This window comes from Haloterrigena gelatinilytica (genome assembly GCF_013342145.1).
GTDB lineage: Archaea > Halobacteriota > Halobacteria > Halobacteriales > Natrialbaceae > Haloterrigena > Haloterrigena gelatinilytica.
In genome coordinates this window covers 1,723,698-1,778,242 of sequence record NZ_JABUQZ010000001.1, presented here as the reverse complement: position 1 = coordinate 1,778,242, position 54,545 = coordinate 1,723,698, and the positions used below count along the sequence as shown (strand labels likewise).

The following is a 54,545-nucleotide window of genomic DNA, read 5'->3' as shown; positions in this document are numbered from 1 at the left end:
ACGATCAATCACTGAAATTTTCCCAACACACGTCTGCAAAATGAATATTCGTGGCCCCATCACGATAGACTTTTCACCACACGGTGCTACCACCAAGTTGTATGAGCGAATTCGAGCAATTCAGTCAGGTGGGAGAGGCAGACGTTACCCGCGCGATCGGACAGGAGTGGACCGAGGAGTTCATGGACTTCTCGGACTCGGACGTCATCATCGTGGGCGGCGGGCCCTCGGGGCTGACGGCCGCGAAGGAACTGTCCGAGCGCGGCGTCAAGACGATGGTCGTCGAGAAGAACAACTACCTCGGGGGCGGCTTCTGGCTCGGCGGGTTCCTGATGAACAAGGTCACCGTACGGGACCCGGCCCAGCAGATCCTCGACGAACTCGACGTCTCCTACAAGCAGTCCGAAGACAGCGAGGGCCTGTACATCGCGAACGGTCCCGAGGCCTGTTCCGGTCTCATCAAGGCCGCCTGCGACGCGGGCGCGAAGATGCAGAACATGACCGAGTTCACGGACATCGTCATCCGCGAGGACCACAAGGTCTCGGGGATCGTGATGAACTGGACGCCGGTCCACGCGCTCCCGCGCGAGATCACCTGCGTCGACCCGATCGCCGTCGAGGCCGATCTGGTCATCGACGCGACCGGCCACGACGCGATGGCCGTCAAGAAACTCGACGAGCGCGGCGTCCTCGACGCGCCGGGCATCGCCGACGCCGAGGAGTCCGCGACGGGCATGGACCAGACCGGCGACGATAGCTACGGCGCACCGGGCCACGACTCGCCGGGCCACGACTCCATGTGGGTCGGCAAGTCCGAGGACGCCGTCGTCGAGCACACCGGCCTCGTCCACGACGGCCTGATCGCCACGGGGATGGCCACCGCGACGACCTACGGCCTGCCGCGCATGGGCCCGACCTTCGGCGCCATGCTCGTCTCCGGCAAGCGCGCCGCCCAGGTCGCGCTCGACGAACTCGAGGTCGACGCCGAACCGGTCGACATCACCTCGCGCGCGGCGACGCCGGCCGACGACTAACCGCACCCCGCGAACAGCGCATTTTTCGCCGGTCTCGACGCCCGATTAGTCGTTGATCCAGCCGTAATCGGATTCGTCGTCGGTCAGGGATTCCTCGCAGTACTCGCAGACGTCGCTCTCGGCCGAGATCCGCGCCCCGCACGACCGGACAGTTCGGTTTCGATTTCGGCGTCGCGTCGCCGTCTCCGAGCCCTTCATCCACCAGCGTTGGAGTGCTCACCCGCTTGCTCCGTTCACTCGAGGCCACCAAACTCGCCGTCGACCGCAACTGTTTCACCAGATGGTACAACTAGGTTATATATGGTCGATACTGTCGTCTGCTATCGCGCCCCCTCGACCGTCGCCGACAGCGAGGCGATCGGCGACTGGCTCGAGGCTCGCATCGACGCCTCGGTCTCGATCCGCGACCGGTTCCTCGACGTCCACCGGAGCGACGACCTCGCCGAGCGGTTCGCCGAGGCGCGAGTCCCCTCGCCGTACGAGCGCGAGACCGGCAACACGATGCTCGGAACCATTCGCTACGAGGAACGGGCCCTCGAGCACCCCGAACGCGAGGGCGGGGTCCTCTACGATGGCACGCAGATCCAGCGGGCGCTCAACAGCGCACTCCCGGCGTCCGAACGGGACCTCGAGACGCTCCACGTCGCGGTTCTGGACCGCGCGATCGGCACCTGGGGCGACCACGACGGCCGCTGGCACAAGCGGGTGAACGTCCTCGGCCAGCCCGCGCTGGTGTCGGTGCCGGGACTCTACGAGGCACCCGCCAAACCCGAGGCGTACTACAAAGAAAAGCAGCGCCACGCGCTGCTATCGGGCGACGCGCCGCCCCGCGAGGTCCTCGAGAACCAGGTCGAGGGCGACTTTCTGGTCGCGGACGACCCGCGAACGACGGACGCGCTGAAGGGGTACGTCCTGCAGGCGTACCACTACCTCGAGACGGGCGAGGCCTTCTGCGACCGGGAGGGCTGTCGCCTCTACAACGCCCACTACCACGAGGACCTGATCGAGGCGCAGTTGCGCGAGCCGGCGTTCTGTACGGCGCACGCCCGCCTGTACGAGCAGCGAGAGGCGTGAACGGCCGTCCCGCTACGAAGCGCGGGAGCGCCGCTCGGAATTGCCAGAACCGCAGTCCTCTTTTGTGACAGCCGACTTCGACAACGTACAATGAGTGCTCCGTTTACCGTCTCGGTTCCCGTCCGGTATCGCGATCTCGATCCGCTGGACCACGTCAATCACGCCGTCTTCGCGACCTACCTCGAGATCGCGCGCACCGACTACCTGGAATCGGTCGTCGACATCCCCACCGAGGAGATCTCCTTCGTCATCGCGAACCTCGAGATCGACTACGAGCGGCCGATCGTCAAGGGCGACGACCCCGAGGTCTCCCTCCGCGTCTCGCGTCTGGGCGACTCGAGTTGCACGATGACCTACGAGATCAGCGTCGGCGACGACGTCGCCGCGACGGCGGAGACGACCATGGTCCACATCGACCCCGAGACGAAACGACCCGCGCCGTTCCCCGACGAGATCCGCGAGCCGATCGCGGCGTACGAGGGCCTCGAGACGACGGCCTGAGTCGGCGCGCAGCGCGCGACGTCCTTTACTCGAGTTCTCCGCCGGTCAGTCGCACGACCCCGAAGACGTGGCGCTCGTCGGCGACGGCCGTCGACCGCTCGCGGAGGCGCGCGTGGGCGGCCCGGATCTTCTCGTCTAACCGTCGGTGCGGGTCGTCCTCGTAGCGCAGCTTCGTCGTCGGCGGCGTCGAGAGGACGACGATCGCCCGGAAAACCGCGTTGACCGCCGGCGCGTACCACTCGCGGCTCGAGGCGGCGTTGGCGAGGACGACGTGACCGCCGGGACCGACGAGGTCGCACCAGTCGTCGACCGCGCCCGCGGGATCGGCGAGCATGCCGACGACGAACGTCGCGAGGACGGCGTCGACGTCCGAATCAGCGGCCAGCGGCGGCTGCGTCGCGTCGCCCCGAACGACGTGGACGTTGTCGTACTCGGCCGTCAGCTCCCGGGCCCGCTCGAGCACCGGCCCGGTGAAATCGACCCCGACGACGGTTCCCTCGGGGCCGACCCGCTCGCGCAGATACGGGAGGTTCGCGCCCGTCCCGCAGCCCATCTCGACGACGGTGTCTCCGGGCTCGAGTCGGCAGGCGGCGGCCCCGCGCCGTCGCAGCTTCGGAATCCCGGGGGTTCGACGCGCGACGAGATCGTAGAGGTCGGCCCAGCGGCCGTAGAACTCCCGTGCGCTCTCGGCGTCGGTCTCCGCGCGCAGCGTTCGGAGCTTCGAGCGCAGGTCCGCCATCTCAGATCAGCGAGCGAACCGCGTCCGCGACCGATTCGGCGTCCGATCCCAGGACGTAGATCAGCGGCTCGATCCCCATGCCGCCGGTCTGGTAGAGCACCGTCGCCTCGGGTTCGTCCTCGATCGCGGCACCCACGCTCGAGGCGACGTCGTTGGATTCGTCGAACTCCGCGGTCACGTGGCCCTGCTCGGTCAGTTCGGCGAGGAGGTCCGGCTCGTAGCGGATGTTGATCGCCGCCGACGCGTCCGCGCCGTGCTCGCGCGCGGCCAGCAGGACGCTCGCGACGTGTTCGGAGACGCCGAACTCGGGGTCGGACGGCACCGTCGCCTGCCCCTTGACGTCGAAGATCCGGCCGGGGACGCCGGCGACGTCGTCGACGTCGCCCGCGTCGGGCGTGCAGGCGACCAGATTGGCGCCGACCGCCGGGATCAGGGTCGCGAAGCCCCCCGCGTTCTCGAGGATACGCAGCCCGCGTCGCAGCGACGAGAGGACGCGTTCGCTGGTCCGCAGGTCGTTTTCGGGGTCGTGGACGCGGAAGCTCGCGCCGTGGTCGGCGAGCTCCGGGACGGCCTCCTCGTGGAGCTGGGCCAGGAGATCGCCGCCGCTCTCGAGGTCGCGAACGAGGACTTCGATCTCGATCAGCGCCTGGACGGGCGTGACGTCGCCGGCCGCGAGCCCGTCGGCGAGTTCGGAGACGAGCGCCTCGACGCGCTCGTCGTCGGCGATGCGTTCGTTGGTGGTGACGTCGCCGTGGGCGTACTTCGAGACGGCGCTCTGGCTGATGCCGAGCACGTCGGCGACCTCGCTCTGGGTGAGCCCGCGGTCGCGGAGTTCCCCGGCGAGCAGCGAGCGTACCGTCGGGAGGAACTCGTCCACGACGATTTCTTCGACGAATTGCATTTGCGGCCCCTATGTCCGCCGGCGGAATAACTTGTGGGTCACGAACCCGGTATGCGCCTGTGAGACACGGAGCGACCGTAGAACGGTGACCCCTACACTGCGGTGGCGCGCGCCGTGCCGCGGTGAACATGCGAGGCGCGAGGGAACCGAGCGCCTCGAGAAACGAGCGGGGACCGAAGTGACCCGCGAGTAACTGGTGAACCGCGGTACAAACACGTGCGAGGGACGAGCGAGTGAACGAAGAGAGCGAGCGAATCGGCTGGGGAGGGTGTGGCAATTACCGTTGCCACGAGCAGAACGCTCGAGCTGCCTGTAGCCACTCGAGCAATGGACTCACGTGTCTACCAGCGCCCGAAACGAGAAGAGAGCGATCGTAGTCGGTTACCGATCGCGCTCGAGTTGGTCGCCGCCGAACTCGTGGTCGCTCTGGATCCGGGAGGCCTGCGGGCCGTCCTGGTCCTGGTACTTCGAGCCGCGCTCGCTACCGTAGGGTCGCTCCGCCTCGGTCTTCAGTTCGGTGAACGTCAGCTGGGAGATCCGCATTCCGGGCGTGAGTGCCACGGGCGCGGTGCCGAGATTCGACAGTTCGAGGGTGATCTGTCCGCGGTAGCCGGGGTCGCACAGCCCCGCCGTCGCGTGGACGACCACGGCGAGGCGACCCAGGGACGACCGGCCCTCGACGTGGGCGATCAGGTCCGGCGGGATCTCGACGCGCTCGTGGGTCGTCCCGAGCACGAAGTCCCCCGGATGCAGGATGAAGTCGTCGCCGTCCTCGACGATGGTCTCGGTGACGTACTCGTCGACCTCCTGTTCGGAGTTGGGGTGAATACAGGGGATGTTCGTCCGCTGGAACTCGAGGAACTCTCGGCCGAGTCGGAGGTCGATGCTCGCGGGCTGGATCTGCAACTCGGGGTCGTCGAGGGGGTCGACGACGAGGTCGCCGGCCTCGAGTCGCTCGAGGATGTCCGCGTCGGAGAGGATCATATCGAGTAGGGGCGTCCCACGGGTTCCTAAATCACCCGATCCGATTCGGCGGCCGACGGACGAGTGACGGAAATCCGAAGTGTTTCGATACATTACAACTGCAAGTATACTTTCTCGGTCGCGGCCCGAATCAATTAGTAGGTGGTACCCCGAACAGGTTCCCATGGAGGGGAAACAGGAGCGGTTCAACGGCGATGCACGGATCTTGCATCAGCGAGCGGTCAGAATCCCGCTTCCCGACGACGAGGCCGAGCGAGTCTTCCACGAGAACATGCGAACCATCGCGGAGGCCCACGAGCGGAAGGCGGACCTGCTCGCCGATCCGGACGTCCCGTTGCTCACCGCCTACGAGGAGGAGTACGCGCACGCCGCCGAGAGCTTTCAGCGGCGGCTGCGACGGGTTGCGGGGGATAACTACGAGGAAGTCGCGATGGCGTACTTTCGGGGCGACCGCGACGATCGGGTCGCGAAGATCGCCGCGTACTACGTCGAGGGAGGCTGGCGAGTCCAGCAGTGGGCCACCGTCACGGAGATGGTGTACGCCCCGCTGATCCTTCGCTACCCGGACAGCTTCACGGTGAACGTTCGCTTCGCCGGCGGCTACACCACGCCGGCGGCGGTCTACTACGAGTCGCCGGAACACTGCTCGGAGGAGTTGGCCGACGAACACGCCGAGACGTACTACGAGGAGAGCCAGTACACGCAGCGACAGGCGGCGGAGTACGCCCGGGGGACCGCGGACCTCATTCGCGAGGAGTTCCCGGATCCCGACGAGACTCCCTTCGAGGAACGCAAGTACGGCGGCGTGGCCTTGGTGGGGGGACGACAGGGGTCGGTCTTCTCGGAGACCTCCAAACGCGTCGCGCCCGATCCCGACCGGTTCTCCGAGTCGGTTTCGAAACCGACGCTCGTCGAAACGGGGCCGGAGGCCCGGCGAACCGAGTGCGAGCTCGGCCTCGAGAGCGAGATCGTCCGCTGATCGCGATAGTCAGGGCTAAAGGCGTTCCCGTCCTCTCCTCGGCCATGAAACAGGCCATCGTCGCCCGCACGGACATCGGTATGGGACAGGGGAAACTCGCCGCGCAGGTCGCTCACGCGTCGCTGTCGGCCTACGAGAAGGCGGACGGCCAGCTACAGAGCCAGTGGAAGCAGGGCGGTCAGAAGAAGGTCGTCCTGAAAGGCGAGAGCGAGCGCCAACTCCACGAACTCGCCGCGATCGCCGACAGCGAGGGCATCCCCAACGCGATCGTCCGAGACGCGGGCCACACGCAACTCGAGCCCGGAACGGTCACGACGCTGGCCGTCGGTCCGGCGGGAGACGACCGCGTCGACAGCGTCACGGGCGAACTCTCCCTCTTCTGAGACTCCGTCGAGCCGATCACCGACTCGGAGTCCGCGACGACGCCGACCGCAGTAGCGAGACCCGAGCCGTCGCCCGTCAGGCCGCCAGCCAGAGCGCCGCCCCGACGAGTCCGCCGCCCACGACGATCGCGCCGATTCGCGCCGTCCGCGCCTCGAGCGGCCCGTCGATGCGCTCGAACGCGATGATGGTGATCGGAACGAGGCCGATTCCGAGCAGGAACCCGAATCTGGGCCAGTCGCCCGTCGCGAGCACCACGAGCCCGATTCCGATCGCCAGGCCGGCCGATAGCTCGAGCGGCCGCCGGAGGTCGGTCGCGTCCATACGACCGCGTTCGGTCAACAGTCCAATAACTCGTTCGATCACCCGTCTCATCGCTCTCCGGTCGACTCGCTCGCGTTCCGCTCGAGGCGAGAACGAACCGATTTATCCCCGGCCGCCTAAGCGCCGCCATCCAGCATGCGCCCGGCACATCCCACGGAGCAGGCCGTCGGCATGGAGCACTACGTCACCGATACCGACGGCGTCGGCGGCCGCCTTCGCGCGGACGACGACCACTTCCGCGTGCGCGAACGCGAGCGCTTCGACACCCAGCCCGTCGACGCGGCGACGGACGCCTACCCCTACCTCGTCGTTCGCGCGACGCTGTCGGGCTGGGACACCAACGACTTCGTCGGCCGGCTCTCGGACGCGCTCGGCGTCTCCCGCGAGCGGGTCAACTGGGCCGGGACGAAGGACAAGTACGCGGTCACCACGCAGCTGTTCTCGATCTACGGCGCCGACCCCGCGGACCTCCCCGACGTCCGCGGCGCCGACATCGAGGTCGTCGGCCGCGCGGGCCGGTCGCTCGAGTTCGGCGACCTCGCGGGCAACGAGTTCGAACTGGTCGTCAGCGACCCCGACGACCCCCAGCGCGCGGCCGAGATCACGGACGAACTGCACGCCTTCGGGGGCCTCGAAAACGGCGCCGACGAGACGGATAACGACGACTCGGCCGACGACGAGACGACCGTCTCGATCGGCGTCCCCAACTTCTTCGGCCAGCAGCGCTTCGGCAGCCGCCGCCCGGTCACCCACGAGGTCGGCCTCGAGATCGTCCGCGGCGACTGGGCCGGCGCGGTGATGGCCTACCTCGGGAACCCCACCGACGCGGAGCCCGAGTCCACCCAGGAGGCCCGCGCGTTCGTCGAGGAGACCCGCGACTGGCAGGAAGCCCTCGAGCGGTTCCCGAACCGACTGCGCTACGAGCGCTCGCTCTGTCACGGGCTCGCCGAGGTCGACGGCGAGCCCGATCCCGCGGACTACCGCGCGGCCCTCGAGCGCCTCCCCTCCAACCTCCAGCGGCTGTTCGTCCACGCCGCCCAGTCGTACGCGTTCAACCTGATGCTCTCGGCGCGCCTCGAGCGCGGGCTGCCGTTCGACGAACCCGTGGAGGGAGACGTGGCCTGCTTCGCGGACACCGACGCGCCGGCGGGGCTCGAACTGCCCGACACCGACCGCCTCCAGCGGGTCACCGACCGTCGCGTGCGCTCGGTCCGGCGCCACTGCGAGCGCGGCCGGGCGTTCGTCACGGCGCCGCTCGTGGGCACCGAGACGGAGCTCGCCGACGGCGAGCAGGGCGAGATCGAACGCGCCGTCCTCGACGACCTGGATCTCGAGCCCGCCGACTTCGACCTGCCGGGCGAGTTCTACTCGAGCGGCACCCGGCGCGCGATCCTGGTGCGGACGACCCTCTCGCTCGAGACCGAGCCGCTGACCCTCTCCTTCGGTCTGCCGAAGGGGTCGTACGCGACGGTCGTCTGCCGGGAGTACCTGAAGGTCGATCCGGTCGACCTGGGATGAGGCGGAGATTTTTGAGGCCCTGTGTCGAAGTGAATCTATGACTTCGGGAGGCCACGGATTCGTCGCGGATCGGAACGATCGCGACGATCGAAGCGACCGCGACGGCGCCGCCGAGCGGGGAACCGGCGTCGTCGGAACGAGCGGGGACCGCGCGCTCGTCGACTGGCGGAAACTGGACGTCGACGGGACGACGGTGTACGAACTCGAGTACGACCGGCCGGCCCCGGAGCCGACGACCCGCGCGCCGACGTTCGGGCCGACCAGCGGCGGGACGGTGCCCTGCCGCGAACAGTCGGTTCGGCTGCCCGACGGCGAGCGGATCCCCGCGACCGAAGCGGCCTTCGAAGCCGAGGGGGCGACGCTGCGCGTCCGCCGCGAGGAGCCGTCGATCCTCGCCCGCCTCCGTCGGTTCGTTCCGTGGTAACGCTTCTTACGCGAGCGCGTCCCGGAGGACGATGCCGAAGCCGGCGGCGCCGACGCAGAGCGAAATCAGGCCGCCGATCCCGGTCAGCGCGAGCGCGCCGTTGATGGCGGCGGCGACGAGCAACGGCGTCAGCCAGCCGTCGTCGCGGCCGACCAGCCGCTCGGCGATGGCGAGGTAGCCGACGGCGGCGCCGACCGCCCACACCAGGTAGGCGACGAGGACGAGCGGAATCGCGACGAAGATGCCGACGATCGTGATGACTAGCAGGAAGGTGAGGAGGCCGAGTGCGAGCAGCGAGAGGATCCCGTAGAGGAAGGCGCCGAACGGATCCTCGAGGACGGCGGCCATCATCCGCTCCGTGTACGCGGGGGCGATCGCGACCAGAATCGCGCCGACGACCAGCGTGGTCAGGAACGCGCCGACCGCGCCGCCGACGAGACCGACCGGCGCGCCGACGTCGACGTCGACTCCCGGGTTCGGATTCGCCTGGGCGATCGAGACGGCCATCGTGACGGACTGAACGAAGTCGATCATACGTCCCGTAGGACGCCCTCGAGGGTAAACTGGCGCGTTCTATCAGCGCGTGCGAACGCCGCTCCCGGCGACGGGTCTCGGAAAGGCGACCGACGTTCTCGGCGAGTGCGACCCGCAAAGGTGCAGCGACGACCGCTACTAGGCTTTTGTCCGCTGGAGTCCTACAACCCCCATGCGCAGCACATCCGCGCGAAGTACGCGACTGCAACGGGAGATCGACGAGCTCGTCGCTCGGGGGTGGACGATCGAGGAGGAGGCGCCCGATCACGTGGTGATGGTCGACCGAGAGTTCGGATCGCTGGTCTCGCACCTGCTGGTCGCGATCCTGACGTTCTGGTTCTCGATGGGACTCGGAAACGTCGTCTGGGGCGCCTACAACTACGTCGCGAACTCCCGGCGGCGCGTCCTCTGGGAGGACGGCCGGGACTGTCCGAACTGCGGCGCCAGCGCCTCGCCGGACGCCGCCTACTGCCCGGACTGCGGCGAAGACCTCGCGAGCGGACGTTCCTCGAGCGCCACCGTCGTCTGTCCCGACTGCGAGGCCGCCGTCGACGCGGGCTCGCGGTACTGTCCGAACTGCGGGACGAGACTCGCCGACGCGGTCGGAGAGCGGACCGACGCGGTCGACAGTGGGGCCGGCGCGGTCGACGACGGGACTGACACGTTCGACACCGGTTCCTGAGCCGCCCGCGGACGCGTCGCCGCGGAACCGAACCGATAGGTAGCTCGCCGTCCATGCCACGACTACGACGAATGGATCCCCACGACGCGCCCCACGTCCTCCTGACGAACGACGACGGGATCGACGCGCCCGGCATCCGGGCGCTGTACGACGCCCTGACCGAGGTTGCAACAGTAACCGTCATCGCGCCCGACCGCAACCAGAGCGCCGTCGGCCGGTCGCTCTCCTACGGGCGGACCGGGTCCGAGAGCGACGACCGCTCGATCGACCTCGAGGCCGACGGCTTCACCTCGCCGGTCCCCCACGTCGACCACGAACTCGGCTACGCCGTCGACGGGACGCCCTGCGACTGCGCCATCGTCGGCGTCAACGCCCTCGAGCCCCGACCCGACCTCGTCGTCTCCGGCTGTAACTCCGGGGCGAACCTCGGTGCCTACGTCTTCTCGCGGTCGGGGACCGTCAGCGCCGCCATGGAGGCGGCGTTCCTCGGGACGCCCTCGATCGCCGTCTCGATGGACACGCTGGGCATGGAGTCGGAACTCGAGCCCGCTGACTTCGAGCACGCGGGCGAGATCGCCGCCGCGCTCGCCGCGGGGGTGCCCGGAACCGGGCTGTTCGACCGCGTCGACTACCTGAACGTCAACGTCCCGCGGCCGGACGTCGAGAGCGAGGGGGTCGAACTCACCCGGCCGACGGAGGTGTACGAGATGGACGCCGCCCTCGAGAACGGGGAGTTCCAGCTCACGAACCGGCTCTGGCAGCAGATGGCCAACCGGGACATCCCCGACCCCGAGGACACGGACCGGCACGCGCTGCTCGAGGGGCAGCTCTCGGTCTCGCCGATGCGGGTCCCCTACGACGTCGTGGAAACGGACGCGGTGGCGAAGATTCTCGAGGACATTCTGTAGCGGCCGCCGGGCCGCAGAACGAGGGAGTGCGGAGCGTTACCGACGGCGCGACCGTCGCCGGAGACGGGCCGTGAACCGGATTGGTCGAAAACGCGCCTGTTTTACATCCCTCACTCGAACGGTCGATATGGAGTGTCGCCACTGCGCATCGCCGCTCGAGAAACCCGGCGATTTCTGTCTCGTCTGCCGGGAAGCCAACACGGAAGCGATCGTCCTCGAGGCGGCACGCGAACGCGCGACACTGACGATGCTCGCGGCCGACGGCGACGGCGGAGACGACGCCGACTCGGCGAGGCGGGACGACGATCCGATTCTGGGCGAGACGACGATCACCACGATGCCCGAAGACGGCGAGAACGAGGTCGTCGAACTCCGGAACTTCGCGGGGTTGATCGGCGACGAGATCCGCCGGAAACGACCCGAAGAGGTCTACGCCGGCGGCGATCGGGCGGTGATCCAGGCCGTCCGCGAGGACATCCACCACCAGTTCTACCGCGTCGAGGACGAGGATCCCGTCGACGCCGTCCTCGAGCGGCGGGGCAACCGCGCGTTGGACGTCGTCCAGACGCCGCCCGCCGAAAAGATCGGCGGCAGCCACTCGACGCTGATCGGCGGGCGGACGGGGATGCGGGCGATCCGGACCGTCGCCGGCCACCCCCACGTCAAGAAGGTCATTCCGGGGCCGATCGACGCCGGCGGGAAGGGCTCCCAGTCGGGACTTCGCGCGAAAGTTACCCGCGCGGACGACGGCGGCAACGTTCGCATGCTCCTGCGGGACGGCTCGAGCGTCCAGGAGAACCGCGTCGTCACGACCGCGCGCGATCGGGAGATGGGCGAGCGGATTCGCGCGGATCTCAACGAAGTGCTGACCGACGCCGAGTTTCAGTAACGTCCCCATCCGCTGCGAGAGTCCGGTATCGCCGTCGCCGTTATCGCGGTCGGAGCATCGTCACCAGCGACGGCCGCGCCCGTTCTCGACGCCGTTCGCGTAAATATTGTCACTACCTGATGGAAGAGACAGTCTCTGCTGGTTCTCAGGCCCTTATCCGACCGGGTGTAATTAGATATAATTAGCCATGTTCGAGCGTCCCGACGCCGTGCTGGCTGCGATTCCACTGCTCGCGTTGAGTGGGCTCGTCCTCCGATCGGCTATCGCGCTGACGGGCATCGGGACGGGACTGCTGGCCGCTCCCCTCGCCCCCGTCGGCTACCTCGCCGCGCTGTCGCTCGTCTTCCGGGAACTGCTCGCCGGGCCGGTCGCCGAGGAGGCGACGGAGTGACCGCGAGCGGGGCGAGCCGATCGCCGCCGGCGCGCTCATCCCTCAGACGGCGCGTCGAAGCCGGCCGAACTCAACAGGTTTAAGAATCCGCTGCCGATAGCTAGCCCTACTATGGCCAAGAAAGGAAGCGTCGGTAGCGCGGGCCGGTTCGGTGCACGCTACGGTCGCGTCGCCCGACGTCGCGTCAGCGAGATCGAAGACGACATGCAGAGCGCCGAGGTCGACGGCGACGACGTCACCCGCGTCGGCACCGGCATCTGGAAGAACGAGGAGACCGGCGAGGTCTTCACCGGCGGCGCCTACCGTCCGGAGACCCCCGCCGGCCGCACCGTCAAGCGATCGATTCGCGCAGCGCTCGCCGAGGACGACGAGTAACCCTCTCGAGCCAGTATGAGTTACAAGTGCTCCCGCTGTAAACGCGACGTCCAGCTCGACGAGTACGGTGGCGTCCGCTGTCCCTACTGTGGCCACCGCGTGCTCCTGAAAGAGCGCAGCCGGGACGTCAAGGAAGTCGACGTCCAGTAACCGCGCGTGCCTTCTCACGACGCGACTCTCGAGTTCGACTACGAGACGCCGTCTCGCGCACGGCTCGTCGCCGAGAGCGTCGCCCGCGAGGTCGGCGAGATCGACGACGACCGTTCGCAGACGACCATCGACCGCGACGGCTCGACCGTCCGGATCGAGATCGACGCGGCGGACGTGATCGCCCTGCGGGCGGCGCTGAACACCTGGTTTACGCTGGTCGACGTCGCCGAACGCGCGGCCGATACCGGAACGGCGGCCCTCGAGTCGTAGGCGGCTGCGGCCGTTACCGCAGGCGCTGCGATCGTCGTCGGCCGCGACCGGCGCCGCTATCGACGGTGCAGGTGCTGGTTTTCGATTTTTGCCCGTCGGCACCGACGCATCGGTATGGCGACGGCTGACAGCCTGCGGCGGCGACTCCTGCTCGCGGGAGGAACGATCGGCTTCGGATTCGGTGCCGTCGTCGACACCGTGATCTTCCACCTCACGTTACAGACCCACCACCTGCTGTCGGGCTACTACGATCCCTACAGTCTCGACGGCTACCGGACGAACGTGATGTTCGACGGCCTGTTTCTGATCGCCACGCTCGCCATCACGTGCGTCGGCTTCGGACTGCTCTGGCGCGTGGTCAACGGCACGGACCGCCGCTTCTCGACGACGTACCTGCTCGGCTCGATCCTCGTCGGCGCGGGCCTGTTCAACGTCTACGACGGGGTCGTCGACCACTACGTGCTCGACCTGCACAACGTCGTCCACGGGACCGAGGCGTGGAATCCCCACTGGGTCGTCGTCAGCGTCATCATGCTCGCGCTCGGGCTGGGCCTCCTGCGAGCGACCGACGGCGCCGTCCGGCCGAGAAACGCCGACGCCGGACACCTCGAGTGAGCAATCGCGGCGCGTCGACCCCGCTTAGGGCGCGTCGAGCGCCATCGTCACCGAATCGCCCTCGAGAAACGCGGTTTCGTACCCCTCGTGGCGCGCCACCTGCGGCGGCGTCTCGAGGTCGATCGCGAGCTCGTCGGCGCCGTCGAGGAGGGACGGGTCGACGGCCGTCCGGTAGCAGTGGCCGAGCCGGGCGTCGATCGCCTCCTCGAGTTGCGCGCTCGCGACTCGTTCGCCGCCTCGAGAGACCGCCGCGGAGAGCGAGGCGAAGGGGAGCGGATACGCGTTGTGGACCGTTCGGGCCGTCACCGCGAGGACCGGCCGATCAGTTTCGGAGCGATCGGCGGCGTCGCCGTCGAGGAGCGTCGCGGCGTACTCGACGTCGGCGCTCGTCGCGCGGCCGAGCGTCGCGGCTGATTCCCGATCGCGCTTGTCACTGTTCTCCGCGCCGACGGCGTGACCCATCGGCTCGAGCGCGTCGGCCTCGCCGCGGCCCTCGTCCTCGTCGATCAACCGGCGCTCCACGTCCTCGATCTCGTCGGTCTCGAACGCGAAGTCGATCTCGACGCTCGTCTCGGTCTCGAGGCCGTCGGCGACGCCGCCGATCGCGTCCGCGGTCGTCGCCCCGATCCGGATCGTCGCCGTATACCGGCCGTCGCCCTCGAGCGGAACGTTGTCGCCGTAGTGGGGACCCATCCGCTGGGAGAGCATCGGCCAGAGCGATCGCTCGTCGACCGTCGCGGCGGCGTCATCACGGGAGTCGGTAGCGTCGCCGCGCGTCCGGATCGCCGTCCGCACCGACGCCGGGACGAAGGTCCCGGTCTCGGCGTCCCGGACGGTCGCCATCAGGTGGACGTCGTGGCGAGAGCGGATATCCGCTCGATTGCGCTCGGCGTCGGCAACGATCCAAAAGGAGTGCGGGCGGGACGCCAGCAGGCCGATCTCGCGCCCGCCGGCGGTCGCGGTCCCGTAGGTCACCATCCCGTCGGCGTGGGGAGGGACGTAGACGCCCTCGGGCGGATCGACGACGAGTTCACGCCAGGCGTCCTCCCGGCGAAACGTCTCGAGGCAGCCGGCGGACAGTCCCGCGAGGAGGGCGCCGCCGGTCGCGAGCGCCGTGCGCCGTCGCATCGCCCGTTCAACGCCGTCGCGACGGATAGGCGTGGGGGCTGCTGGTGCCGACTTTCCGGTCGATGACAAAGCTTGGCTTTATCAGTCCGGAGGGCGACGGTCGAGGTATGCAGGGTAATCTGCCGCCGGAAGCACAAGAGAAAATCGAACAGCTTCAGGACCTTCAGGAGACCGCACAGCAGGTCGCCGTCCAGAAGCAGGAAGCCGAATCGAACCTCACCGAAGCCGAGAACGCCCTCGAGGAACTCGACGAGATCGACGCCGAGACGCCGATGTACCGCAAGGTCGGCGAACTGCTCGTCGAGACCGAGTACGACGAGGCCGAGGAGGACCTCGAAGAGAAGGTCGACTCCCTCGAGATCCGACTCGAGACCCTCGAGAAGCAGGAAGAGCGCGTCCAGGATCAGTTCGAGGAGCTCCAGGACGAGCTCGAGGAACTGCTCGGCGGCGCCGGCGGCGGCATGGGCGGCCCGGCCGGTCCGGGCGGCCCGGGCGCAGGCGGCGCATAAATGTCGACCGGCGAACCGACCGACGAGGAGGTCGTGCAGACGGCCTCCGACGCTGCGGAAGGCTACGTCTTCTCGCAGTACAAGCAATCGGCAGTGCGTGATCTCGACGTCACCGTCACCTTCGAGGACGGCGTCCTCGAGGTCGACGTCTATCTGAACGCGCCCGGAGGTCCGGACGATCCCGACCCCGAACGGGTCGCCGACGACGCCGCGCTCGTCGCGCGGGACGCCGTCGACGAACTGTTCGGCGAGTAACGGTCGAAACCGACCCCTTCTCGATTGCTCTCTCGACGGCGAGCGACGGGTATAGCGGTTGACCGCCGGTTGCAGCCGATGCGATACGGCTACCACGCTCCGTCCGAGACGGAACCGATAGCCGCGCGACGACTCGAGTCAGCGACTCGAGTCGACCGAGCCCGCACCGATGATCCGGCCGGGGACCGAGGCCATGCCGTCGTTGTCCTCTCGACCGTTCTCGCGGAGGCCTCGAGGGCCCGGAACACGACTACGAGAGAACACGCCGGTGGGGATCCTCCAGGCAGTCGCACCGCTAGCGAACGGTAGAGAAACCGATAGACGGGTGACTGAGCGGTAGAGAACCAGTGGCCGGATCGACCGACGAGACGGCTCGAGTCGTCCTACCGAGACTCGCAGATCTCGAGGAAGTTCTCGAAGATTTCGTCGCCTTCCTCGGTGTGGGCCACCTCCGGGTGCCACTGGACGCCGTAGAGGTCGCGGTCGGTGTCGCTCATCGCCTCGACGCCGCAGACGTCGCTCTCGGCGGTGAGTTCGAACCCGTCGGGCAGTTCTTTGACCTCGTCGGCGTGGCTCGCCCAGACGCGGGTCTCCGGATGGAGCGACCCGGTCAGCGGGTCGTCGTCGTCGACGATCTCGACGTTCACGTCGGCGTACCCGCCGTACTCGCCGCCGCCGACCCGGCCGTCGAGTTCCTCGGCGATCAGTTGCATCCCCAGGCAGATGCCGAGTACCGGTACGCCCGCCTCGAGGTAGTCGGCGGAGCGGCCGATCCGGTCCATGTCGGGGCCGCCGGAGAGGACGACGCCGTCGGCGTCGACGTCTTCGGGCGGTGTCTCGTTGTCGATCAACTCCGTATCGACGCCGAGGTCGCGAAGGGCCCGGCGCTCTAAGTGGGTGAACTGTCCGTGGTTGTCCACCACGACGATTTTCGTCATTGGAGGGTCCTAGCCAGTCACCCGGTAAAAGCGGTCCGGAAACCGTCGTCGCCGCGCGCCGATCGCCGTCTGGTCTCTTCTTCGCTACCACGCCCCTTCCCAATTTACTTTCTCGAAATGTAACGGTACTACGTGCGCCTTATCGACAGACTCGGCCAAGAATAGGAATCATCCAACCACCGTATAGTATGATACCAAAACATTCATACATACTCCTGGAGTATCGTGTACTATGACACTCGAGGCCGGATCGGTCGGAAGTGAGTCGGCGACCGACGGCGACGTCGTCGCCGCGATCGACGAGATCGACGGTCAGCCGCACCTCGTGATCGCCGATATCGGACGGGACGACGTCTGGCTCTCGATGACCGAGGAGGACGCCGCCTCGCTGGACGAGTGGCGATAGCGCCACACCGCGGGTGTGCCGTCCCGATGGCGGTGTCCGGTTCGCAACTAACAGCAACCGGTTCCGGGTTCCGGTACGCTTATACGCGTCTCACGGAACGATACCAGTATGGCAATCGATCTCAGTGAGTTCGATCATCCGGCGTGGCTCACCGCGGCCGGCGCGGGTCTCGGGTATCTGCTGATCCTCGCCGTGCTCACGGTCGCCCTGTTTATCGTGCCGTACGTCGTCTTCACGGCGCTATAGTCGGTCCGCGTCCGGATTCGGACTCGCACGATTACGGTCTCGTTTTGCCGTTCAGGGTGGCCGTTGTCTCTTCCGCTTCGAGCCGATAGCGCGGCGCTCGAAGCGAAGTGTGTCCGATTAGCTCTCGGAACGCGTCGCTCTCGAGCGGTGAAAACGGAGAGAGAAACTCGTCTAGGCGAAGGTCTTCGAGACGTCCTCGGTCTCGTCCGAGTCGGCTTGGACCTTGTCCCAGGCGCTGTGGAAGTCCTCCATGCGGATTTCCGTGCGGTCGTCGCGGATGGCGAACATGCCGGCCTCGGTACAGATGGCCTTGATGTCGGCCCCGGAGGCCTCCTCGACGTCCTCGGCCAGTTCGCCGAATTCGACGTCGTCGGCGACGTTCATGCCGCGGGTGTGGATCTGGAAGATGATCTCCCGCCCCTCGGCGTCGGGCTTGGGGACCTCGATGAGGCGGTCGAATCGACCGGGCCGGAGGATCGCGCGGTCGAGCATGTCGAAGCGGTTGGTGGCGGCGATGATGCGGATCTCGCCGCGTTCCTCGAAGCCGTCCATCTCCGAGAGGAGCTGCATCATCGTCCGCTGGACCTCGGCGTCGCCGGAGGTCTTGGACTCCGTTCGCTTGGCGGCGATGGCGTCGATCTCGTCGATGAAGATGACGGCGGGCTCGTGCTCGCGGGCGACATCGAAGAGGTCGCGAACGAGCTTCGCGCCCTCACCGATGAACTTGTGGACCAGCTCGGAGCCGGCCATCTTGATGAAGGTCGCGTTGGTCTCGTTGGCGACGGCCTTGGCGAGCATCGTCTTGCCCGTCCCCGGCGGGCCGTACAGCAGGACGCCGCTCGGGGGTTCGATCCCGACGTCGTCGAACATCTCGGGCTTCTCGAGGGGCATTTCGACGGTCTCGCGGACCTCCTGCATCTGCTCTTCTAAGCCGCCGATGTCCTCGTAGCTGACCTCGGGGCTCTCGGTGACTTCCATCACGCGAGCGCGGACGTCGGTCTCGTTCGAGAGCGTCTTGACGATCGACAGCGAGTTGTTGACGGCAACTCGGTCGTCGGGTCCGAGGTCCTCTCGCATCTCCTCGGTGACCTCCGTCAGCGCCTCCTGGTTGTTCCCGTGCTGTTTGATAATGACGCCCTCGTCCGTGATCTCCTGGACGGTGGCGACGAACAGCGGCGACTGCTTGAGTTTCTTGTTCTCGTGGGTCAGTCGCTCGAGTTTCTGCTGGTACTTGTTGTTCTCGGCGTTCGCATCGAGGAGCTTGTCACGCATCTCCTCGTTTTGCGACTCGAGGACCTCCAGCCGTTCCTCGAGCGCCTGGATCTTCTCCTGTTGGGACGCCTCGTCCTCGTCGTATGGGAGGTCGACGTCGTCCACAGTGTCGCTCATCACCCGACCTTTGGGGGCTGGTTCATAAGAGGCTTCGGGTAGGTACACTCGTCTCGGAATATGAACAGCACGCATTTTTTGAAACAGAAAATATTATCAGCCTGTATTCGAAACGGGAGGGTGATGAGCGCTTCAGAATCGCTTCGACAGGAGCCCGAGGAGCGGGGAACGTGGGACGACGTCAGAGAGCTTCCGCCGAGTGCCAAGCTCGTCGCGAAGGTCCTCGAGTACAACGACACGATGACCCAACAGCAGATCGCCGACGAGACGCTGCTGCCCTCCCGAACGGTGCGGTACGCCCTGAACCGCCTCGAGGAGGAGAACGTCATCGACTCCCGGTTCTCGTTTTCCGACGCCCGTAAGCGTCTGTACAGCCTCGAGATCGAATCCTAATCGGATCTACTGGTCGCGACCGCCCGGCGGCCACCGTTCGATGGGTCTCTTTCGATCTCTCGATTCCGACCGCGACGAGTCCGTTCGTCGGCGTTCGACGGCTACTTCGAATATGACCCAGCCGAAAGGCGACACCGTTCGGGGTAGCACTCTACTGTGGCGCGCGCTGTCGTCCAGCCCAACGATAGTGCGGCCGGACGGAGATGTCGTGCGAGGTCTTCGCGAGTTTCACGAGCGAAGGCGTGTCGGAGTTTGCTCTGACAGTGGATGAGCGAGGGAGCACGGCGACCGAAGGAAATCGGCCGAGGAGGGGTGGGAATCCCCGTTGCCACGGGCGCAGGCCGCTTAGTCCGCTCTTTCTGCGTCCGATCACTCGTCGATCAGTCTCTCCATCCGGACGCGATCGACAGCGCGCCACCGTACTACCGCCGTTCCCGCCGAACCACTCCACCTTCCGCTCGAGCGGACTCTCTATTTCACTTTCAGTTCGGTCGCGGAACCCCTTTAGGGGGCGCTTCCCAACGGAGGGACAATGACGCGGGTTATCCACACGGGCGATACCCACATCGGGTATCAACAATACAACTCTCCACAGCGCCGCGAGGACTTCCTCGAGGCCTTCCGATCGGTCGTCGAGGACGCGGTCGCCGACGACGTCGACGCCGTGGTCCACGCCGGCGACCTCTTTCACGACCGGCGGCCGAGTCTGGTCGACCTCCAGGGCACCGTCGAAATTCTGCGCACGCTCGCCGACGCCGACATTCCCTTTCTGGCCGTCGTCGGCAACCACGAGTCGAAACGCGACGCCCAGTGGCTCGACCTCTTCGCGGATCTCGGACTGGCGACCCGCCTCGGCGCCGACCCCGAGATCGTCGGCGACGTCGCCCTCTACGGCCTCGATTTCGTTCCCCGGTCGCGCCGCGACGACCTCGAGTACGCGTTCGAACCGGTCCCCGACGCCGCCGAGCACGCCGCGCTGGTGACCCACGGCCTCTTCGAGCCCTTCGCCCACGCCGACTGGGACACCGAGGAACTGCTCGAGGAGTCGACCGTCGACTTCGACGCCGTCCTGCTCGGCGACAACCACAAACCCGACACCGCGGAGGTCATGGATACCTGGGTCACCTACTGCGGGTCGACCGAGCGCGCGAGCGCCAGCGAACGGGAGGACCGGGGCTACAACCTCGTGGACTTCGACGCGGACGATGGCGTCGCGATCAGCCGCCGCGGGCTCGCGGACACCCGCGAGTTCGTCTTCGTCGACGTCGAACTCGAGGCCGGCGAGGGCGTCGACCGCGTCCAGGAACGAGTTCGCCAGCACGACCTCGAGGACGCCGTCGTCGTCGTCACCGTCGAGGGCGAGGGGAAGCCGATCGCCCCCGCGACGATCGAGGAGGCCGCCATCGACCGCGACGCGTTGGTCGCCCGGGTCAACGACCGCCGGGAGCTACCCGACGAGGACGAAGAGGTCTCCGTCAGCTTCGCTGACCCCGACGCCGCCGTCCGCGAGCGGGTCCGGGAACTGGGACTCAGCGACGCCGCCCGGAGCATCGACGAGACCGTCCGCGACGACGACCTGGTCGACTCGAACGTCCGCGAAACTGTCGAGCGCCGCGTTCGCGACCTGCTCGAGGACGACGAGTCGGCGTTCGATCCCGCGCCCGAACGCGCCCCCGAAGACGAGGACGTGACGACCGTCGCGGACGAACTGGCCGGCGACGACGCGAGCGGCGATTCCTCGGCGGCCGATGCGGAATCTGCGGTCGCGAACGGCGGGGAACCCGCAGCGACGGCCGACGACGAACCCGACGCCGCCGAAGCCGAAACGGAATCCGCGCCCGCGGAGGAAGACTCGAGCGAGGAACCGACGGACGATCCGGCCGACACCGCCTCGCTGGGTGATTTCGCGTGAGGGTCGACCGCGTCCGCCTGCTGAACTTCAAGTGCTACGGCGAGGCCGACCTCGGCTTAGAACGGGGCGTCACCGTCGTCCACGGCGTCAACGGCAGCGGGAAGTCGACGCTGCTCGAGGCGGTCTTCTTCGCGCTATACGGCTCGAAGGCCTTAGACGACCGCACGCTCGACGACGTGATCACGACCGGCGAGGAGGCGGCCGAGATCGAACTCTGGTTCACCCACGACGGCCGGGAGTACCGCGTCGAGCGCCGCCTGAAGCTCCGCGGCGACCGCGCGACGACCACGAAGTGCGTCCTCGAGACGCCGACCGAGACGGTCGAGGGGGCCCGCGACGTCCGTCGGGAAGTCACGGAACTCCTGCGGATGGACGCCGAGGCGTTCGTCAACTGCGCGTACGTCCGTCAGGGCGAGGTCAACAAGCTCATCCACGCCTCGCCGAGCGACCGCCAGGACATGATCGACGACCTCCTCCAGTTGGGGGCGCTCGAGGAGTACCGCGAGCGGGCCAGCGACGCCCGCCTCGGCGTCAAGACCGTCCTCGACGGCCAGCGAGAGGTCCTCGAGGACCTCCGCAAACAGGTCGAGCAGAAGGAAGCGAAGGATCTCCACGAGCGCCTCAACGGGCTCGAGTCCCGCCGAACCGACGTCCGCGAGGAGATCGACCGCTTCGAGGAGCAACGCGAACAGGCCAGGCAGACCCTCGAGACCGCCGAGGACGTCCTCCAGCGCCACGAGGAGACCCGCGAGGAGATCGAGCGGCTCGACGAGGAGATCGAGGAGCTACGGTCGAAAATCTCCGAGACCGAACGCGAGCGCGAAGACGCGAAAGACGAGATTCGGGATCTCGAGTCCCGACGCGAGGAACTCGCCGACGAACGCGAGGCGTTGCTGGCCGAGGTCGACCTCGGGGACGCCGATGCAGACGGAGCTGACGACGAGGCCGTCGACGACCGAATCGAGAACCTCGAGGCCCGCGACGAGGACCTCCGGGACGAACTCGAGGAGGTCCGCGTCGCGATCACCGAGACCAACGGCGAGATCGAACGGCTCCGCGAGGAGGCCGACGACCTCGAGGCTCAGGCCGAGCAGGCCCGGGCGGACGCCGACGATCTCGAGTCGAAATTCGAGGCCGACGAGGAGGCCATCGCGGACCGCGAAGGGAAACTCGAAGAACTCGACGAACAGATCGAGGCGGCGCGCGAACGGTTCGCGGACGCGCCGGTCGACTTCGGCGACGCGGCCGAGCACCTCGAGTCCCTCGAGCGCGAACGCGACGAGCTAACCGACGAGATCGGCGACGTCACCGCCGACATTCGGACCGTCGAGAACGCCATCGACGAGGGGGAGCGACTCCTCGAGGAAGGAAAGTGTCCGGAGTGCGGCCAGCCCGTCGAGGACTCGCCGCACGTCGACGTCCTCGAGGAGAAACGGGCGGAACGCGACGAGCTCGAGGAGCGACGGGACGACCTCGAGGCCGAGCGCGATGGGCTCGACGATCGGATCGAACGCGCCGAGGAACTGCGCGAGGCCGAACGGCGGGTCGACCGGCTCGCGGAGAACCGCGAGAACATCGAGCAGTTGCTCGCCGAGAAACGCGAGACCCTCGCGGAGCGCCGGGAGCAGCGCGATCGGCTCCGCGAGGAGGCCGCGGAGTACGAGGACGAGGCCGCAGAGAAACGCGCGCGAGCGGACGACCTCGAGGACGAAGTGGCCGAACACCGCGGCGAACTCGGCGCGATCAACACCGAACGCGGCGAGATAAAGGAGACGCTCGAGTCGCTGCGCCGCATCGCCGAGATCGACGACGAGCGGGCGGAGCTCGCCGCCGAGATCGAGAACCGCCGGGGGCGCCGCGACGACTGGCAGACGATGAACGACGAGCGCCGCGAGACGCTCTCGAGCAAACGCGAGCGCAAGCGCGACCTCGAGTCGGAGTTCGACGAGGAACGCATCGAGACGGCCCGCGGGGACAAGGAAAACGCCGAACAGTACATCGCGAAGGTCGACGACAAACTCGAGGAGCTCGAGGAGACGCGCACCGAGATCCAGAACGCCATCGGCGCCGCCGAACGGGAACTCGAGGAGCTCGAGGAGCTTCGGGACCGCCTCGAGGCGATCGAAGAGCGCTGCGAGCGCCTCGAGTCGCTGTACGACGAGGCCGAGACGCTGCAGGCGACCTACGCGGACCTGCGGGCGGAACTGCGCCAGCGCAACGTCGAGACCTTGGAGCGACTGCTCAACGAGACGTTCGATCTGGTCTATCAGAACGATTCCTACGCGGGGATCGACCTCGACGGCGAGTACCGGCTGACGGTCTACCAGAAGGACGGCGAGGCCCTCGAACCCGAACAGCTCTCCGGCGGCGAGCGGGCGCTGTTCAATCTCAGCCTGCGGTGTGCGATCTACCGACTGCTCGCGGAGGGCGTCGAGGGATCGGCGCCGATGCCGCCGCTGATCTTGGACGAGCCGACGGTCTTCCTCGACTCGGGCCACGTCACGCAACTCGTCTCGCTGGTCGAATCGATGCGGGATCTGGGCGTCGAGCAGATCGTCGTCGTCAGCCACGACGAGGAACTCGTCGGCGCGGCCGACTCGCTGGTCCGCGTCGAGAAGGACGCCACGTCGAACCGCTCGCGGCTCGAGCGCGGCGAGCCGCCGGAGGTCGAACTGCTCGCGTCGGACTGAGGCATCAATCGAGTCGCGCTCGGGTCTCCGTTCGGCGCGACGCCACGGACGCTTCCGAACCGCGGCGCTCGAGGCGGAAGCGGCGCTACCAAAACAAATCCGACTCCTTCCCTCGTTACGACGCGCTGTCGGGCACCTCGCTCGAGGTGGCGCTCGAGGGTTCGACCGCGTCCTCGTCCTCGTCCTCGTCCTCGTCGATCGCGCCGATGGCCTCGAGCGCGCGTCGACACTCGTCGGTGACCCGATAGCCGCGCTCGCCGGCGACCTCGGTCTCGGCGAGCAGTCCCGCGGACGTCAGGACCGTCAGCCGGCCGTGGAGGTCGCTCTCGCAGAAGGCGTCGGCGTCGAGGATCGTTTTGACCCCCAGGGGCCCCCGCTCGGCGAGTTCGACCAGGAGTCCGAGGGTCGCTTCGTCGTGGACCGTCGTCAGCAGCGTCCGCACCGGCCCGGAAACGGTCCGGGCGGCCGTCTCGAGGGGCGACTCGTCGACGTCCTCGAGGCGGTCGTTCTGGACGTAACACTCGTTACCGTTCTGTGGATCGCGCACCAGGCTCGCGTGTTCGGATCGCTTGAGAAGCAGGTATCGTTTGCCGGTGTCGTCTTGGACGGATTTCATGATCGATCGGTATCGCCCGGTGGCTGGTGTTGGGAGAGCCCGCCTCAAGTAGTTTCGGCTATGTACACGGATGACAATGGAGCGTTACGTATCGTCGTCCGTCTCGGGAGTCGTCGCGACGCCGGCGTCGCTCGAGGCGTCGGGCCCCGATTCGTCGTCGTCGGCGTCGGCGTACCGCTGGTAGTGACGATACCGGCGCGCGGTGAAGACGGTACAGGCGAGTCCGATCACGACGAGTATGCCGGCGGTTCTCGTCGCGCCCTCGAAGACGAGAAACAGCGCGGCGAGCGCGTACGTGAGCACCGCGCCGTTGATGAAGAGCACCATCGCCCAGAAGGTTTCGCGTAGCTCCGTCGGGACGTCGGTCTCGTCGGTCGAAACCTCCGGTTCGGCGGGCTCGGTGGGCTCCTCGGACTCGAAATCCTCGCGAATATCCGACCAGAACCCGCCGCCCGCGCCCTCGGACGACACTTGAGGAATCGTGAGGGAATCGCTCTCGGGATCGCGGAACTCCTCCTCCGGGTCGTACTCGTCGCGTTCGTCGTCGGGCCGGTCGGATCCCACACGTCAACGGTGGAGCAGCCAGCAAAAAAGGGTTCGCGTTCGGAGCGATCGGCCGGGCGGCGCGGACGGGAACGGAGACCGTCAGGCCAGTTCGGACAGCGTGAGGGTTCGAGAAGTCTCCACCCACGCGAGCGGGTTCTCGGCGTCGTAGAAGACGACACCGTCGTCCGTCTCGTAGGACTCGATCGTCGCGGTGCCCTCGGGCTGGCTACGCGGCTCGCTTCGATCCGTCGTGTCGTCTGCGTTGGTGGACACTTCGATCACCTGACTTCATGGTAAGTGTTACCACATTATATGTCTTGTTGCTCTTGCAAAACTGCGAGACGCGCTCGGGGAGGCGACGGTCGACCGAAGTGTGGGGGTTTTTATCCGGCGACTGCCAACCCCGACACCATGACTGAGGCGGGCCAATCCGGACTCGCGGACTTCGGCGGCGAGTCCGACGACGCGGACGAGCGGCCGGAGGAAGAGGCGGTTGCCGTCGCCGGCAACGGCGGCTCGAGCGCCGCCGAGGTAATCGACGTAATCGAGGAGACCCTGCCGGAGCCCGAGGGCGAACTCGAGCTCGCGGTGATGCAGGTCGATTACACCATTGCGGGCTACGGCGACGAGGAGCGGCCGATCATGCACGTCTTCGGCCGGACGCCCGACGGCGAGTTGGAGCACGTGCAGGTCGTCGGCTTCCGGCCCTACTTCTACGCGCCGACGGACAGCTTGGAACAGCCCCCCGAGGAGCAGTACGACCGCCTGACGGGCAGTCGGGAGTACGACGAGGACGGCGAGCCCTACGAGAGCATCCGCGGCGAGAAACTGACCAAAATCTTCGGCCAGACGCCCCGCGACGTCGGCCAGGTCCGCGACGATTTCGACCACTTCGAGGCCGACATCCTCTTCCCGAACCGGTTTCTGATCGACAAGGACGTCCGCAGCGGTATCCGCGTCCCGGAGCGACGCGCCGAGGACGACTCGCTGGTCGTCCCCCACGACGAGATCGAGGCCGTCGACGTCGACGCCGAGCCGCGCGTCAACACGTTCGACATCGAGGTCGACGACCGCTCGGGCTTCCCCGAGGACGGCGAGGAGCCGATCGTCTGTCTCACCAGCCACGACTCCTACCGCGACGAGTACGTCATGTGGCTCTACGAGGCCCCGATCGGCGACGGGCCGATCCCCGAGGAAATCGAGAACTACGATCCGATCGAGGGCGAGATCGACCACGAGGTCCGCGCCTTCGAGGACGAGGAAGCGATGCTCGAGGCCTTCATCGAGTACGTCGAGGAGACCGATCCCGACGTCCTCACGGGCTGGAACTTCGAGGACTTCGACGCGCCGTACTTCCTCGACCGTCTCGAGGAACTCGAGGGGCCACACCACGACTACGACCTCTCGATCGATCGCCTCTCGCGGGTCGACGAGGTCTGGCGCAGCAACTGGGGCGGCCCCGATATCAAGGGCCGGGTCGTCTTCGACCTGCTCTACGGCTACCAGCGGATGGTCTTCTCCGAGCTGGATTCCTACCGGCTCGACGCGGTCGGCGAGGCCGAACTGGGCGTGGGGAAGGAACGGTACGCCGGCGACATCGGCGACCTCTGGGAGGACGATCCCACGAAACTGCTCGAGTACAACCTCCGGGACGTCGAACTCTGCGTGGAACTCGACCGCCAGCAGGAGATCATCCCCTTCTGGGACGAGGTGCGCTCCTTCGTAGGGTGTAAACTCGAGGACGCGCCCACGCCCGGCGACGCGGTCGACATGTACGTCCTCCACGAGGCCTACGGCCGCTTCGCCCTCCCCTCGAAGGGCCAGCAGGAGGCCGGCGAGGAGTACGAGGGCGGCGCCGTCTTCGAGCCGATCACGGGCGTCAAGGAGAACGTCACCGTGCTCGACCTGAAGTCGCTGTACCCGATGTGCATGACGACGATCAACGCCTCGCCGGAGACGAAGGTCGATCCCGACGAGTACGAGGGCGAGACCTACGTCGCGCCGATCGGCGACGACGAGATTCACTTCCGGAAAGAACCCGACGGCGTCATGCGCGAGATGATCACGGAACTGCTCGCCGAGCGCGAGGAGAAGAAGGAGCTGCGAAACGAGCACGAGCCCGGGAGCCTCGAGTACGAGCAGTACGACCGCCAGCAGGGCGCGGTGAAGGTCATCATGAATTCGCTGTACGGCGTGTCGGGATGGGAACAATTTCGACTGTATGACAAAGAAGCAGCATCCGCAATCACTGCTACTGGGCGTGAAGTCATCGAATTTACGGAGACTGCCGCAAACGAACTGAACTATCAGGTGACGTATGGGGACACCGACTCGGTCATGCTCGAGCTCGGCCCGGAGATTTCGAAGGACGAGGCGATCGAGCAATCGTTCGAAATCGAGGAGCACATCAACGGGCGCTACGACGACTTCGCGCGCGAAGATTTAAACGCGGAGGCCCACCGCTTCCAGATCGAGTTCGAGAAGCTCTACCGCCGGTTCTTCCAGGCGGGCAAGAAGAAACGCTACGCCGGCCACATCGTCTGGAAGGAGGGCAAGGACGTCAACGACATCGACATCGTCGGCTTCGAATACCAGCGCTCGGACATCGCCCCGATCACCAAGGAGGTCCAACACCGGGTCATCGAGATGATCGTCCGCGAGGGCGACGTCGAAGGGGCGAAGGAGTACGTCAACGGGATTATCGAGGACGTCCGCACGGGCGACATCTCCCTCGAGGAGATCGCCATCCCTGGCGGGATCGGCAAACGACTGGACAACTACGACACCGATACGGCGCAGGTCCGCGGCGCGAAGTACGCGAATCTGCTGCTGGGGACCAACTTCCAGCGCGGGAGCAAGCCCAAGCGCCTCTACCTCGACCGCGTCGATCCCGCCTTCTTCCGCCGGATGGAGAGCGGCGAGGGATTCGATCCCCAGCGCGACCCCCTCTACGGCGCATTCAAGCGCGACCCCGACGTGATCTGCTTCGAGTACGAGGATCAGATCCCGCCGGAGTTCGAAGTCGACTACGACAAGATGCTCGAGAAAACCCTGAAGGGGCCGATTTCGCGGATTCTCGAGGCGCTGGACGTCTCGTGGAACGAAGTTAAGAGCGGGCAGGAGCAACAGGGCCTCGATCAGTACTGGTAGCTCTATCCGACGAAGAGCCTTGTCTCTTCTTTAGTAGGTGCGTTTCGCTGTCCATAGTTCGTGCTGTGTAAGGAATGAAATAGATGTCGAACTAACTATTAATATGTGATAGTAAGTGATCGTATGCGAAAATCAGCCGGATCAGAGAGTGGAACTCAGAATGTCTGAAAAAGTCACTATTCCAACCGAAAAACTCCGTCACTGGTACCACAACGAGGAAATGACGCTTTCGGAGATCGCTGACGAGGTCGGCTGTTCGATGACGACCGTTTATAACCGAATGGAAGAACACGGTATCGACCGTCGGACGGCGAACCAGGACGTCGAAACACACGAAGTCCACTGCGAATACTGCGGAACTCAGAAGGAGATACCACCCTGTCATTACGAACAGTCGGAACGCTTCTTCTGCGATAACCAATGTCAGGGTGAATTTTTGAAAGAGACCGGACGCGTTAGCGGGGAAAATAGTCCATGGTGGAAGGGGAAAGAATCGGTGGAGTGTTCGAACTGTGGAGCACCGAAAACCGTGTATCCGAGTCGTTTGGAGACGAAATCAGAACAGTTCTGTGATATAAATTGTTACGCAGAATGGCAGTCCCAGAACCGGCGCGGTGAGAACCATCATCAGTGGGACCCCGACTCCCAAACGCGATTTTACACTGGCATCTGGAAGAACGCTCGTCGGCGCGTGCGAGAACGGGACAACAATACGTGCCAATTGTGCGAAGTTGATTCGGACGCGATCGGCCGAAACCCAGATGTTCATCATATCCGCCCTATTCGCGCGTTCGACGATCCGTCCAATGCCCATACAATGGATAACCTGATACAACTCTGTCGTCTCTGCCACACATTCATGGAGCGTCTGCCGGAAAGCCAGCAGAGAGCGCTCTTAGAGGGGGATGTTCCGATACTTGGTGGAGATATCGGAAGACGAATGCGCGAAGTGAATTGATGTAGTTTTCCGTTGCGCCACCATAGTTCCTGATATAGCAACTTATTTTTGCGTTATGGGATCGTATCCAATTGGATACGAAACCGTTATCAGTCATACGACCCACTGTTCAAACGAGCAAGTACTATGGCACGTCTCGAACTATCCAACCTGCACGCGGAAGTGGCGGAGGGCGACGAGAAAATTCTCGAGGGCGTCGATCTCGAGGTCGAGTCCGGCGAGATTCACGCCCTGATGGGGCCCAACGGCTCCGGGAAGTCGACGACCGCGAAGGTCATCGCCGGTCACCCCGCCTACGAGGTCACCGAGGGCGAGGTGCTGCTCCACCTCGAGGACGAGGAGTTCGGCGAGGACATCGAGATCGACGAGGACCAGCGCACCTGGAACCTGCTGGATCTCGAGCCCAACGAGCGCGCCGCGCTCGGCATCTTCCTCGGCTTCCAGTATCCGGCCGAGATCGAGGGCGTCACGATGACGAACTTCCTCCGCACGGCGCTGAACGCCAAGATCGAGGAGCGCGAGGAGCTCTTCGAGGACGAGGACGGCGAAGACGAAGACGAGGAGGACGAAGGCTTCGAGTCCTCGCCGATGGAAGGCCCCGCGGACGAGGGCGAGGTCGGCGTCGCCGAGTTCCAGCAGATCCTCCAGGAGAAGATGGAGCAGCTGGACATGGACGAGAAGTTCGCCCAGCGCTACCTCAACGCCGGCTTCTCCGGTGGGGAGAAGAAACAGAACGAAGTGCTGCAGGCCGCCATCCTCGAGCCCTCGGTCGCCGTCCTCGACGAGATCGACTCCGGGCTCGACATCGACCGACTGCAGGACGTCTCGGAGGGCATCAACGCCCTGCGCGACGAGCAGGGCACCGGTATCCTCCAGATCACCCACTACCAGCGCATCCTCGACTACGTCGAGCCCGATCACGTCCACGTGATGCTCGACGGCCAGATCGCCAAGAGCGGCGGTCCCGAGCTCGCCGAGAAGCTCGAGGACAAGGGGTACGACTGGGTCCGCGAAGACGTCTACGGCACCGCGTAACCGGATTCGACTAGAACAACCGTAATAACGCTACAGCCGTAACCACAAACCACATCAACCAATGAGTTCCGATCAAGACCACCTAAAAGAGACCGACACCGAGGCCCGGTTCGAGTTCAAGAAAGACGAGAACGCCGCGGTCAAATCCGACAAGGGCCTGACCGAGGAGGTCATCCGCATGATCTCCGAAGACAAGGACGAGCCCGACTGGATGCTCGAGCGACGCCTCCGCGCGCTCGAGCAGTACCAGAACATGCCGATGCCGTCCGACTGGCCCGGCATGCCGGACCTCTCCGAACTGGACGTCGAAGAGATCATCCCCTACATCCGCCCGGACGTCGACAAGCGCGAAGGCGTCGACGACTGGACGGAGCTGCCCGACGACATCAAGGACACGTTCGACAAGCTGGGCATCCCGGAAGCCGAGAAGAACGCCCTCTCGGGCGTCGGCGCCCAGTACGAGTCCGAAGTCGTCTACCAGAACATGCAAGAGCAGTGGGAGGAGAAGGGGGTCATCTTCTGTAACATGGACAAGGCCGTCCAGGAGCACCCCGAGCTCGTCAAAGAGCACTTCATGACGACCTGCGTGCCGCCGAGCGACAACAAGTTCGCCGCGCTGCACGGGGCCGTCTGGTCGGGCGGCTCGTTCGTCTACGTCCCCGAAGACGTCACCGTCGAGATGCCCGTCCAGGCCTACTTCCGCATGAACTCGGAAGGGATGGGCCAGTTCGAGCACACGCTCATCATCGCCGAGGAAGGCTCCGAGGTCCACTACATCGAGGGCTGTTCGGCCCCGAAGTACGGCACGCACAACCTCCACTCGGGCGGCGTCGAGGTCTTCGTGGGCGAGGACGCTCACGTCCAGTACTCGACCGTCCAGAACTGGTCGAAGAACACGTTCAACCTGAACACCAAGCGCGCCATCTGCGAGGCCGGCGGCACGATGGAGTGGGTCTCGGGCAGCATGGGCTCGAAAGCGACCATGCTCTACCCGTGTACGATCCTCAAGGGTCGCGGCGCGACCGACACCCACATCACCATCGCCTTCGCGGGCGAGGGCCAGGACATCGACACCGGCGCGAAGGTCTACCACAACGCGCCCGACACGAGTTCGACCATCGAGTCCAAGTCGATCTCCAAGGACGGCGGCCGCACCAACTACCGCGGCCTCGTCCACATCGCCGACGGCGCCGAGAACTCCTCGACCGCCGTCGAGTGCGACGCTCTGATGTTCGACAACGAGTCCACCTCGGACACCATGCCGTACATGGAGATCGAGGAGTCGAAGGTCGACGTCGCCCACGAGGCGACCGTCGGCAAGATCGGCGACGAGGACATCTTCTACCTCCAGTCGCGCGGACTGGACGACGACGACGCCAAGAAGATGATCGTCGCCGGCTTCATCGAGCCGATCACGGAGGAACTGCCGATCGAGTACGCGGTCGAACTCAACCGTCTCATCGAACTCGAGATGGAGGGGAGCCTCGGATAATATGAGCGCAGGAACACAGGTACACGCCAATCTGACCGAAGAACAGGTACGCGAAATCAGCGGCGGTCTCGACGAGCCCGAGTGGCTCTTAGAGACCCGTCTCGAGGCCCTCGAGGCCCTCGACTCCCTCGACATGCCCGACGTCATCAAGACGCCGGGACGGGAGTGGACGGACCTCCACGAGCTGGACTTCGAGTCGCTGGTGGACCCGCTGAACGCGGCCGAGAACAAGGATCAGATCGGTCCCGACGAGGCCGACGTCCTCTCGTGGGCCGACGCGGTCCAGGAACACGAGGAGCTCCTCAAGGAGCACTTCGGCAGCATCGTCGATCCCCAGGAGAACTACCTGACGGCGCTCTCGACGGCGCTGTTTAGCACCGGGACGGTCATCTACGTCCCCGAGGGCGTCGACGCCGAGGACGTGACCGTCCGGACCGAGCAGAACTCCCGCTCGCTGTTCAACTACACGCTCGTCGTCACCGAGGAGTCGTCCTCGGTCACGATCTTAGAGCGACAGTCGACCGGCGAGGAAGCCGAGGAGCAGTACTACAGCGGCGTCGTCGAAGTCGCCGCCGGCGAGAACAGCTACGTCCAGTACGGCAGCCTCCAGAACCTCTCGGAGGAGGCCTACAACTTCACCGTCAAGCGCGGCGTCACCGACACCTACGCCACGATCGACTGGATCGAGGGCAACCTCGGGACGCAGCTGACCAAGACCGAGGTCTCGACGGAGCTTCGCGGCGACTCCTCGGAGACCCAGATCGTCGGCGCCTTCTACGGCCACAACGACCAGCACTTCGACTTAGACGCGAAGGTCTGGCACCGCGCCGAGCACACGACCGCCGACCTCGTCACCCGCGGCGTCACCGACGACGTCGCTCGCTCGGTCTACGAGGGCGTCCAGGACGTCGGCGCCGACGCGTGGGACACCAGCTCTTACCAGCGCGAGAACACGCTGATGCTCTCCGACGAGAGCGAGGCCGACGCCTCCCCGAAGCTGATCATCAACAACCACGACACCGAGGCCAGCCACTCCGCGACGGTCGGCCAGATCGACCGGGAGGACCTGTTCTACATGACCTCCCGCGGTGTCGACCCCCGCGCGGCCCGGAACATGCTCGTCGAGGGCTTCTTCGTGCCCGTCCTCGAGGAGATCGACGTCGACGAACTCCGCGACGATCTCGAGGACCTGATCGGCGCGCGACTTCGCCAGCGCGACTAACGGCTGGGCGATAGCGCGACTTCTGCGTTCTTTCGCTTTCGTTCTGCTCTCGCTTCGAGCCGCTTCCGTGCTCCAGCGATGCGACCGTCCTCGTGGCGTCTGACGAGCACTTTTATACGATGATCGGCAATCCGGGGACGATGCAGGCCCTCTCCATCGAACTCGAGGACGAGACCGTCGACGCGCTCGAGGCCGAGCGGGAACTGTTCGGCTTCGAGAGTCGACAGGCGTACGTCCGGTGGATCGTCGAACACCGCGGCTCGATCGACGCCGGAGCGGGGCCTGACCGCGATCGGAAACGGGACCGCCTCCTGACAGACCACCGCGAGCGCATCGCCCGCCTCGAGGAGCGGGTGGCGACGCTCGCGCAGGCGGTCGAGAGCGACCGCGCGGACGGCGAGCCGCGAGCGGCCGACGACTCAGCGGCCGAGACTGCTGACGAGAGCGTCGAACGGACACTCGAGGGGAGCGAGACCGAGGGCGACGAGCGAGACCGACGGACCGAGGGGACGCCGGTGAACCGCGAACCGGTACTCGAAGTCCACGGTTCGCCCCGAACGGTTCGGCAGAGCCCAGACTCGAGCGTCGCGACCGAATCGACGGACTCGACGACTCGAGCGGAGCCAGCGGACGGTGAGGGAGACCCGAGTCCGACCGCAAGCGAGACAACCGAAACTGAGTCAACCGGAGAGAACCCCTCCGGCCTGTCACCAGAGCGCGTCGCGCGCATTCGCGAGGACCCCGTCCACGAGGACGCCGGCGTGCTCGGCTCCGTCGAGACCGAGCGACTCGACGAACTCTCCCGGCGCGCGGTCGCGACCACGCGCAAGCGCCTGAACCGGGACGTCCAGACCGGCCTCGAGTACACGTCCTCGACCCAGCTGGCCGGCGACGGCGTCCGACCCGGCGAGGATATCACCGAGCTCGACGAACTCTCGATTCCGGGCCGATCCGCGGAGACGATCGAGAAGCGCCGCCGCGCCGTCGGGCGGGCGCTGGCCTACTTGCGAGACGAGGACGAGGCGCGTCGCTCCGATTTCGTCGACGCGCTCTACGAGGAGTGTCCGGCCGGCTACGACACGAGCGACGGCTGGTGGCGCTGTATCAAGGCGGGACTCAAACAGGTCGACGCCGTCGACGGCGGCGAGGGGACGCGCGTCTGGCGGTATCGCGGCTGAACGGATCGCTCAGCGAAGCCACTCGCTGTTGAGCCGTTCGTCGTCGTCCCGATACCGGCGAGCAGCGAGATAACCGAGTCCGAGGAAGACGACGACCGCGATGAGGTTTCCGATCATTTTCGTGAAAGGTGTTCCAGAGGATACCGAAACCTATCGTCGTTTGCGACCATCCAGTCGACTGCACGCGGGCGATCGTTTACCCGTCGACCGACGGAGCCGATATCGAACCGCCCGAGTAGGGAGGGTTAAGTATCAGTGGCCCGGACGACCTGATATGAGTCTGGGACAGCGCGTCTCGAGCGACCACCAGCTGACCCGATTGCTGCAGATCGGGGTCGTCCTGGAGGAGGTCGTCGAGTCACGCGCCGCCCACCACCTCGACTCGCTGCCCCCCGAAGAGCGAGCGGCGATCGACGAGGAGGTGCGGGAGTTGCTCGAGGAGGCCGCCGACGAGTCGGCCGACCACCGCGAGCGACTCGAGGCGCTGATCGACGATCTCGAGGCCGACACCGTCGCGTACGAGGAAATCAACGCGTTGGTCGACGCCCAGTACGGACCGCCGGAGGACACCGACGGCGTCCTCTACGACCAACTGGCCAACGAGGAAACGGCCTACAAGTTCTACGACGACCTGATCGACGCGATCGAGGCCTCCGATGGCGAGTTCGCTATCGACCGCGAGCGCCTCCTCGAGACCCTCTACGAGATCCGCGAGGAGGAGAAAGAGGGCGTCGAAGAAGTGACCGAGATCATGGAGCACAGAGCATGATCGGGACGGCGGCAGTACGGTCCCCCGCAGATCGAACGCCGTCACCGCGCATCGAGTCCCGGACGCGGGGACGCCGGCGAGGAACCGACGCGACACCGAGCGGTACTGACGGAGGGATGCAATGAACACTGCAGACCAATATCTCAAGGCGATCTATCTGGCTCAACGTATCGAGGACGGCCCCGCATCGACCGGCACGCTCGCGGACTTGCTCGAGGTCAGTCCGGCCAGCGTCAACGAGATGATCGGCAAACTCGAGGACCGGGGACTCGTCGACCACGAGAAGTACAAGGGTGCGAGTCTGACCGACGAGGGACTCGGGCGCGCCCACGACGCCCTCCAGACCTACTGCATCATCGAGCGTTTTCTCGCGAACGTCCTCGAAGTCGAGGAGTACCAGGACGAGGCCCGCGCCTTAGAGAGCGTCATCGACGACACCGTCGCGGAGCGCCTCGACACGATCATCGACCGGCCCGGCGAGTGTCCCGACTGTTTCGACCCCGAACGGGACGCCTGCGAGCGACTCGAGGTCGGCGACGGCTGTGCGGACTGAGGGAGATCGACTGCGTTTCGTAAACGGTTGATACTGATCTGAGCCGTCAGCGCGAACGGACTGCTCATTGCGTCCAGTTTCGATAGCGACTGCGCGACACGACCCTCAGTGTTGCTCACCGAACCGAACGTACCGTCGCCCGACCAGCGCCGCGAGGGCGAGTGCGGCGATAACGGCGAGTGCGACACCAACGGTGAGCCTCGATCGACCACTGTCGCCCCGCCAGTCGGCCTCGAACACGTCGGCGTAGTAGCTCGCGACCTCCTCGCCGTGTAGCGCCAATACGACCTCGCGATTGTTCCGGAAGGAGTTCTCGTTCCAGTTGGCGCTGCCGACGACCGCGACCTCGCGGTCGATCACGACCCCCTTGGCGTGGATCTTCTCGAAGGCGTTCGTCTCCTCGACCAGTTCGACCTCGAGCGCCAGCGACTCGTCGTCGGCGATCCGTTCTACGTCCCGCGCCAGCGCCGCGTTCTCGTCGGCGTTGTACTCCGCCGAGCCGAGCAGGATACGGACGTCGACGCCGCGACGGGCAGCCTCGAGGGTCGACTTGAGCAGCGACACGTCGTCGGCGATAGACGGCTGCAGGACGAGGATCTCGTCGTCGGCGCTCTCGAGCAGCGAGTTGAGACGGCGTTCGGCGTTGTCCGGTGCGAGCAGGAGTTCGGCGGACTCGACGGGGACCGTCGACGGGTCGTGGGCCGTCGGGAACTCGGGATCGGGCGCGGAAAAGACGGGGCCGTCGTCCACGAACGAAGCGTTCCTGCGATAGGCCGCACCCGAGGTCGTATCGCGACCCTCGAAGTCCGCGTCGAAGACGGTCGCGAGATCGGCCGCGAGGGACTCGGACTTGAGGCGCACGCCCCAGCCGCGGCTGCTCTCGCCGCCGACGCCCGACGGCTTCCAGTTCTCGGTCGTGACCAGCACGCGGTCGTCGATCACCGCGTATTTGGGGTGATGATAGCGGTACCGCGAGTCGGCGCCGCCGATAACGCGAACGTCGACCCCGCCGTCGACGAGCGTCTCGAGGACGCTCTCGGTCGCCGCGGGCGCGCCACCGACGGGGCTCGACTCGAAGAGCACCGCGACGTCGACCCCGCGGTCGGCCGCGGCGACGAGTTCGTCGGCGACTTCCTCGGACGTGACCGTGTAGCCGGCCAGCAGCAGACGGTCGTCGGCGCCGCGGAGCGTCTCGAGGGGCACCGCGGGCGAGTCGGGGAGGACGAACGCCGTGGCGTCCGCGACGTCGGCCGTCGAGACCGGGAGGCAGGTCGCGTCGCGGGGATGCCAGTCGCCGGCTGCGGGGTCGCCGGCGGTCGGCTCGTCGGTCTCGCCGTCGCTTCGGTACCACCGTTCGGCCGTCGGCGCTCGATCGTACGCGACCGCGTCGACGGTCGTCGTCTCGTTCCGGAGTTCGAGGGTGTCCCCGTCGACGGCGAGTCGCAGCGTCCCCTCGAGTTCGATCACCGGATACTCGGTCAGCCCGCCGGTAACGTTCGGCGCCGTGCTCGCGGCGACGCGTCCGGAGACGGTCTCGTTCGGGAGTCCGGCGGTGGTGTGGCCGTCGGTGAGCGTCCAGTTCTCGAGTCGAGTGTCCGGGGGGACCTCGAGGACGAGATACTCGCCGACGTTGTCGCGAATCGTGGGATTCGGGTAGAGTTCGACGATCCGCGGCGCGGTACCGGTCGCGTTCGCCGGTCGCCCACCGGCGTCGGCGCTGGGGGCCGTCCCGTTACTGTCGGTTAGCTCGACCGATGCAGGCGCTGATTCCATTGCACCGATCGGACACGCGGGGCTGGTTCCGTCGCCGTTAGCGTCGCCTCGAGACGTCATCTCCGCGGGAGTTCCGTCGCTCGTCGCGGTGTCGACGGCGACGATTCCGAACCCCAGCAGGGTGCCGGCGGCGAGGCCGACGCTCACGAGCGCGACGAGGACCGCGCGTCGGTGCTCCATCGGGCGCTCTGGCCGCGCGTTCGGATATAAAGGTCAGGTCGAAAACGGAGTACGGGATTCAGCAGGGAGGGGGACGGAAATCGGGTCTCTCTCGTTCGCGTCGCGTTCAGGCCGCGGGCTCGGTCGCGGCCTTCTCGGCTTCGGCCTGGACGAGATACGCGCGGTCGTCGCCGTAGTCGGCGACGATCTCGAGGGCCTCGGCGGTGCCGATCTGGTTTAACGCCCAGGCGGCGCTGGCGCGGACGCGGTCCTGTTCGTCGTCGGCCAGCACGTCCGCGAGCGGCTCGACGGCGCGGGTGTCGCCGATCAGGCCGAGCGCGCGGGCGGCCCAGCTACGGACGTCCGGCTCGTCGGCGACCAGCTGCTGGGCGATCGGCTCGACGGCGTCCTCGGCACCGATCTCGCCGAGCGCGCGGAACGCGGGCCGCTGGAGGTTGGGGTTCGAGTCGACGTAGTCGACCAGCGCCTCGACGACCTCGTCGTCGGCGATCCCGATCTTGCCCAGGATGCGCATCGCGGCCTGGTCGCGGCGGCCCGCCTTCTGGATCATGGGTTCCATGGCCTCCTCGGGACCCATGCGTTCTAAGGCCTCGAGGCAGTGTTCCTCCATGTAATCGGAGTCGAATGTCTCGTAGGCCAGCAGGATCTGGTCGACGTTGCCGCGTTTCTCGTGGACCTTCAGCGCGTGCCACTCCGGCGGGAAGTCCTTGACGTGATCGAGCACGTCGTAGAACCCTTCGCGGCGCAGTTGCTCGCGGATCTCGAGGTCGGTCCACTCGGTCGCGTCGTCGATATCGGAGTCGAGGTCGTCCGTGGCCTCGAGCAGGCCGGCGATCGTCTCGGCGTCGTCGTCGGCGTCGAGGGCGGCGTCCTCGACGGCCTCGGCCGCGCGGTCGAGAGTCGCGTCTAGCTGGTCGGGGACCGCCTCGCCCTCGTTGCTCAGCGTGACCGAGGTGCCGAGCAGTTCGTTCAGCTCGTCGAGGAAGTCGTCGACGGCCTCGATCAGTTCGGCGTTCCCCTCCTCGGTCCAGCGGGTGCCCGTAATCGTCCCGCTGGCGCCGTTGATGTCGCTGACGACGTCCTCGCCGTAGGGACCGCGCTGGTCCTCCAGATCGGACTCGAGATCCGAGACGTCGCTCTCGATGTCGTCGTAGCGCTCCTGGAGTTGCTCCTCGGGCGCGGGTTCGGCGTCCTCGTCCTCGTCCTCGTCTTCGTCCTCCTCGGTTTCCGGCGGGTCGGGGATCTCGATCTCCTCGAACTCCTCGCGGAAGGACTCGATATCGGCCTCGACGACGTCGAGATCGTCCTCGGTCTCGGCGGCCTCGAGCTCGCTCTCGAGGGCTTCGACGTCGTCCTCGAAGGCCGCGAGCGCCTCGCGGATCGCCTCGAGATCGACCGGTTCGGGCTCCTCCTCAGCCGGTTCGTCCGCTCCGTCCTCGGCTGCCTCGTCATCGCTCATGGTACCACCCGGTCCTGCAACTGGACCCGGAGATGACGCCGACGCGTGGCAGTGTACATACCCTACGGTCGTCCCAGCAGCGCCCTAAGCGTTTCCATGCGCGTCGGGCGCCGTCGCCTGGGTCTCCTCTCGCCAGTAGAACCAGGGGCTCAGCGTCATGTACGCGATCCCCAGCGTCAACAGCGCGTAGGGAAACGTGTGACCGGCGAACTCGGGAATCAGGATCGCCAGGACGTGGACGACGCCCATGATGGCCGCGTCGCGGGCGAGCAGGTCGGGGTACTCGATGCGCGAGACCATCAGGTAACAGAACGCCCCCGTCACCGCGAGGACGAGCCACGGGTCGGTCGTGCCGGCGAGGATCGCCGCGCCGATGATCGTCGCCGCCAGCGTCGTCTGGATACCCTCGGTGTAGTTACCGCTGACGTCGAATGCCGTGTACATGCCGAGGCGGGTGACTGCCATCGCGACGAACAGCGCGCAGGTCCCGGTCGTCAAGAGGAGTTCGCCCGTCACCGCGTCGAACCCGAGCTCGAGACTGTCGGTGACGACGACGAAGGCGACGACCGCGGGGGCGACCGCGAAGGAGGCGACGTCGGCCAGCGAGTCGAGGTAGGGACCGACGTCGGTGCCGCCGTAGCGGCGGGCGAGGATCCCGTCCAGCCCGTCCGCGACCGCCGCAAGCAGGATGAGACGTGCAGCGAGCGCAATGTCGACGAAGGCGACGACGACGGCGACGAATCCCAGCGCCGCGTTGGAGACGGTCACCGCGTCGGCGACGCCCAGTCGCCCGACGAACCGGGGAAGCATACTCCCGGATTCGGCGTGGAGGTCCCTTACGTGTTTTCGTTTCGCCACCGACCCTCGAGGTTTCGACGATCGAACCGGGGCGGTTATATTCGGATGCTCCCAAGTCGCTGGTATGAATCGGCGCGTCTATCTCGCCGCCGTCGGCTCCGCCGTTTCGGCCGGACTGGCGGGCTGTTCGGCCGTCACCAGCCCCTTCGAGAACGACGATCCCTGCGACGGCCAGAGCTGTACCATCGGGATGAACCGGAACGCGTTTCTCCCCGACGAGTACGAGGCCAGCGTCGGCGAGACCGTCGTCTGGAAGAACACCAGCGAAGCCATCCACACGGTGACGGCCCGCGAGACGAGCCTTCCCGAGGGCGCCGACTACTTCGCGACCGGCGGCTTCGAGGACGAACAGACGGCGATCGACGCCTGGCACGAGTCCCAGGGCGGGAAACTCGAGACCCGCGAGACGTTCGAGCACACGTTCGAGGTGCCGGGAACCTACACCTACATCTGCGAACCCCACGTCAACGCCGGGATGACCGGCCAGATCATCGTCTCCGAGTGAGACGGTCCGACGGACGCGTTTTCTGCCATCGTTCTGGGGCCGCCCCCGAGCGCACGCCTCTCGAGAACCGATTTGGGTGTCGCCCATCGATCCGGATGTAGCCCGTCGGCGCTCGTCGATACGACCCTGTGAGAGGGATCGATATCGAACCGATCGCTCTCGAGTAGAAATTATTTCGGTTTCGAGTACCTTTCCCGTTCGTATCTGGTTTCGTATAGTTAGTGGGAAATCGACGAATCTGCCCCTCACCGCCACTGCGGTCCGAAATCGTCCCTCACCCACAGTGATTGGTGAAGACGTGACACACAGGGAGAAGGATCCTCCATGTTTATACATTGCGGCGATGGTGAGTTACGTATATGTCCGAAACCGGGGCGGAGACCCGTCCGCTGGTCCGAGAGCTTCCTGACCCGACGACAGCGTCGAACGTCCGGTACGACCCGTCGTTCGAGGAACTCCGCGACCTCGCGGCCGACGACGAGACGACGACCGAGTTCGGATCGCCGTCGTACGTCAGCGAAACGCGATCCCGAAGCGCCGATCTGACGAAAAACGCCGTCGACGCCGCGTTCGACGAGCCCGACCGCGAACTCGTCGACGACGCGATCGCCCGCGCGGGCGACCGCGAGATGGTCTGCGTCGATCGGCTGATGGGACGCCATCCCGACGCGACCTTCTGTTGCCGACTGTTCGTCCCCGTCGAGCACGCCCACATCGCGTTGGGCTGGCGGGACCTGTTCGAACCGTCGGACGGTCGAGAACCCGACCTCTACACGGTCATGGACCCCGACTACGACGAGACCGCAATCCGCGTCCTTCCAGACGAAGGCTTTACCGCCGTGCTGGGGACCGACTACATCGGCGAGGCGAAGAAGTCGTTCCTCCGGCTGTACATGTACCGAATCAAGGAACAGGGCGGCCTCGGCCTCCACGCGGGCAGCAAGCGCGTGCGCGTTCGTAACGAGGAGGGCGACCTCCAGACCGTCGGCCAGGTGTTCATGGGCCTGTCGGCGACCGGCAAGTCGACGCTCACCTCCCACGGCTGCTGGCTCGAGGACCCCGAAGACGCCACGATGCTCCAGGACGACGTCTGCGGCCTCCTGCCCGACGGTACCGTCGCCGGCAGCGAGGGCGAGGGGCTGTTCATCAAGACCATCGGCCTCGACGCCGAGGAACAACCCGAACTCTACGAGGCCGCGACCCACGAGTCGGCGGTCTTCGAGAACGTCGCCGTCGACGACGACGGGACGGTCCACTTCGACGAGGATCGCTACACCTCGAACTCCCGGGCGGTCGTCCAGCGCGACCAGCTCGAGAGCGCCGACGAGGAGATCGACTTAGAGCGGATGGATCAGGCCTTCTTCATCACCCGGAATCCGCTGATGCCGCCGGTCGCGAAGCTCACGGACGATCAGGCGGCCGTCGCCTTCATGCTCGGCGAGTCGATCGAGACCAGCGCCGGCGATCCGTCCCGCGCGGGCGAGTCGATCCGCGTCGTCGGGACCAATCCCTTCATCATCGGCCCCGAGGGCGAGGAGGGGAACATCTTCCGGGACCTCATCGAGGCGCTGGACATCGAGTGTTACGTCATCAACACGGGTTATCTCGGTGAGAAGTCCGCGGACGTCGGCGTCGAGGAGTCCGTCACCATCCTCACCGAGGCCGCCCGAGGGACGATCGAGTGGACCGACGACGACCGCACCGGGCTGACGATCCCCGAGAGCGTGCCCGGATTCGACATCGGCGAGTACTACGTTCCCGACCACGTCGAGGACTACGACGAGGCCGTCGCGGAACTGCGAGCCGAACGTCGCGACTACCTCGAACAGTTCGACGAGCTCCGCGAGGAGATCAGAGACGCCGTCTACTGATCGGGACCGCCGGCAGAGCGAGTCTCGCGTCAGTGTCGGTACTGCCGGTTTCAGTTCGGACCATCGTTTTCGGAGCATCCGTTTCGTAACTGCGAGCACGCGGTCGCCTACCCGCCACCGACAGGCGCGCGACCGCCGGTGCTGTCTCTCGTCGTCGAGTCCGACGCCCCGGATCAAAACCCGCTCGAGACGGAGTCAACCGACCGATCCTAACCGGAAGGCTATTTACTCATAACCGAGTATCCATCGTATGTCTTGGCACGATCTCGTCTTTCTCGGCGGCAGTTTACTCACCGTCGTCGCATTGCTCCCGACGCTGCGCGACCTCGACGCGCGAATCCCGCTGGCGACCAGCGTTCCCAAGTTCGCGCTCGCCGTGATCTATACCGGGACCTTCTACTCGCTGGGGATGACGTTCTCGGCGATCGGACTGCTGGGGACCGCGGTCATGTGGTCGCTCGTCGTTCGGTACCGCTCTCCGACGGGGCGATACCTCCCGACCGATCAGTCGGAGCCGCCGATCGACGGCGCGACGGTGGCGGAACCGAGCCAGCGCCTCGGCACCGACGGCGACCGGCTCTAAGTCCCGCTCGGCGTTTCCCGCGACCGGCACCGATCGGTCCAACGCTGCTATCGGCTCGCTAATTTTAAATTCTCCAAAAATCGTGAACGAATCCGGGGCAGAAGTTGCCGCACACGGATAGTGTTATATGCGTTCAGTTCCCACGGTCGACAATGAGCGCGCAAGTACAACCGCCGACTGCCCGCGTCTGCGAACGGTGCGGTCGAACCGAGCGATGGGACGACAACCTCGAGGCCTGGCAGATCGCCCGCGAAGACGGCGAAAAGCAGGTCGGCAATCCACACTGCATTCACGAGTGGGACATCAACGGAACGTTCAATCCCGTCTCCGGTAACGCGAACGCGGACTGACGAGGGCGCGGCCGCCCGGATCGACGCCGATCGACGTCTCTAGAGCCCTGCGGTCGTCCCGCGACGACGTCACGGGACTTTTCTCCGTCTCGAGCGTAGCCGGCGACACGAATGCCAACGGTCTACATCACGGTTCCGCCGTCCGAAGCAGATAGGATCGCCGAGACGCTCGTCGAGGACCGACTCGCGGCCTGCGTTAACCGACTGTCGACGACCTCCACCTACCGTTGGGAGGGCGAGATTCACCGCGACGACGAAGCCGTTCTGCTCGCGAAGACGACCGCCGACGCCTACGACGACCTGGTCGACCGCGTCGAAGCGATCCACCCGTACGACGTCCCCTGTATCGAACGCTTCGACGAGGCCCACGTCCTCGAGTCGTTCGCCGAGTGGCGGACCGAAAGCGTCGAGTGACGGCCGAGCCGCGAGGCGTACGACACCGTATCACAGACCTCACTGCCCGAATTAGCAACCCTTAAAACTCGCGCACGGGTTGTGACGGGTATGGCTGGAACCATCGAAGTGCTCGTTCCGGGTGGCCAGGCCAACCCTGGCCCGCCGCTCGGTCCCGAGCTCGGACCGACCCCTGTCGACGTGCAGGCGGTCGTACAGGAGATCAACGACCAGACGGAAGCGTTCGACGGCACCGAAGTCCCCGTCACCGTCGACTACGAGGACGACGGCTCCTTCGAAATCGACGTCGGTGTCCCGCCGACGGCCGAACTGATCAAGGACGAAGCCGGCTTCGAGACCGGCAGCGGCGAACCCCAGAAGGACTTCGTCGCGGATCTGTCGGTCGAACAGGTCAAACAGATCGCCGAGCAGAAACACCCCGACCTGCTCGCCTACGACGCGAAAAACGCCGCGAAGGAAGTCGTCGGCACCTGCGCCTCGATGGGCGTCACCATCGAGGGCAACGACGCTCGAGAGTTCAAGCAGCGAGTCGACGACGGCGAGTACGACGACGTGCTGCTCGACGAAGCCGCAGCGTAGTCGACGAGCGCGTCATCGTTCTTGCAGTCGACGCGACCGTGTAGTTGCGAGTGCTCGGAACACGAGCAGAACAGACGTTCCGGTGTGTCTTCGTCGACGAAGCGGCGGTGTGCTCGACGAGCCCCGAACCGGGAACGCACCGAGTATTCTTCGTTCGTCCCGACGACCGATAGCGGAGCCGTGGCGATCGAACACATGCCGTTTACTCGGCGACTACGGCTGTTTTGTCGGTCCCTATCCGCTTCCGGACGCCGATTCACGGGACGCCGACGGTTGAGGAGGGAGCCGTAGCTGTGTCCTATCCCGCGTTCGGGAGCGCGTACCGTCTCATATTGTGATAATAACAAATGATTCGTGGCTGTTGGAGCCTCGGTATGCGAGTGACCTATCTCGAGTCGGCAGCGATTCTCGTCGAAGACGAGCAGACGTCGATTCTCTGTGATCCCTGGCTGGTGGACGGCGCGTACTACGGCTCGTGGGCCCACTACCCCGAACCCGAGTTCGACCCGGAGGACTTCAACGACGTCGACTACATCTACATCTCACATATCCATCCGGATCACTTCGATCCCGACACGCTCGAGCGCATGGACGCGGACATTCCGGTGCTCATCCACGACTACCGGTGGGACTACCTCCACGACGCTATCGCCGCGCTGGGGTTCGACGTGATCGAGCTGTCCCACGGCGAGCGCACGCCGCTCGAGGGCGATATGCACATCAACGTGCTCGCGGCCGACGGTTGCGATCCGGAGCGCTGCGGGAACTACTTCGGCTGTACGTGGTACGACGACGACGCGGAGGAGCCGGGCTCGACGCAGGTCGACTCGATGGCGGTCATCGACAACGGGGAGCAGACGGTCGTCAACACCAACGACGTGCCGTTTTCGATCGCCGAGTCGGTCTGCCGAACCGTCGCCGACGAGTACGGGACGGTCGACCTCCTCTGTCACCAGTACAGCGCGGCGCAGTTCTACCCCCAGGCCGTCACCGACTACGGCCACGAGAAGAAGCTCCGCGAACGCGACCGGGTCATCCGCGAGAAACACGAGCGCGCGCTCGAGTTCATCGACATCTTCGAACCCCGCTACTACATGCCATTCGCCGGCGAGTACGTGCTGACGGGCGATCTCGCCCACCTCAACGAGTACACGGCGAACCCGCCCCGCGAGGAGGCGCTCGAGTTCTTCACCGACGCCGTCGATCCCGACGACCACGAGTGCGTCTTCTTGAACTCCGGCGAACACATCGACCTCGAGACCGGCGAGCGATCCGCGCCGTTCGAGCCGGCGGACCCGGACGCGAAGCGCCGCTACATCGAGGAGGAGCTGGCGTCGCGATCGTTCGAGTACGAGGCCGATCCGATGCCGACGCTGTCGGAGCTCCAGGCGTACGTTCCCTACGCCTACGAGAGCTTGGAGGAAAAGCGCGAGCGAATCGGGTACGGCACCGAGACGACGGTCCTGATCTCGCTGGTCGACGACGTTTATCTCGAGCTCTCGATGAACGGCGGCGGCTACCGGTACGTGTCGGATCCGCGCCCCGTGGAGTACGACGGCTACGTCAAACTCGAGGTCGACGCGCGACTCGTCAAGCGGCTGTTCGAGGGGCCCCACAGCGCCTACTGGGCGGACGCGAAGATCGGCTCGCATCTCGGGGTCCAGAAGGAGCCGGACATCTACGAACGCGGGTTGTACCTCTGCCTCGGGTCGTTCCACACCCACGGCTACGACGTGCCCGTCGAGGCGGACGCGACGGTGAGTGCGAAAGCGACACAGGACTAGTCACGGCGTCTGGGGCGACGTTCGAGTGTGACGTCTCGTTGATCTCGTCCGTCGATCGACCCCTGGGTTAGATCTCGTTCGCGGGGGGGACGGTGCGGTCGTCGGGCCGGGACGTCCCGCCGGTAGCCATAATCACGCGCACGCCCGCGCCGATTCCGAGGGCGCCGGCGAAACCCGCTACGGCGACGGTTAGCGCGAGCGAGAAACCGGCGATGCCGGCGAGCAGGCTCCCGAGGACGATACCGATCGAGAGGCGGTCGCGGCTGAGCCGCGCCGCGATCGACCGTCCGAACGCGACGAAACCGAGGGCGGTGAACGCGGGCACGATCGTCCCGCCGAGGACGATCATCGGAATCCCGAAGAACGGTCCCAGATCCGTACCGAGTATCAGGTACCCCGTACTGCCGAGTCCGCCGACGACGAGCAGTCCCGGCAGGCCGACGCAGATCGAAATAACCGGACTCCGGCGGGCCTTCGTTACCGTTCGCGGGGCGTACCCCTGAAGCAATCCGAGCACCACGACCGCGAACACGAACGTCCCGGCGAACAGGAACCCCGCCCGCTCGAGCGGGCCGATCGTTTCCAGCGTTTCGAAGCCGAGTCCGCCGATCGTCAGCGGCGTGACCGACCCGGTTCCCGTCGCTCCACTAACACTACATAAATCTAATGGCCACATACAGGAAATATACACTATCACAGAATATAATATTTTCGCTCGCCGGACGTATTTCTGCGCTTCCCGTCGAGACGGACGGTCGCGTTTCCCGAGCGAACCGAGAAGCGCACGGTTCGTCAGCGAATGGTTCGAACGGTACAGAGACTCACGCGTATCGAGGAGGGCAGCGCTGGCAGTTCGACGGGTTTAAGTTCGCCATGGCACTCCGTTCAAAGGAGACAGGCCTAGCCTGTTTCACTGACCCGTAGGAGCACTCCTGCGTACTACGGAGGTGAACGATGGCAGATTCGGATATTGAAACAGCAGTCGCTCGCGCACTCGAGGACGCCCCCGATCGGAACTTTACCGAGACGGTCGACCTCGCGATCAATCTGCGCGACCTCGACCTAAACGAACCGTCGAACCGAGTTGACGAGTCTATCGTCCTGCCGTCCGGAACCGGCCAGGATACGCGAATCGTCGTCATTGCCGAGGGAGAAACCGCCGTCCGCGCCGAAGAGGCGGCGGACGAGGTCCTCTCGGAAGACGACGTGGCCGATCTGGACGATGACGAGGCCAAGGACATGGCCGACGAGACGGACTTCTTCATCGCCGAAGAGGCGATGATGCAAGATATCGCCCGGCACCTGGGTACCATTCTCGGTCCCCGAGGGAAGATGCCGGACCCGCTCGCGCCCGACGACGACGTCGTCGAGACCGTCAACCGGCTCAAAAACACCGTGCAGCTTCGCTCCGGCGACCGACGAACGTTCCACACGCTCGTCGGCGCCGAGGACATGGATGCGGAGAACATCGCCGACAACATCGACGTCATCCTGCGTCGCCTGCACGCCGACCTCGAGAAGGGGCCCCAGAACATCGACGCCGTCTACGTGAAGACGACGATGGGGCCGTCCGTGGAGGTGGCCTAATATGAGCGCACAGGCTGAACGCAAGACCGAGAACCTTCCCCAGTGGAAGCGAGAGGAAGTCGACGAGCTCCAGGAGATCATCGAGAGCTACGACAGCGTCGGCATCGTCGGCATCACCGGCATTCCGAGCAAGCAGCTCCAGGACATGCGCCGTGATCTGCACGGTACCGCCGAGCTCCGCGTCAGCCGCAATACCCTGCAGGTCCGCGCACTGGAGCAGTCCGGACTCGAGGACCTCGTCGATCACGTCGAGGGCCAAGTCGGGATCGTCGGCACGAACGACAACCCGTTCACGCTCTACAAGGAGCTCGAGGCGTCGAAGACGCCCGCCCCGATCAACGAGGGCGAGGTCGCCCCGAACGACATCGTCATCCCCGAGGGTGACACCGGGGTCGACCCGGGGCCGTTCGTCGGCGAACTCCAGAGCATCGGTGCCAACGCACGGATCGAGGAGGGTTCGATTCAGGTCATGGAGGACTCGACGGTCCTCGAGGCCGGCGGCGAAGTCTCTGCTGATCTGGCGAACGTCCTCAACGAGCTCGGGATCGAGCCCAAGGAGGTCGGACTCGACCTTCGCGCCGTCGTCGCCGACGGCGTCCTCTTCGACCCCGAGGACCTCGACATCGACGTCGAGGCCTACGAGAGCGACGTGTCGACCGCCGCCGCACGCGCACGGAACCTCGCGATCAACGCGTCGTTCCCGACCGCGTCGACAGCGCCGACGCTCATCGCCAAGGCCACGGGCGAGGCCAAGAGCCTCGGCCTGCAGGCCGCGATCGAGGACGAAGAGCTGATGCCCGACCTCGTCAGCAAGGCCGACGCACAGCTGCGTGCGCTCGCGGCCCAGATCGACGACGAGGAGGCGCTGCCTGAGGAACTACAGGACGTCGACGCGGCCGCCGAACCGGCGGCCGCCGACGAGGGCGACGAGGAATCGGCTGACGAACAGGACGACACCGAAGCTGACGCCGACGAGGCCGACGCCGACACCGACGATGACGACGAAGACGACGGTGACGGCGGGGCCGGTCTCGGCGAGATGTTCGGATAATCACTACTGGAGGACACTACAATGGAATACGTTTACGCTGCACTCATCCTGAACGAATCGGGCGAAGAGATCAACGAAGACAACCTGACCGACGTGCTCGACGCTGCCGGCGTCGACGTCGAGGAGTCCCGAGTCAAGGCGCTCGTCGCCGCGCTCGAGGACGTCGACATCGACGAGGCAGTCTCCGAGGCCGCCGCGGTCCCCGCGGGCGGAGCCGCCGCAGGCGGCGCCGCGGCCGGTGACGCCGGTGGCGACGAAGGCGGCGAGGAGGAAGAGGCCGAAGAGACCAGCGACGTCCCGGACACGACGGACGAGGACGACGACGAAGACGACGACGCCGGCGGCGAGGGCCTCGGCGAACTCTTCGGCTAAGTCGCGACGCGACGATTTCAGCAATCCCGATTTTCTTTCGACGCGACGGACGAACAGCTACTTCTCCGCGCCGCGAGACGAACGGCGTGTGACGACCGCCGTCTACTTCGACCTCGACGGAACGCTGTGTACCTACGCGGTCCCGTTCGCGGACCTGTTCGAGGCGACCGTCTCCCCGTACGGCGAGTCGACCGACGCCGCCTACGAGACGTACGTCGACCGCCTGCTCGAGGCCCTCGAGCGCTGCGAGGCCGACCCCTACCGCGAGGCGTTCGAGGCGGTCGCGGCCGTGACGAGACTCGACGCGGCGCCGGAGACGCTCGCTCGGGAGTACCGCGAGCGGGAACTCGAAGCTACTACTGCGCCGGCGGCAGCGACGCGGACCGTCGAGCGGGTCGCAGAGACCCGTCCGACCGGAATCCTGACGAACGGCGACGGGCGACAGCAGCGGGCGAAAGTCGAGCGCCACGGATTCGACGAATCGGTCGACGAGGTCGTCGTCTCGAGCGACGTCGGCGCGTGGAAACCCGACCGACGGATCTTCGACGCCGCGATGGAGCGGCTGCCGGCCGACGAGTACGTATTCGTCGGCGACGACTACGAGGCCGATATCGTCGGCGCGCACGACGCCGGATTCCGGACGGTGTACGTGACAAGAGCTGACGATTTCGGGGGTGACGAGTCCGCAGCGGCCGCCGACGCCGTCGTCTCGAGCGTCGAGTCGTTGCTCGATCCCGACTCCCTTCCGGAACCCGTTCGGACTCCGTTCGAGTCGTCGTCGCGCTGAGCCGACCAGCCGGAAGCGATAGAGTGACGTCGAAACTGTTCGAGGGGGCGACATGAACAGCCACGTCGGGCTCGACTGGGCCGGGAGCGGCTGGATCGCAGTGACCGCGACCGGAGACGGCGCCGGTCGCCGATACGACGCCGCGTTCGCTCCGACGATTCTGAACGCCGTGGCGATCGGTTCCTCCCATCGTCGTTCGATCATCCTCGAGTTTATCCGACGAGCCGCGGCCAGAGGGAGCGATGGTCGCTGTCCCCGCGTCGGTCGAGATCCTCGCCGAGCCGTCGCTGACGCTGGGACTGCTCGCGTGGACCCTGGCCGGCGCGGCGCTCGGCTGCTGTAGCGGGCTCGTCCCGGGACTCCACGCGAACAACTTCACCCTCCTGCTCGCCGGCTTCGCGCCGTCGATCCCCGGCCGGCCGCTGTTCGTCGGCTGCGCGATGCTCGCGGCCGGCGTCGTCCACACGTTCGTCAACGCCGTCCCCGCGATGGCGCTCGGGGTGCCCGACGCCGAGATGGCGATCACCGCGCTGCCGGGCCACCGGCTGGTCCTCGAGGGCCGGGGCTACGAGGCGATCCGGCTCTCGGCGCTGGGCAGTTTGCTCGCGGTCCTCGCGGCGGTCCCGCTGGCCGTGCCGGTCACGCGGGGCGTGACGGCCGCGTATCCGCCGATCCGGGCCCACCTCTCGCTCGTGCTGGCGATGGTCGTCGTCGCGCTGATCGCGTCGGAACGGACGTGGCGGACCCGCCTCGGCGGCCTCGTGTCGTTCGCGCTCGCGGCGACGCTCGGCGCCCTGACGCTCGATATCGCGACGGACGCGCCCCTCGAGGCCGGCGGGATGCTCGCGCCGCTGTTCGCGGGCCTGTTCGGCGCGCCGGTGTTGATCGACGCGATCCGCGGCGGCGGGGTGCCGCCACAGCGCGACGAGTCGATCGCGATGTCCCGACGGCTCGTCGGCGGGACGGCGATCGCCGGGGCGCTGGCGGGCGCCGTGGTCGGCTACGTTCCGGGCATCTCGGCGGCGATCGCCGCCGTCGCGGTCCTGGTGGTCGTCCCGGGCCGATCCGGCGACCGCGGCTACATCGTCGCGACGAGCGGCGTCGACACGGCGAACACGATCTTCGCGCTGTTCGCTCTGGTCGCCATCGGCCAGCCCCGAACCGGCGTGATGGTCGCTTTCGACACCGTAAACGCGCCCCTCGAGTTGCCGGTCCTGGTCGCTGGAATCGTCCTCGCCGGCTGCGTCGGCTTCGTCCTCGTGATCGTCGTCGGGGACGCCTATCTCGACCTCGTCGGTCGGACGGACTATTGGAAGATTTCGGTCGCCGTCCTCTCGCTCTTGTGCTGTCTCTCGTATCTCTTCACCGGGTTCATCGGTGTCGGCGTCTTCGCCGTCGCGACCGCGGTCGGACTGGTTCCGATTCGCGTCGGCGCTCGCCGCGTCCACCTGATGGGCGTGCTGATCGGCCCGCTGATCGTCGGCGCGTGACCGCCGGCGGCAAAAGTGCTCGCCACCGTCTCTGGGTGTGATCCTCACGCAAACGTTTTTTCGCGGAATCAGTGTAGGAACTCGCAGTGTCTTCAAATGGTTGACGCGACCGTCGACGTGATCCACCGGGGTGGCCTCGAGTGCGACCAGAACTACATGATCGAGGGCCAGACCCTCGGAACCCGCGACGAGCCGAATCCGGACCTCGATTACGAGGAGATTCCGGTCTGGAACCTCGTCATCGACCACCCCGAGGCGACGATCCTCTGGGACACGGGCTCTCACCACGAGGCCCTCGAGGGCCACTGGCCGGAGGCGCTCTCGCAGGCGTTCTACCCGCACGACGCCCACGAGCATCGGCTCGACGACGACCTCGAGGCGGCGGGGTACCGCCTCGACGACATCGATGCGGTGTTCCAGACGCACCTGCACCTCGACCACGCCGGCGGACTCGAGTTCTTCGACGGGACGGACGTCCCGATCTACGTCCACGAGCGGGAACTCAAGTTCGCCTACTACAGCGCGAAGACCGACAAGGGCAGCGGCGCGTACGTCCTCGAGGACTTCGACCACGACCTGAACTGGGAGGTCGTTCACCGCGACCGCGAGGAGCATTTCACGGACGTCGAGTTCGTCCGGTTCCCCGGCCACACGCCCGGGTTGACGGGTACGGTGATCCACCTCGACGACGACGGGACGCTCGTCTTCACCGGCGATCAGGTCTATCAGGCGCCGAACTACGAGGCGGAGGAACCGCTCGGCGCGAGCCTGCTCTGGGGGAAAACCGAGTGGTTCGACAGCCTCCGGCGGATCAAGGAACTCGAGCGCCGCCACGACGCCGAGGTCGTCTACGGCCACGACACCGAGCAGTTCTCCGAGATCGAAGACGGGTGGGGGAACTGATGTCGGGCTACGACCGCTCCGTGTCGGCGCCCGAGCACGACCTCGCGCCGGAGACGGTCTGGCACCTCCAGATGCCCCAGATCCGGTTCGGCCGCAACGCGGTCGAAGAGCTGGGCTTTCAGCTCGCCGATCTGGGTGTCGACGCCGCGGACGACCCGCACGGTCTCGTCGTCACCGACGAGACGCTCGCGGACGTCGGCCACGTCGACCGCGTCACGGACCACCTCGAGGACGCGGGCTACGACGTCACCGTCTGGGACGGCGCCGAACGCGAGCCGTCGATCGAGAACGTCGACCGCTGCATCGAGTTCGTCCGCGCGAACGAGGGCGAGGCGGGCTACGACTTCTACGTCGGCTTCGGCGGCGGCAGTTGCATCGACGTCGCGAAGGCCACCCGCGCGGTGATCGCCAACGGCGGGCAGGTACTCGACTACATCGCGGAGCCGACCGGCGCGGGCGAGTCGCTCACCGAGTCGGGCCCGCCGCTGGTACTCATGCCGACGACTGCCGGGACCGGCGCCGAGATTTCGCCGGTCGCCATCCTCTCGGTCGAGGAGAAGGATATCAAGGAGGGGATCTCGAGCAACCACATCCGTGCCGACGCGGCCGTACTCGATCCGACGTTCACGACGACGCTCCCGCCCGAGACGACGGGGAAGACGGCGATGGACGCGCTCGGCCACGCCATCGAGGGGTACACGACCCATCCGTTCGACGGCCTCCTGCGGGCGTCGGATCCGGAGACCCGGCCCGTCTACGCCGGTCGGACGGAACTCACCGAGATGTTCTCCGAGAGGGCCATTCGGTTGCTCTCGAGCAACGTCCGGACCGCGGTCCACAACGGCGACGACCTCGAGGCGCGGGCGGCGATGCTCAAGGGCGCTCTCTTCGGCGCCATCGCCGGGCTCACGGCGGGCGCGAGCCTCTGTCACGCGATGGCCTACCCGGTCGGGAACCGATACCACACCTACCACGGTGAGACGATTGCGGTCCTCACGCCGGCGAGCACGCTGGGGTACAACGTCGCCAGCGACCCCGAGCGGTTCGTTCGCGTCGCGGAGATGTTGGGCGCCGACACCGACGGGCTCGGGACGCGGGCGGCTGCCGACCGCGCTCGAGAGGAGTACGTCCGCCTCCAGCGGGACCTGAACGTGGTCCCCAGCGGACTGAACGAACTCGCCGGCGTCACCGAGGAGGACGTCGACTGGCTCGCGAGCCAGACCGTCGAGACCCAGCAGCGGCTGCTGCGCTGTAACCCGCGACCGGTGACGGAAGCCGACGCGGCGGAAATTTTCCGGGACGCGTTGTACAACTGGGAGTAGAGCCGTATCGACCGGCCGGACCGTCAGTCCGCACTCGAGTCCGCGTCCCGCGCGGCCACGAGGTCCCCGACGCGCTCGCTCGAGACGGGGTTGGTCGTCTCGGCGCCCTCCTTCAACGCCGTGCCGACGATGACGCCGTCGGCGCCGGCCGCGAAGCAGTCGGCGACGGTCTCGCTCGTGACGCCGCTGCCGACGAAGACGGGCGCGCGATCGGCCGCGTCGGTCGCGTCCAGCGCATCCGCGACCCGCTCGACGTCCTCGAGTGCGGTCTCGTCGCCGGTTCCGGGGCCCGAAACGATGACGCCGTCCGCGCGGCCGCGCTCGACCGCCTCGAGGGCGGCCCGCTCGATCGATCGGTCGCCGACCGGCGTCGCGTGTTTGACGTGAACGTCCGCGAGGATGGCCACGTCGGCGTCGATCCGGTCGCGAAGCCGGAGCGTCTCGTGGGCCCGTCCCTCGAGAACGCCCTGGTCGGTCGCGGCGGTGCCGACGTGGACGTTCACGCGGACGAAGTCGGCGTCGACCGCCGCGGCGACCGAGAGGGCGGCGTCGGCGTCGTTGCGCAGGACGTTGATCCCGACCGGGACGGCTACGGCGTCGGTTACTTCGGTCGCGACAGCGGTCATCTCGGCGACGGTGTGTTTCGGGACGTCGTCGGGGTGAAAGGGCGCGTCGCCGAAGTTCTCGAGGACGAGTCCGTCGATCCCGCCGGTCTCGAGGCGGCGGGCGTCCTCGAGGGCGCGCGTGCGGACGGCGTCGCGGTCACCGTCGAACCCCGGTGCGCCCGGCAAGGGCGGGAGGTGGACCATCCCGACGACGGGTCGATCGGCGTCGAAGCGCGTTCGGAGCGGCGTAGTCGTGGGCATAGCGGCGCTGGCACCGCCAGCGAGATAAATCATCGCGGACATCGTCAGCGCGAGCGGAGTCGGCGGCCGCTGACGGCGGGTCAGTCGCTCGTCCTCGAGTGCGACTGCGGCGGCGTCTCCGGAGTTTTGTCGGGATTCCACCGACCCTCGTGTATCAGCTCGTCGCCGTCGATGCGCTCGCGCCAGCCCTCGCGTTGCAGGACCGGTTCCCGCGGAAATCCGTCTTCGGGGTAGCCGACACAGAGGTACGCGACCGGACGGACGTGCGGCGGAACGTCCAGCACGTCGCGGAGTTCGTGGGGATAGAGAAAGGACACCCATCCGACGCCGACGCCTTCGGCGCGAGCGGCGAGCCAGAGGTTCTGGACGGCCAAGCACGTCGAATACACGTCCGTCTCCTGCATCGTGTTGCGACCGAGGACGTGGGGCGCGTCGCGGGTCGGGTCACAGGTAACGCAGATATTCACCGGCGCGTCGGTGATCCCCTCGAGTTTCAGCCGACCGAAGTCCGACTTCCGCGGTTCCCGATACCCTTCGCGCGCGGCGGCGATCGCCCGTTCGGCGATCGATGCGATCTCGGCCTTCGTGCCGTCGTCTCGAACGACGACGAAGTCCCAGGGCTGCGAGAAGCCGACGCTGGGCGCGTGGTGTGCAGCGTCCAGCAACCGCGATAACACCGCATCGGGAATCGGCTCCCCGCTGAAGCGTCTGATATCTCGGCGCGCGTAGATGGCTTTGTAAATCGCCTCTCGT

At 66.4% G+C, this 54,545-nt stretch carries 61 protein-coding genes (1 of these 61 only partly in view); 44 read left to right on the top strand and 17 right to left on the bottom strand.

What is annotated here, in order from left to right:
* Nucleotides 1–101: 101 nt before the first annotated feature.
* From HTZ84_RS08995 to HTZ84_RS08985, 3 genes are all read left to right on the top strand, one after another.
* Nucleotides 102–1,034 carry a sulfide-dependent adenosine diphosphate thiazole synthase gene (locus HTZ84_RS08995; RefSeq protein ID WP_174680359.1) on the top strand — a complete coding sequence of 311 codons (933 nt, stop codon included), beginning with the start codon at nt 102–104 and terminating at the stop codon, nt 1,032–1,034.
* 300 nt (nt 1,035–1,334) lie between these two features.
* Nucleotides 1,335–2,108, top strand: coding sequence for a DUF7001 family protein (locus tag HTZ84_RS08990; RefSeq protein ID WP_174680358.1), 774 nt, complete (start codon nt 1,335–1,337; stop codon nt 2,106–2,108).
* Nucleotides 2,109–2,198: 90 nt separating this feature from the next.
* A complete protein-coding gene (locus tag HTZ84_RS08985) occupies nt 2,199–2,609 on the top strand; it encodes an acyl-CoA thioesterase (RefSeq protein WP_174680357.1) in 411 nt (136 codons plus the stop codon).
* A 25-nt stretch (nt 2,610–2,634) separates the two neighbouring features.
* Here the strand turns inward: HTZ84_RS08985 and HTZ84_RS08980 are convergent, their stop codons facing one another.
* From HTZ84_RS08980 to dcd, 3 genes are all read right to left on the bottom strand, one after another.
* Nucleotides 2,635–3,348: a class I SAM-dependent methyltransferase gene (locus tag HTZ84_RS08980; RefSeq protein WP_174680356.1), complete on the bottom strand. Its 714-nt coding sequence runs from the start codon at nt 3,346–3,348 to the stop codon at nt 2,635–2,637.
* 1 nt (nt 3,349) lies between these two features.
* Nucleotides 3,350–4,249, bottom strand: coding sequence for a thiamine-phosphate synthase family protein (locus tag HTZ84_RS08975; RefSeq protein WP_174680355.1), 900 nt, complete (start codon nt 4,247–4,249; stop codon nt 3,350–3,352).
* Nucleotides 4,250–4,630: 381 nt separating this feature from the next.
* The gene (gene dcd, locus HTZ84_RS08970) at nt 4,631–5,233 is read right to left on the bottom strand and encodes a dCTP deaminase (RefSeq protein WP_174680354.1); all 603 of its coding nucleotides are present in this window, start codon (nt 5,231–5,233) and stop codon (nt 4,631–4,633) included.
* A gap of 163 nt (nt 5,234–5,396) precedes the next feature.
* On the opposite strand from dcd, the gene HTZ84_RS08965 reads away from it, so the two are divergent.
* Nucleotides 5,397–6,212, top strand: a complete 816-nt coding sequence (locus tag HTZ84_RS08965; RefSeq protein ID WP_174680353.1) for a hypothetical protein — start codon at nt 5,397–5,399, stop codon at nt 6,210–6,212.
* 44 nt (nt 6,213–6,256) lie between these two features.
* Nucleotides 6,257–6,595 (top strand): peptidyl-tRNA hydrolase Pth2, encoded by a 339-nt coding sequence (gene pth2, locus HTZ84_RS08960; protein ID WP_174680352.1) that lies wholly within the window; start codon nt 6,257–6,259, stop codon nt 6,593–6,595.
* A 76-nt stretch (nt 6,596–6,671) separates the two neighbouring features.
* On the opposite strand, the gene HTZ84_RS08955 is transcribed toward pth2, so the two are convergent.
* Entirely contained in the window at nt 6,672–6,917 is a 246-nt protein-coding gene (locus HTZ84_RS08955; RefSeq protein WP_174680351.1) for a hypothetical protein, read from the bottom strand.
* 135 nt (nt 6,918–7,052) lie between these two features.
* On the opposite strand from HTZ84_RS08955, the gene truD reads away from it, so the two are divergent.
* Together truD and HTZ84_RS08945 are read left to right on the top strand one after the other, a co-directional pair.
* The gene (gene truD / locus HTZ84_RS08950) at nt 7,053–8,435 is read left to right on the top strand and encodes a tRNA pseudouridine(13) synthase TruD (protein WP_174680350.1); all 1,383 of its coding nucleotides are present in this window, start codon (nt 7,053–7,055) and stop codon (nt 8,433–8,435) included.
* A 37-nt stretch (nt 8,436–8,472) separates the two neighbouring features.
* On the top strand, nt 8,473–8,859 hold the full coding sequence (locus tag HTZ84_RS08945) for a hypothetical protein (RefSeq protein WP_394353262.1): 387 nt from the start codon (nt 8,473–8,475) through the stop codon (nt 8,857–8,859).
* A gap of 6 nt (nt 8,860–8,865) precedes the next feature.
* Here HTZ84_RS08945 and HTZ84_RS08940 read toward each other — a convergent pair whose 3' ends face one another.
* On the bottom strand, nt 8,866–9,393 hold the full coding sequence (locus tag HTZ84_RS08940) for a hypothetical protein (RefSeq protein ID WP_174680349.1): 528 nt from the start codon (nt 9,391–9,393) through the stop codon (nt 8,866–8,868).
* A gap of 172 nt (nt 9,394–9,565) precedes the next feature.
* On the opposite strand from HTZ84_RS08940, the gene HTZ84_RS08935 reads away from it, so the two are divergent.
* From HTZ84_RS08935 to HTZ84_RS08900, 8 genes are all read left to right on the top strand, one after another.
* Complete coding sequence (locus HTZ84_RS08935) at nt 9,566–10,075, top strand: zinc ribbon domain-containing protein (protein ID WP_174680348.1); 510 nt, start codon at nt 9,566–9,568, stop codon at nt 10,073–10,075.
* A gap of 71 nt (nt 10,076–10,146) precedes the next feature.
* Nucleotides 10,147–10,983 (top strand): 5'/3'-nucleotidase SurE, encoded by an 837-nt coding sequence (surE, locus tag HTZ84_RS08930; protein ID WP_174680347.1) that lies wholly within the window; start codon nt 10,147–10,149, stop codon nt 10,981–10,983.
* A 127-nt stretch (nt 10,984–11,110) separates the two neighbouring features.
* On the top strand, nt 11,111–11,872 hold the full coding sequence (locus HTZ84_RS08925; RefSeq protein WP_174680346.1) for a DUF2103 domain-containing protein: 762 nt from the start codon (nt 11,111–11,113) through the stop codon (nt 11,870–11,872).
* Nucleotides 11,873–12,059: 187 nt separating this feature from the next.
* Nucleotides 12,060–12,263, top strand: coding sequence for a hypothetical protein (locus tag HTZ84_RS08920; protein WP_008896735.1), 204 nt, complete (start codon nt 12,060–12,062; stop codon nt 12,261–12,263).
* A gap of 111 nt (nt 12,264–12,374) precedes the next feature.
* Nucleotides 12,375–12,638: an eL43 family ribosomal protein gene (locus tag HTZ84_RS08915; RefSeq protein ID WP_174680345.1), complete on the top strand. Its 264-nt coding sequence runs from the start codon at nt 12,375–12,377 to the stop codon at nt 12,636–12,638.
* Nucleotides 12,639–12,653: 15 nt separating this feature from the next.
* Nucleotides 12,654–12,788 (top strand): DNA-directed RNA polymerase subunit P, encoded by a 135-nt coding sequence (locus HTZ84_RS08910; RefSeq protein ID WP_006181151.1) that lies wholly within the window; start codon nt 12,654–12,656, stop codon nt 12,786–12,788.
* Nucleotides 12,789–12,794: 6 nt separating this feature from the next.
* Entirely contained in the window at nt 12,795–13,058 is a 264-nt protein-coding gene (locus HTZ84_RS08905) for a KEOPS complex subunit Pcc1 (RefSeq protein WP_174680344.1), read from the top strand.
* A 114-nt stretch (nt 13,059–13,172) separates the two neighbouring features.
* Entirely contained in the window at nt 13,173–13,673 is a 501-nt protein-coding gene (locus HTZ84_RS08900; RefSeq protein WP_174680343.1) for a DUF2243 domain-containing protein, read from the top strand.
* Nucleotides 13,674–13,697: 24 nt separating this feature from the next.
* On the opposite strand, the gene HTZ84_RS08895 is transcribed toward HTZ84_RS08900, so the two are convergent.
* Nucleotides 13,698–14,801: an iron transporter gene (locus HTZ84_RS08895; protein ID WP_174680342.1), complete on the bottom strand. Its 1,104-nt coding sequence runs from the start codon at nt 14,799–14,801 to the stop codon at nt 13,698–13,700.
* 107 nt (nt 14,802–14,908) lie between these two features.
* Between HTZ84_RS08895 and HTZ84_RS08890 the strand changes: the two genes are divergently transcribed.
* Nucleotides 14,909–15,310, top strand: a complete 402-nt coding sequence (locus tag HTZ84_RS08890) for a prefoldin subunit beta (protein WP_008896740.1) — start codon at nt 14,909–14,911, stop codon at nt 15,308–15,310.
* Nucleotides 15,311–15,565 carry a DUF3194 domain-containing protein gene (locus tag HTZ84_RS08885; protein ID WP_126663419.1) on the top strand — a complete coding sequence of 85 codons (255 nt, stop codon included), beginning with the start codon at nt 15,311–15,313 and terminating at the stop codon, nt 15,563–15,565.
* 383 nt (nt 15,566–15,948) lie between these two features.
* On the opposite strand, the gene HTZ84_RS08880 is transcribed toward HTZ84_RS08885, so the two are convergent.
* Entirely contained in the window at nt 15,949–16,503 is a 555-nt protein-coding gene (locus HTZ84_RS08880; RefSeq protein ID WP_008896742.1) for a GMP synthase subunit A, read from the bottom strand.
* Between the two features lie 232 nt (nt 16,504–16,735).
* Here HTZ84_RS08880 and HTZ84_RS08875 point away from each other — a divergent pair, with 232 nt between their 5' ends.
* Together HTZ84_RS08875 and HTZ84_RS08870 are read left to right on the top strand one after the other, a co-directional pair.
* On the top strand, nt 16,736–16,909 hold the full coding sequence (locus HTZ84_RS08875; RefSeq protein WP_008896743.1) for a DUF7556 family protein: 174 nt from the start codon (nt 16,736–16,738) through the stop codon (nt 16,907–16,909).
* Between the two features lie 108 nt (nt 16,910–17,017).
* Nucleotides 17,018–17,155, top strand: coding sequence for a hypothetical protein (locus HTZ84_RS08870; RefSeq protein ID WP_174680341.1), 138 nt, complete (start codon nt 17,018–17,020; stop codon nt 17,153–17,155).
* 171 nt (nt 17,156–17,326) lie between these two features.
* Here HTZ84_RS08870 and pan1 read toward each other — a convergent pair whose 3' ends face one another.
* Complete coding sequence (gene pan1, locus HTZ84_RS08865; RefSeq protein ID WP_174680340.1) at nt 17,327–18,544, bottom strand: proteasome-activating nucleotidase Pan1; 1,218 nt, start codon at nt 18,542–18,544, stop codon at nt 17,327–17,329.
* Between the two features lie 123 nt (nt 18,545–18,667).
* Between pan1 and HTZ84_RS08860 the strand changes: the two genes are divergently transcribed.
* The 3 genes from HTZ84_RS08860 (at nt 18,668) to rad50 (ending at nt 23,539) form a co-directional block, all read left to right on the top strand.
* A complete protein-coding gene (locus HTZ84_RS08860) occupies nt 18,668–18,937 on the top strand; it encodes a MarR family transcriptional regulator (RefSeq protein WP_008896746.1) in 270 nt (89 codons plus the stop codon).
* A gap of 532 nt (nt 18,938–19,469) precedes the next feature.
* Nucleotides 19,470–20,849, top strand: coding sequence for a DNA double-strand break repair protein Mre11 (gene mre11, locus HTZ84_RS08855; protein ID WP_174680339.1), 1,380 nt, complete (start codon nt 19,470–19,472; stop codon nt 20,847–20,849).
* On the top strand, nt 20,846–23,539 hold the full coding sequence (rad50, locus tag HTZ84_RS08850; protein WP_174680338.1) for a DNA double-strand break repair ATPase Rad50: 2,694 nt from the start codon (nt 20,846–20,848) through the stop codon (nt 23,537–23,539). The genes mre11 and rad50 overlap by 4 nt, the downstream gene beginning before the upstream one ends.
* Before the next feature lie 115 nt (nt 23,540–23,654).
* Here the strand turns inward: rad50 and HTZ84_RS08845 are convergent, their stop codons facing one another.
* The 3 genes from HTZ84_RS08845 to HTZ84_RS08835 all read right to left on the bottom strand — a co-directional run bounded on the left by HTZ84_RS08845 (nt 23,655) and on the right by HTZ84_RS08835 (nt 24,983).
* Complete coding sequence (locus tag HTZ84_RS08845) at nt 23,655–24,155, bottom strand: DUF7346 family protein (protein ID WP_174680337.1); 501 nt, start codon at nt 24,153–24,155, stop codon at nt 23,655–23,657.
* 84 nt (nt 24,156–24,239) lie between these two features.
* A complete protein-coding gene (locus HTZ84_RS08840) occupies nt 24,240–24,719 on the bottom strand; it encodes a DUF7322 domain-containing protein (protein ID WP_174680336.1) in 480 nt (159 codons plus the stop codon).
* 81 nt (nt 24,720–24,800) lie between these two features.
* The gene (locus tag HTZ84_RS08835; RefSeq protein WP_174680335.1) at nt 24,801–24,983 is read right to left on the bottom strand and encodes a DUF7331 family protein; all 183 of its coding nucleotides are present in this window, start codon (nt 24,981–24,983) and stop codon (nt 24,801–24,803) included.
* A gap of 129 nt (nt 24,984–25,112) precedes the next feature.
* On the opposite strand from HTZ84_RS08835, the gene HTZ84_RS08830 reads away from it, so the two are divergent.
* The 8 genes from HTZ84_RS08830 (at nt 25,113) to HTZ84_RS08795 (ending at nt 35,058) form a co-directional block, all read left to right on the top strand.
* Nucleotides 25,113–27,851, top strand: a complete 2,739-nt coding sequence (locus tag HTZ84_RS08830) for a DNA-directed DNA polymerase (protein WP_174680334.1) — start codon at nt 25,113–25,115, stop codon at nt 27,849–27,851.
* 160 nt (nt 27,852–28,011) lie between these two features.
* Nucleotides 28,012–28,809: an HNH endonuclease gene (locus HTZ84_RS08825; RefSeq protein WP_174680333.1), complete on the top strand. Its 798-nt coding sequence runs from the start codon at nt 28,012–28,014 to the stop codon at nt 28,807–28,809.
* 126 nt (nt 28,810–28,935) lie between these two features.
* Nucleotides 28,936–29,844, top strand: coding sequence for an ABC transporter ATP-binding protein (locus HTZ84_RS08820; RefSeq protein ID WP_174680332.1), 909 nt, complete (start codon nt 28,936–28,938; stop codon nt 29,842–29,844).
* Between the two features lie 61 nt (nt 29,845–29,905).
* Nucleotides 29,906–31,336 (top strand): Fe-S cluster assembly protein SufB, encoded by a 1,431-nt coding sequence (gene sufB, locus HTZ84_RS08815; protein ID WP_174680331.1) that lies wholly within the window; start codon nt 29,906–29,908, stop codon nt 31,334–31,336.
* Nucleotide 31,337: 1 nt separating this feature from the next.
* A complete protein-coding gene (gene sufD, locus HTZ84_RS08810; RefSeq protein ID WP_174680330.1) occupies nt 31,338–32,558 on the top strand; it encodes a Fe-S cluster assembly protein SufD in 1,221 nt (406 codons plus the stop codon).
* A gap of 119 nt (nt 32,559–32,677) precedes the next feature.
* Nucleotides 32,678–33,736: a hypothetical protein gene (locus HTZ84_RS08805; RefSeq protein ID WP_174680329.1), complete on the top strand. Its 1,059-nt coding sequence runs from the start codon at nt 32,678–32,680 to the stop codon at nt 33,734–33,736.
* A gap of 274 nt (nt 33,737–34,010) precedes the next feature.
* Nucleotides 34,011–34,505: a M41 family metallopeptidase gene (locus HTZ84_RS08800; RefSeq protein WP_174680328.1), complete on the top strand. Its 495-nt coding sequence runs from the start codon at nt 34,011–34,013 to the stop codon at nt 34,503–34,505.
* Nucleotides 34,506–34,626: 121 nt separating this feature from the next.
* Nucleotides 34,627–35,058, top strand: coding sequence for a metal-dependent transcriptional regulator (locus tag HTZ84_RS08795; RefSeq protein WP_008896758.1), 432 nt, complete (start codon nt 34,627–34,629; stop codon nt 35,056–35,058).
* Between the two features lie 105 nt (nt 35,059–35,163).
* Here the strand turns inward: HTZ84_RS08795 and HTZ84_RS08790 are convergent, their stop codons facing one another.
* The 3 genes from HTZ84_RS08790 to HTZ84_RS08780 form a co-directional block, all read right to left on the bottom strand.
* Nucleotides 35,164–37,011 (bottom strand): phospholipase D-like domain-containing protein, encoded by a 1,848-nt coding sequence (locus tag HTZ84_RS08790; RefSeq protein WP_174680327.1) that lies wholly within the window; start codon nt 37,009–37,011, stop codon nt 35,164–35,166.
* Between the two features lie 106 nt (nt 37,012–37,117).
* Entirely contained in the window at nt 37,118–38,470 is a 1,353-nt protein-coding gene (locus HTZ84_RS08785; protein ID WP_174680326.1) for a HEAT repeat domain-containing protein, read from the bottom strand.
* Between the two features lie 84 nt (nt 38,471–38,554).
* Nucleotides 38,555–39,280 carry a protein sorting system archaetidylserine synthase gene (locus HTZ84_RS08780; RefSeq protein ID WP_174680325.1) on the bottom strand — a complete coding sequence of 242 codons (726 nt, stop codon included), beginning with the start codon at nt 39,278–39,280 and terminating at the stop codon, nt 38,555–38,557.
* 112 nt (nt 39,281–39,392) lie between these two features.
* On the opposite strand from HTZ84_RS08780, the gene HTZ84_RS08775 reads away from it, so the two are divergent.
* The 7 genes from HTZ84_RS08775 (at nt 39,393) to HTZ84_RS08745 (ending at nt 45,414) form a co-directional block, all read left to right on the top strand.
* Nucleotides 39,393–39,833: a cupredoxin domain-containing protein gene (locus HTZ84_RS08775; RefSeq protein ID WP_174680324.1), complete on the top strand. Its 441-nt coding sequence runs from the start codon at nt 39,393–39,395 to the stop codon at nt 39,831–39,833.
* A 359-nt stretch (nt 39,834–40,192) separates the two neighbouring features.
* A complete protein-coding gene (locus HTZ84_RS08770; RefSeq protein ID WP_174680323.1) occupies nt 40,193–41,704 on the top strand; it encodes a phosphoenolpyruvate carboxykinase (ATP) in 1,512 nt (503 codons plus the stop codon).
* A 250-nt stretch (nt 41,705–41,954) separates the two neighbouring features.
* Nucleotides 41,955–42,287, top strand: coding sequence for a hypothetical protein (locus tag HTZ84_RS08765; RefSeq protein WP_174680322.1), 333 nt, complete (start codon nt 41,955–41,957; stop codon nt 42,285–42,287).
* A 152-nt stretch (nt 42,288–42,439) separates the two neighbouring features.
* Nucleotides 42,440–42,637 (top strand): HEWD family protein, encoded by a 198-nt coding sequence (locus HTZ84_RS08760; RefSeq protein ID WP_174680321.1) that lies wholly within the window; start codon nt 42,440–42,442, stop codon nt 42,635–42,637.
* A 111-nt stretch (nt 42,638–42,748) separates the two neighbouring features.
* Nucleotides 42,749–43,051 carry a divalent-cation tolerance protein CutA gene (gene cutA / locus HTZ84_RS08755; RefSeq protein ID WP_174680320.1) on the top strand — a complete coding sequence of 101 codons (303 nt, stop codon included), beginning with the start codon at nt 42,749–42,751 and terminating at the stop codon, nt 43,049–43,051.
* Nucleotides 43,052–43,141: 90 nt separating this feature from the next.
* Nucleotides 43,142–43,630: a 50S ribosomal protein L11 gene (locus tag HTZ84_RS08750; protein WP_174680319.1), complete on the top strand. Its 489-nt coding sequence runs from the start codon at nt 43,142–43,144 to the stop codon at nt 43,628–43,630.
* A gap of 374 nt (nt 43,631–44,004) precedes the next feature.
* Nucleotides 44,005–45,414, top strand: coding sequence for an MBL fold metallo-hydrolase (locus HTZ84_RS08745; RefSeq protein WP_174680318.1), 1,410 nt, complete (start codon nt 44,005–44,007; stop codon nt 45,412–45,414).
* Nucleotides 45,415–45,481: 67 nt separating this feature from the next.
* Here the strand turns inward: HTZ84_RS08745 and HTZ84_RS08740 are convergent, their stop codons facing one another.
* Nucleotides 45,482–46,090: a hypothetical protein gene (locus HTZ84_RS08740; RefSeq protein ID WP_174680317.1), complete on the bottom strand. Its 609-nt coding sequence runs from the start codon at nt 46,088–46,090 to the stop codon at nt 45,482–45,484.
* A 278-nt stretch (nt 46,091–46,368) separates the two neighbouring features.
* Between HTZ84_RS08740 and HTZ84_RS08735 the strand changes: the two genes are divergently transcribed.
* From HTZ84_RS08735 to HTZ84_RS08705, 7 genes are all read left to right on the top strand, one after another.
* Complete coding sequence (locus HTZ84_RS08735; protein WP_008896770.1) at nt 46,369–47,001, top strand: 50S ribosomal protein L1; 633 nt, start codon at nt 46,369–46,371, stop codon at nt 46,999–47,001.
* A gap of 1 nt (nt 47,002) precedes the next feature.
* A complete protein-coding gene (locus HTZ84_RS08730) occupies nt 47,003–48,052 on the top strand; it encodes a 50S ribosomal protein L10 (protein ID WP_174680316.1) in 1,050 nt (349 codons plus the stop codon).
* A 21-nt stretch (nt 48,053–48,073) separates the two neighbouring features.
* Entirely contained in the window at nt 48,074–48,424 is a 351-nt protein-coding gene (rpl12p, locus tag HTZ84_RS08725; RefSeq protein ID WP_008896772.1) for a 50S ribosomal protein P1, read from the top strand.
* 88 nt (nt 48,425–48,512) lie between these two features.
* Complete coding sequence (locus HTZ84_RS08720; RefSeq protein ID WP_174680315.1) at nt 48,513–49,211, top strand: HAD family hydrolase; 699 nt, start codon at nt 48,513–48,515, stop codon at nt 49,209–49,211.
* A 242-nt stretch (nt 49,212–49,453) separates the two neighbouring features.
* Nucleotides 49,454–50,701, top strand: coding sequence for a tripartite tricarboxylate transporter permease (locus HTZ84_RS08715; RefSeq protein ID WP_174680314.1), 1,248 nt, complete (start codon nt 49,454–49,456; stop codon nt 50,699–50,701).
* A gap of 96 nt (nt 50,702–50,797) precedes the next feature.
* Nucleotides 50,798–51,604: an N-acyl homoserine lactonase family protein gene (locus HTZ84_RS08710; RefSeq protein WP_174680313.1), complete on the top strand. Its 807-nt coding sequence runs from the start codon at nt 50,798–50,800 to the stop codon at nt 51,602–51,604.
* Entirely contained in the window at nt 51,604–52,926 is a 1,323-nt protein-coding gene (locus HTZ84_RS08705) for a hydroxyacid-oxoacid transhydrogenase (protein WP_174680312.1), read from the top strand. The genes HTZ84_RS08710 and HTZ84_RS08705 overlap by 1 nt, the downstream gene beginning before the upstream one ends.
* A gap of 23 nt (nt 52,927–52,949) precedes the next feature.
* On the opposite strand, the gene HTZ84_RS08700 is transcribed toward HTZ84_RS08705, so the two are convergent.
* Nucleotides 52,950–53,792 (bottom strand): BtpA/SgcQ family protein, encoded by an 843-nt coding sequence (locus tag HTZ84_RS08700; protein WP_174680311.1) that lies wholly within the window; start codon nt 53,790–53,792, stop codon nt 52,950–52,952.
* Nucleotides 53,793–53,872: 80 nt separating this feature from the next.
* Nucleotides 53,873–54,545 carry the 3' portion of a 5,6-dimethylbenzimidazole synthase gene (gene bluB / locus HTZ84_RS08695; protein WP_174680310.1) on the bottom strand. 23 nt of this gene lie beyond the right edge of the window, so the window shows 673 of its 696 coding nt (coding positions 24–696); the start codon falls outside the window, past its right edge; the stop codon is at nt 53,873–53,875.

What these genes read in the sequence shown, in the direction of transcription:
- HTZ84_RS08955 (WP_174680351.1), bottom strand. Translation starts at nt 6,917, where the DNA reads ATGGACGCGACCGACCTCCGGCGGCCGCTCGAGCTATCGGCCGGCCTG.
- HTZ84_RS08965 (WP_174680353.1), top strand. Translation starts at nt 5,397, where the DNA reads ATGGAGGGGAAACAGGAGCGGTTCAACGGCGATGCACGGATCTTGCAT.
- HTZ84_RS08870 (WP_174680341.1), top strand. Translation starts at nt 17,018, where the DNA reads ATGGCAATCGATCTCAGTGAGTTCGATCATCCGGCGTGGCTCACCGCG.
- cutA (WP_174680320.1), top strand. Translation starts at nt 42,749, where the DNA reads ATGCCAACGGTCTACATCACGGTTCCGCCGTCCGAAGCAGATAGGATC.
- HTZ84_RS08860 (WP_008896746.1), top strand. Translation starts at nt 18,668, where the DNA reads ATGAGCGCTTCAGAATCGCTTCGACAGGAGCCCGAGGAGCGGGGAACG.
- HTZ84_RS08780 (WP_174680325.1), bottom strand. Translation starts at nt 39,280, where the DNA reads ATGCTTCCCCGGTTCGTCGGGCGACTGGGCGTCGCCGACGCGGTGACC.
- mre11 (WP_174680339.1), top strand. Translation starts at nt 19,470, where the DNA reads ATGACGCGGGTTATCCACACGGGCGATACCCACATCGGGTATCAACAA.
- HTZ84_RS08750 (WP_174680319.1), top strand. Translation starts at nt 43,142, where the DNA reads ATGGCTGGAACCATCGAAGTGCTCGTTCCGGGTGGCCAGGCCAACCCT.
- rpl12p (WP_008896772.1), top strand. Translation starts at nt 48,074, where the DNA reads ATGGAATACGTTTACGCTGCACTCATCCTGAACGAATCGGGCGAAGAG.
- HTZ84_RS08940 (WP_174680349.1), bottom strand. Translation starts at nt 9,393, where the DNA reads ATGATCGACTTCGTTCAGTCCGTCACGATGGCCGTCTCGATCGCCCAG.
- HTZ84_RS08740 (WP_174680317.1), bottom strand. Translation starts at nt 46,090, where the DNA reads ATGTGGCCATTAGATTTATGTAGTGTTAGTGGAGCGACGGGAACCGGG.
- HTZ84_RS08795 (WP_008896758.1), top strand. Translation starts at nt 34,627, where the DNA reads ATGAACACTGCAGACCAATATCTCAAGGCGATCTATCTGGCTCAACGT.
- HTZ84_RS08825 (WP_174680333.1), top strand. Translation starts at nt 28,012, where the DNA reads ATGTCTGAAAAAGTCACTATTCCAACCGAAAAACTCCGTCACTGGTAC.
- HTZ84_RS08715 (WP_174680314.1), top strand. Translation starts at nt 49,454, where the DNA reads ATGGTCGCTGTCCCCGCGTCGGTCGAGATCCTCGCCGAGCCGTCGCTG.
- HTZ84_RS08925 (WP_174680346.1), top strand. Translation starts at nt 11,111, where the DNA reads ATGGAGTGTCGCCACTGCGCATCGCCGCTCGAGAAACCCGGCGATTTC.
- dcd (WP_174680354.1), bottom strand. Translation starts at nt 5,233, where the DNA reads ATGATCCTCTCCGACGCGGACATCCTCGAGCGACTCGAGGCCGGCGAC.
- HTZ84_RS08805 (WP_174680329.1), top strand. Translation starts at nt 32,678, where the DNA reads ATGATCGGCAATCCGGGGACGATGCAGGCCCTCTCCATCGAACTCGAG.
- pth2 (WP_174680352.1), top strand. Translation starts at nt 6,257, where the DNA reads ATGAAACAGGCCATCGTCGCCCGCACGGACATCGGTATGGGACAGGGG.
- HTZ84_RS08890 (WP_008896740.1), top strand. Translation starts at nt 14,909, where the DNA reads ATGCAGGGTAATCTGCCGCCGGAAGCACAAGAGAAAATCGAACAGCTT.
- HTZ84_RS08775 (WP_174680324.1), top strand. Translation starts at nt 39,393, where the DNA reads ATGAATCGGCGCGTCTATCTCGCCGCCGTCGGCTCCGCCGTTTCGGCC.
- HTZ84_RS08975 (WP_174680355.1), bottom strand. Translation starts at nt 4,249, where the DNA reads ATGCAATTCGTCGAAGAAATCGTCGTGGACGAGTTCCTCCCGACGGTA.
- HTZ84_RS08760 (WP_174680321.1), top strand. Translation starts at nt 42,440, where the DNA reads ATGAGCGCGCAAGTACAACCGCCGACTGCCCGCGTCTGCGAACGGTGC.
- truD (WP_174680350.1), top strand. Translation starts at nt 7,053, where the DNA reads ATGCGCCCGGCACATCCCACGGAGCAGGCCGTCGGCATGGAGCACTAC.
- HTZ84_RS08710 (WP_174680313.1), top strand. Translation starts at nt 50,798, where the DNA reads ATGGTTGACGCGACCGTCGACGTGATCCACCGGGGTGGCCTCGAGTGC.
- HTZ84_RS08935 (WP_174680348.1), top strand. Translation starts at nt 9,566, where the DNA reads ATGCGCAGCACATCCGCGCGAAGTACGCGACTGCAACGGGAGATCGAC.
- sufD (WP_174680330.1), top strand. Translation starts at nt 31,338, where the DNA reads ATGAGCGCAGGAACACAGGTACACGCCAATCTGACCGAAGAACAGGTA.
- HTZ84_RS08880 (WP_008896742.1), bottom strand. Translation starts at nt 16,503, where the DNA reads ATGACGAAAATCGTCGTGGTGGACAACCACGGACAGTTCACCCACTTA.
- HTZ84_RS08980 (WP_174680356.1), bottom strand. Translation starts at nt 3,348, where the DNA reads ATGGCGGACCTGCGCTCGAAGCTCCGAACGCTGCGCGCGGAGACCGAC.
- HTZ84_RS08700 (WP_174680311.1), bottom strand. Translation starts at nt 53,792, where the DNA reads ATGCCCACGACTACGCCGCTCCGAACGCGCTTCGACGCCGATCGACCC.
- HTZ84_RS08915 (WP_174680345.1), top strand. Translation starts at nt 12,375, where the DNA reads ATGGCCAAGAAAGGAAGCGTCGGTAGCGCGGGCCGGTTCGGTGCACGC.
- HTZ84_RS08885 (WP_126663419.1), top strand. Translation starts at nt 15,311, where the DNA reads ATGTCGACCGGCGAACCGACCGACGAGGAGGTCGTGCAGACGGCCTCC.
- HTZ84_RS08830 (WP_174680334.1), top strand. Translation starts at nt 25,113, where the DNA reads ATGACTGAGGCGGGCCAATCCGGACTCGCGGACTTCGGCGGCGAGTCC.
- sufB (WP_174680331.1), top strand. Translation starts at nt 29,906, where the DNA reads ATGAGTTCCGATCAAGACCACCTAAAAGAGACCGACACCGAGGCCCGG.
- HTZ84_RS08820 (WP_174680332.1), top strand. Translation starts at nt 28,936, where the DNA reads ATGGCACGTCTCGAACTATCCAACCTGCACGCGGAAGTGGCGGAGGGC.
- HTZ84_RS08895 (WP_174680342.1), bottom strand. Translation starts at nt 14,801, where the DNA reads ATGCGACGGCGCACGGCGCTCGCGACCGGCGGCGCCCTCCTCGCGGGA.
- HTZ84_RS08995 (WP_174680359.1), top strand. Translation starts at nt 102, where the DNA reads ATGAGCGAATTCGAGCAATTCAGTCAGGTGGGAGAGGCAGACGTTACC.
- HTZ84_RS08800 (WP_174680328.1), top strand. Translation starts at nt 34,011, where the DNA reads ATGAGTCTGGGACAGCGCGTCTCGAGCGACCACCAGCTGACCCGATTG.
- HTZ84_RS08920 (WP_008896735.1), top strand. Translation starts at nt 12,060, where the DNA reads ATGTTCGAGCGTCCCGACGCCGTGCTGGCTGCGATTCCACTGCTCGCG.
- HTZ84_RS08875 (WP_008896743.1), top strand. Translation starts at nt 16,736, where the DNA reads ATGACACTCGAGGCCGGATCGGTCGGAAGTGAGTCGGCGACCGACGGC.
- HTZ84_RS08745 (WP_174680318.1), top strand. Translation starts at nt 44,005, where the DNA reads ATGCGAGTGACCTATCTCGAGTCGGCAGCGATTCTCGTCGAAGACGAG.
- HTZ84_RS08945 (WP_394353262.1), top strand. Translation starts at nt 8,473, where the DNA reads ATGACTTCGGGAGGCCACGGATTCGTCGCGGATCGGAACGATCGCGAC.
- HTZ84_RS08845 (WP_174680337.1), bottom strand. Translation starts at nt 24,155, where the DNA reads ATGAAATCCGTCCAAGACGACACCGGCAAACGATACCTGCTTCTCAAG.
- HTZ84_RS08735 (WP_008896770.1), top strand. Translation starts at nt 46,369, where the DNA reads ATGGCAGATTCGGATATTGAAACAGCAGTCGCTCGCGCACTCGAGGAC.
- HTZ84_RS08910 (WP_006181151.1), top strand. Translation starts at nt 12,654, where the DNA reads ATGAGTTACAAGTGCTCCCGCTGTAAACGCGACGTCCAGCTCGACGAG.
- pan1 (WP_174680340.1), bottom strand. Translation starts at nt 18,544, where the DNA reads ATGAGCGACACTGTGGACGACGTCGACCTCCCATACGACGAGGACGAG.
- HTZ84_RS08985 (WP_174680357.1), top strand. Translation starts at nt 2,199, where the DNA reads ATGAGTGCTCCGTTTACCGTCTCGGTTCCCGTCCGGTATCGCGATCTC.
- HTZ84_RS08900 (WP_174680343.1), top strand. Translation starts at nt 13,173, where the DNA reads ATGGCGACGGCTGACAGCCTGCGGCGGCGACTCCTGCTCGCGGGAGGA.
- HTZ84_RS08705 (WP_174680312.1), top strand. Translation starts at nt 51,604, where the DNA reads ATGTCGGGCTACGACCGCTCCGTGTCGGCGCCCGAGCACGACCTCGCG.
- HTZ84_RS08790 (WP_174680327.1), bottom strand. Translation starts at nt 37,011, where the DNA reads ATGGAGCACCGACGCGCGGTCCTCGTCGCGCTCGTGAGCGTCGGCCTC.
- HTZ84_RS08770 (WP_174680323.1), top strand. Translation starts at nt 40,193, where the DNA reads ATGTCCGAAACCGGGGCGGAGACCCGTCCGCTGGTCCGAGAGCTTCCT.
- HTZ84_RS08765 (WP_174680322.1), top strand. Translation starts at nt 41,955, where the DNA reads ATGTCTTGGCACGATCTCGTCTTTCTCGGCGGCAGTTTACTCACCGTC.
- HTZ84_RS08990 (WP_174680358.1), top strand. Translation starts at nt 1,335, where the DNA reads ATGGTCGATACTGTCGTCTGCTATCGCGCCCCCTCGACCGTCGCCGAC.
- surE (WP_174680347.1), top strand. Translation starts at nt 10,147, where the DNA reads ATGGATCCCCACGACGCGCCCCACGTCCTCCTGACGAACGACGACGGG.
- HTZ84_RS08730 (WP_174680316.1), top strand. Translation starts at nt 47,003, where the DNA reads ATGAGCGCACAGGCTGAACGCAAGACCGAGAACCTTCCCCAGTGGAAG.
- HTZ84_RS08785 (WP_174680326.1), bottom strand. Translation starts at nt 38,470, where the DNA reads ATGAGCGATGACGAGGCAGCCGAGGACGGAGCGGACGAACCGGCTGAG.